This is a genomic window from Flavobacterium sp. ABG (genome assembly GCF_001027725.1).
In the GTDB taxonomy this organism is placed as follows: Bacteria; Bacteroidota; Bacteroidia; order Flavobacteriales; family Flavobacteriaceae; genus Flavobacterium; species Flavobacterium cupriresistens.
The window spans coordinates 57,672-115,342 of record NZ_LEKS01000017.1 but is presented as its reverse complement, the minus strand read 5'-3'; the positions used below and the strand labels follow the sequence as shown (position 1 = coordinate 115,342).

At 34.5% G+C, this 57,671-nt stretch carries 55 protein-coding genes, 1 tRNA gene and 1 pseudogene (2 of these 57 cut by a window edge); 18 read left to right on the top strand and 39 right to left on the bottom strand.

The annotated features are described in order from the left end of the window. Positions 1 to 1,005 carry the 5' portion of a SulP family inorganic anion transporter gene (locus tag AB674_RS16720; RefSeq protein ID WP_047778407.1) on the bottom strand. 525 nt of this gene lie to the left of the window's left edge, so only the first 1,005 of its 1,530 coding nucleotides appear in the window; it begins with the start codon at positions 1,003 to 1,005; its stop codon lies off the left edge, out of view. Between the two features lie 136 nt (positions 1,006 to 1,141). Continuing rightward, positions 1,142 to 1,354, bottom strand: coding sequence for a hypothetical protein (locus tag AB674_RS16715; RefSeq protein WP_047778406.1), 213 nt, complete (start codon positions 1,352 to 1,354; stop codon positions 1,142 to 1,144). A 471-nt stretch (positions 1,355 to 1,825) separates the two neighbouring features. Here AB674_RS16715 and AB674_RS16710 point away from each other — a divergent pair, with 471 nt between their 5' ends. The 7 genes from AB674_RS16710 to AB674_RS16680 all read left to right on the top strand — a co-directional run bounded on the left by AB674_RS16710 (position 1,826) and on the right by AB674_RS16680 (position 8,008). Next, the gene (locus AB674_RS16710) at positions 1,826 to 2,821 is read left to right on the top strand and encodes a sensor histidine kinase (protein ID WP_047778405.1); all 996 of its coding nucleotides are present in this window, start codon (positions 1,826 to 1,828) and stop codon (positions 2,819 to 2,821) included. After that, positions 2,797 to 3,507: a LytR/AlgR family response regulator transcription factor gene (locus AB674_RS16705; protein ID WP_047778404.1), complete on the top strand. Its 711-nt coding sequence runs from the start codon at positions 2,797 to 2,799 to the stop codon at positions 3,505 to 3,507. Before AB674_RS16710 ends, AB674_RS16705 begins: the two co-directional genes overlap by 25 nt. Positions 3,508 to 3,659: 152 nt before the next feature. Beyond that, positions 3,660 to 4,067 (top strand): hypothetical protein, encoded by a 408-nt coding sequence (locus tag AB674_RS16700; protein WP_047778403.1) that lies wholly within the window; start codon positions 3,660 to 3,662, stop codon positions 4,065 to 4,067. A gap of 2 nt (positions 4,068 to 4,069) precedes the next feature. Beyond that, positions 4,070 to 5,362, top strand: coding sequence for a hypothetical protein (locus AB674_RS16695; protein ID WP_047778402.1), 1,293 nt, complete (start codon positions 4,070 to 4,072; stop codon positions 5,360 to 5,362). A gap of 98 nt (positions 5,363 to 5,460) precedes the next feature. Further along, complete coding sequence (locus AB674_RS16690) at positions 5,461 to 5,805, top strand: SH3 domain-containing protein (protein WP_047778401.1); 345 nt, start codon at positions 5,461 to 5,463, stop codon at positions 5,803 to 5,805. 119 nt (positions 5,806 to 5,924) lie between these two features. After that, positions 5,925 to 6,605: a hypothetical protein gene (locus AB674_RS16685; RefSeq protein WP_047778400.1), complete on the top strand. Its 681-nt coding sequence runs from the start codon at positions 5,925 to 5,927 to the stop codon at positions 6,603 to 6,605. Between the two features lie 149 nt (positions 6,606 to 6,754). Next, positions 6,755 to 8,008: a TMEM143 family protein gene (locus tag AB674_RS16680; protein WP_047778399.1), complete on the top strand. Its 1,254-nt coding sequence runs from the start codon at positions 6,755 to 6,757 to the stop codon at positions 8,006 to 8,008. A gap of 238 nt (positions 8,009 to 8,246) precedes the next feature. Here the strand turns inward: AB674_RS16680 and AB674_RS16675 are convergent, their stop codons facing one another. After that, positions 8,247 to 8,792, bottom strand: coding sequence for a DUF4494 domain-containing protein (locus tag AB674_RS16675; RefSeq protein WP_047778426.1), 546 nt, complete (start codon positions 8,790 to 8,792; stop codon positions 8,247 to 8,249). A gap of 217 nt (positions 8,793 to 9,009) precedes the next feature. On the opposite strand from AB674_RS16675, the gene AB674_RS16670 reads away from it, so the two are divergent. Further along, positions 9,010 to 9,474 (top strand): DUF962 domain-containing protein, encoded by a 465-nt coding sequence (locus AB674_RS16670; RefSeq protein ID WP_047778398.1) that lies wholly within the window; start codon positions 9,010 to 9,012, stop codon positions 9,472 to 9,474. A gap of 181 nt (positions 9,475 to 9,655) precedes the next feature. Here AB674_RS16670 and AB674_RS16665 read toward each other — a convergent pair whose 3' ends face one another. The 5 genes from AB674_RS16665 to AB674_RS21985 all read right to left on the bottom strand — a co-directional run bounded on the left by AB674_RS16665 (position 9,656) and on the right by AB674_RS21985 (position 16,998). Beyond that, positions 9,656 to 10,798 (bottom strand): acyltransferase family protein, encoded by a 1,143-nt coding sequence (locus AB674_RS16665; RefSeq protein ID WP_047778397.1) that lies wholly within the window; start codon positions 10,796 to 10,798, stop codon positions 9,656 to 9,658. Positions 10,799 to 10,923: 125 nt separating this feature from the next. After that, positions 10,924 to 11,832 (bottom strand): LytR/AlgR family response regulator transcription factor, encoded by a 909-nt coding sequence (locus AB674_RS21990; protein WP_053004311.1) that lies wholly within the window; start codon positions 11,830 to 11,832, stop codon positions 10,924 to 10,926. 708 nt (positions 11,833 to 12,540) lie between these two features. Continuing rightward, complete coding sequence (locus AB674_RS16655) at positions 12,541 to 14,223, bottom strand: response regulator (RefSeq protein ID WP_047778396.1); 1,683 nt, start codon at positions 14,221 to 14,223, stop codon at positions 12,541 to 12,543. Continuing rightward, on the bottom strand, positions 14,216 to 14,920 hold the full coding sequence (locus tag AB674_RS16650) for a hypothetical protein (protein WP_047778395.1): 705 nt from the start codon (positions 14,918 to 14,920) through the stop codon (positions 14,216 to 14,218). Before AB674_RS16650 ends, AB674_RS16655 begins: the two co-directional genes overlap by 8 nt. Then, a complete protein-coding gene (locus tag AB674_RS21985; protein ID WP_053004310.1) occupies positions 14,920 to 16,998 on the bottom strand; it encodes a reverse transcriptase family protein in 2,079 nt (692 codons plus the stop codon). The genes AB674_RS16650 and AB674_RS21985 overlap by 1 nt, the downstream gene beginning before the upstream one ends. Positions 16,999 to 17,409: 411 nt before the next feature. On the opposite strand from AB674_RS21985, the gene AB674_RS23100 reads away from it, so the two are divergent. Next, on the top strand, positions 17,410 to 18,096 hold the full coding sequence (locus AB674_RS23100; RefSeq protein ID WP_053004309.1) for a hypothetical protein: 687 nt from the start codon (positions 17,410 to 17,412) through the stop codon (positions 18,094 to 18,096). An 11-nt stretch (positions 18,097 to 18,107) separates the two neighbouring features. Here AB674_RS23100 and AB674_RS23245 read toward each other — a convergent pair. The 18 genes and pseudogenes from AB674_RS23245 to AB674_RS16550 all read right to left on the bottom strand — a co-directional run. After that, positions 18,108 to 18,239 (bottom strand): annotated as a pseudogene (locus tag AB674_RS23245) (HNH endonuclease); the annotation flags it as partial. 600 nt (positions 18,240 to 18,839) lie between these two features. Then, positions 18,840 to 18,913, bottom strand: a tRNA-Arg gene (locus AB674_RS16630). 66 nt (positions 18,914 to 18,979) lie between these two features. Beyond that, on the bottom strand, positions 18,980 to 19,429 hold the full coding sequence (locus tag AB674_RS16625; RefSeq protein WP_047778393.1) for a GatB/YqeY domain-containing protein: 450 nt from the start codon (positions 19,427 to 19,429) through the stop codon (positions 18,980 to 18,982). Positions 19,430 to 19,701: 272 nt separating this feature from the next. Then, the gene (ftsZ, locus tag AB674_RS16620) at positions 19,702 to 21,684 is read right to left on the bottom strand and encodes a cell division protein FtsZ (RefSeq protein ID WP_047778392.1); all 1,983 of its coding nucleotides are present in this window, start codon (positions 21,682 to 21,684) and stop codon (positions 19,702 to 19,704) included. 78 nt (positions 21,685 to 21,762) lie between these two features. After that, positions 21,763 to 23,196 carry a cell division protein FtsA gene (gene ftsA, locus AB674_RS16615; protein ID WP_047778391.1) on the bottom strand — a complete coding sequence of 478 codons (1,434 nt, stop codon included), beginning with the start codon at positions 23,194 to 23,196 and terminating at the stop codon, positions 21,763 to 21,765. A gap of 6 nt (positions 23,197 to 23,202) precedes the next feature. Continuing rightward, on the bottom strand, positions 23,203 to 23,925 hold the full coding sequence (locus tag AB674_RS16610) for a cell division protein FtsQ/DivIB (RefSeq protein WP_047778390.1): 723 nt from the start codon (positions 23,923 to 23,925) through the stop codon (positions 23,203 to 23,205). Continuing rightward, a complete protein-coding gene (gene murC / locus AB674_RS16605) occupies positions 23,912 to 25,261 on the bottom strand; it encodes a UDP-N-acetylmuramate--L-alanine ligase (protein ID WP_047778389.1) in 1,350 nt (449 codons plus the stop codon). The genes AB674_RS16610 and murC overlap by 14 nt, the downstream gene beginning before the upstream one ends. A gap of 48 nt (positions 25,262 to 25,309) precedes the next feature. Beyond that, on the bottom strand, positions 25,310 to 26,398 hold the full coding sequence (gene murG, locus AB674_RS16600; protein ID WP_047778388.1) for an undecaprenyldiphospho-muramoylpentapeptide beta-N-acetylglucosaminyltransferase: 1,089 nt from the start codon (positions 26,396 to 26,398) through the stop codon (positions 25,310 to 25,312). Between the two features lie 46 nt (positions 26,399 to 26,444). Beyond that, entirely contained in the window at positions 26,445 to 27,764 is a 1,320-nt protein-coding gene (locus AB674_RS16595) for an FtsW/RodA/SpoVE family cell cycle protein (protein ID WP_047778387.1), read from the bottom strand. A 50-nt stretch (positions 27,765 to 27,814) separates the two neighbouring features. Continuing rightward, the gene (locus tag AB674_RS16590) at positions 27,815 to 28,180 is read right to left on the bottom strand and encodes a four helix bundle protein (RefSeq protein ID WP_047778386.1); all 366 of its coding nucleotides are present in this window, start codon (positions 28,178 to 28,180) and stop codon (positions 27,815 to 27,817) included. A gap of 56 nt (positions 28,181 to 28,236) precedes the next feature. Next, the gene (murD, locus tag AB674_RS16585) at positions 28,237 to 29,568 is read right to left on the bottom strand and encodes a UDP-N-acetylmuramoyl-L-alanine--D-glutamate ligase (RefSeq protein WP_047778385.1); all 1,332 of its coding nucleotides are present in this window, start codon (positions 29,566 to 29,568) and stop codon (positions 28,237 to 28,239) included. A 71-nt stretch (positions 29,569 to 29,639) separates the two neighbouring features. After that, positions 29,640 to 29,990 carry a four helix bundle protein gene (locus AB674_RS16580; RefSeq protein WP_047778384.1) on the bottom strand — a complete coding sequence of 117 codons (351 nt, stop codon included), beginning with the start codon at positions 29,988 to 29,990 and terminating at the stop codon, positions 29,640 to 29,642. Positions 29,991 to 30,044: 54 nt separating this feature from the next. Next, positions 30,045 to 31,274, bottom strand: a complete 1,230-nt coding sequence (gene mraY / locus AB674_RS16575) for a phospho-N-acetylmuramoyl-pentapeptide-transferase (protein ID WP_047778383.1) — start codon at positions 31,272 to 31,274, stop codon at positions 30,045 to 30,047. A gap of 74 nt (positions 31,275 to 31,348) precedes the next feature. Then, positions 31,349 to 32,812 carry a UDP-N-acetylmuramoyl-L-alanyl-D-glutamate--2,6-diaminopimelate ligase gene (locus AB674_RS16570; RefSeq protein WP_047778382.1) on the bottom strand — a complete coding sequence of 488 codons (1,464 nt, stop codon included), beginning with the start codon at positions 32,810 to 32,812 and terminating at the stop codon, positions 31,349 to 31,351. Then, positions 32,809 to 34,815: a penicillin-binding protein gene (locus AB674_RS16565; RefSeq protein ID WP_047778381.1), complete on the bottom strand. Its 2,007-nt coding sequence runs from the start codon at positions 34,813 to 34,815 to the stop codon at positions 32,809 to 32,811. The genes AB674_RS16570 and AB674_RS16565 overlap by 4 nt, the downstream gene beginning before the upstream one ends. Then, positions 34,806 to 35,153: an FtsL-like putative cell division protein gene (locus AB674_RS16560; RefSeq protein WP_047778380.1), complete on the bottom strand. Its 348-nt coding sequence runs from the start codon at positions 35,151 to 35,153 to the stop codon at positions 34,806 to 34,808. The genes AB674_RS16565 and AB674_RS16560 overlap by 10 nt, the downstream gene beginning before the upstream one ends. 12 nt (positions 35,154 to 35,165) lie before the next feature. After that, positions 35,166 to 36,074 carry a 16S rRNA (cytosine(1402)-N(4))-methyltransferase RsmH gene (gene rsmH / locus AB674_RS16555; RefSeq protein WP_205625364.1) on the bottom strand — a complete coding sequence of 303 codons (909 nt, stop codon included), beginning with the start codon at positions 36,072 to 36,074 and terminating at the stop codon, positions 35,166 to 35,168. Continuing rightward, entirely contained in the window at positions 36,049 to 36,522 is a 474-nt protein-coding gene (locus AB674_RS16550; RefSeq protein WP_047778421.1) for a division/cell wall cluster transcriptional repressor MraZ, read from the bottom strand. The genes rsmH and AB674_RS16550 overlap by 26 nt, the downstream gene beginning before the upstream one ends. Before the next feature lie 377 nt (positions 36,523 to 36,899). Here AB674_RS16550 and AB674_RS16545 point away from each other — a divergent pair, with 377 nt between their 5' ends. Next, complete coding sequence (locus AB674_RS16545; RefSeq protein WP_047778379.1) at positions 36,900 to 37,664, top strand: alpha/beta fold hydrolase; 765 nt, start codon at positions 36,900 to 36,902, stop codon at positions 37,662 to 37,664. Between the two features lie 42 nt (positions 37,665 to 37,706). Further along, entirely contained in the window at positions 37,707 to 38,327 is a 621-nt protein-coding gene (gene yihA, locus AB674_RS16540; RefSeq protein ID WP_047778378.1) for a ribosome biogenesis GTP-binding protein YihA/YsxC, read from the top strand. Positions 38,328 to 39,367: 1,040 nt separating this feature from the next. Here yihA and gldC read toward each other — a convergent pair. Both gldC and gldB read right to left on the bottom strand, forming a co-directional pair. Next, positions 39,368 to 39,703 carry a gliding motility protein GldC gene (gldC, locus tag AB674_RS16530; protein ID WP_047778376.1) on the bottom strand — a complete coding sequence of 112 codons (336 nt, stop codon included), beginning with the start codon at positions 39,701 to 39,703 and terminating at the stop codon, positions 39,368 to 39,370. Further along, the gene (gldB, locus tag AB674_RS16525) at positions 39,703 to 40,659 is read right to left on the bottom strand and encodes a gliding motility lipoprotein GldB (protein ID WP_047778375.1); all 957 of its coding nucleotides are present in this window, start codon (positions 40,657 to 40,659) and stop codon (positions 39,703 to 39,705) included. Before gldB ends, gldC begins: the two co-directional genes overlap by 1 nt. A gap of 99 nt (positions 40,660 to 40,758) precedes the next feature. Between gldB and nadE the strand changes: the two genes are divergently transcribed. After that, complete coding sequence (gene nadE / locus AB674_RS16520) at positions 40,759 to 41,565, top strand: NAD(+) synthase (RefSeq protein WP_047778374.1); 807 nt, start codon at positions 40,759 to 40,761, stop codon at positions 41,563 to 41,565. 92 nt (positions 41,566 to 41,657) lie between these two features. Continuing rightward, positions 41,658 to 42,287, top strand: a complete 630-nt coding sequence (locus tag AB674_RS16515) for a response regulator transcription factor (RefSeq protein WP_026730588.1) — start codon at positions 41,658 to 41,660, stop codon at positions 42,285 to 42,287. On the opposite strand, the gene dnaG is transcribed toward AB674_RS16515, so the two are convergent. The 4 genes from dnaG to AB674_RS16495 form a co-directional block, all read right to left on the bottom strand. Beyond that, positions 42,284 to 44,317, bottom strand: coding sequence for a DNA primase (dnaG, locus tag AB674_RS16510; RefSeq protein ID WP_047778373.1), 2,034 nt, complete (start codon positions 44,315 to 44,317; stop codon positions 42,284 to 42,286). The genes AB674_RS16515 and dnaG overlap by 4 nt on opposite strands. 127 nt (positions 44,318 to 44,444) lie before the next feature. Beyond that, positions 44,445 to 45,476 (bottom strand): hypothetical protein, encoded by a 1,032-nt coding sequence (locus tag AB674_RS16505; protein ID WP_047778372.1) that lies wholly within the window; start codon positions 45,474 to 45,476, stop codon positions 44,445 to 44,447. 85 nt (positions 45,477 to 45,561) lie between these two features. Next, positions 45,562 to 46,299 (bottom strand): hypothetical protein, encoded by a 738-nt coding sequence (locus AB674_RS16500; protein WP_047778371.1) that lies wholly within the window; start codon positions 46,297 to 46,299, stop codon positions 45,562 to 45,564. Then, a complete protein-coding gene (locus AB674_RS16495) occupies positions 46,286 to 46,846 on the bottom strand; it encodes an RNA polymerase sigma factor (protein WP_047778370.1) in 561 nt (186 codons plus the stop codon). Before AB674_RS16495 ends, AB674_RS16500 begins: the two co-directional genes overlap by 14 nt. Before the next feature lie 338 nt (positions 46,847 to 47,184). Between AB674_RS16495 and AB674_RS16490 the strand changes: the two genes are divergently transcribed. Beyond that, positions 47,185 to 47,706 carry a GNAT family N-acetyltransferase gene (locus AB674_RS16490; RefSeq protein WP_047778420.1) on the top strand — a complete coding sequence of 174 codons (522 nt, stop codon included), beginning with the start codon at positions 47,185 to 47,187 and terminating at the stop codon, positions 47,704 to 47,706. Between the two features lie 42 nt (positions 47,707 to 47,748). Here AB674_RS16490 and AB674_RS16485 read toward each other — a convergent pair whose 3' ends face one another. Together AB674_RS16485 and rlmN are read right to left on the bottom strand one after the other, a co-directional pair. Then, positions 47,749 to 48,726, bottom strand: coding sequence for a polyprenyl synthetase family protein (locus tag AB674_RS16485; protein WP_047778369.1), 978 nt, complete (start codon positions 48,724 to 48,726; stop codon positions 47,749 to 47,751). 659 nt (positions 48,727 to 49,385) lie between these two features. Next, a complete protein-coding gene (gene rlmN, locus AB674_RS16480; RefSeq protein ID WP_047778368.1) occupies positions 49,386 to 50,429 on the bottom strand; it encodes a 23S rRNA (adenine(2503)-C(2))-methyltransferase RlmN in 1,044 nt (347 codons plus the stop codon). A gap of 439 nt (positions 50,430 to 50,868) precedes the next feature. Here rlmN and AB674_RS16475 point away from each other — a divergent pair, with 439 nt between their 5' ends. The 4 genes from AB674_RS16475 (at position 50,869) to AB674_RS16460 (ending at position 53,828) form a co-directional block, all read left to right on the top strand. Next, positions 50,869 to 51,471: a YceI family protein gene (locus AB674_RS16475; RefSeq protein WP_047778367.1), complete on the top strand. Its 603-nt coding sequence runs from the start codon at positions 50,869 to 50,871 to the stop codon at positions 51,469 to 51,471. 253 nt (positions 51,472 to 51,724) lie between these two features. Then, positions 51,725 to 52,057 carry a hypothetical protein gene (locus AB674_RS16470; RefSeq protein ID WP_047778366.1) on the top strand — a complete coding sequence of 111 codons (333 nt, stop codon included), beginning with the start codon at positions 51,725 to 51,727 and terminating at the stop codon, positions 52,055 to 52,057. Positions 52,058 to 52,170: 113 nt separating this feature from the next. Beyond that, on the top strand, positions 52,171 to 52,812 hold the full coding sequence (locus AB674_RS16465) for an O-methyltransferase (protein ID WP_047778419.1): 642 nt from the start codon (positions 52,171 to 52,173) through the stop codon (positions 52,810 to 52,812). 299 nt (positions 52,813 to 53,111) lie between these two features. Then, positions 53,112 to 53,828, top strand: a complete 717-nt coding sequence (locus tag AB674_RS16460; protein ID WP_047778365.1) for a phytanoyl-CoA dioxygenase family protein — start codon at positions 53,112 to 53,114, stop codon at positions 53,826 to 53,828. 1 nt (position 53,829) lies between these two features. Here AB674_RS16460 and AB674_RS16455 read toward each other — a convergent pair whose 3' ends face one another. From AB674_RS16455 to AB674_RS16435, 5 genes are all read right to left on the bottom strand, one after another. Next, positions 53,830 to 54,387 (bottom strand): DinB family protein, encoded by a 558-nt coding sequence (locus tag AB674_RS16455; RefSeq protein WP_047778364.1) that lies wholly within the window; start codon positions 54,385 to 54,387, stop codon positions 53,830 to 53,832. 55 nt (positions 54,388 to 54,442) lie between these two features. Then, positions 54,443 to 54,976 carry a Crp/Fnr family transcriptional regulator gene (locus AB674_RS16450; RefSeq protein ID WP_047778363.1) on the bottom strand — a complete coding sequence of 178 codons (534 nt, stop codon included), beginning with the start codon at positions 54,974 to 54,976 and terminating at the stop codon, positions 54,443 to 54,445. Positions 54,977 to 55,252: 276 nt separating this feature from the next. Next, a complete protein-coding gene (locus AB674_RS16445; RefSeq protein ID WP_047778362.1) occupies positions 55,253 to 55,816 on the bottom strand; it encodes a phosphatase PAP2 family protein in 564 nt (187 codons plus the stop codon). Next, positions 55,816 to 56,163: a twin-arginine translocase TatA/TatE family subunit gene (locus tag AB674_RS16440; protein ID WP_047778361.1), complete on the bottom strand. Its 348-nt coding sequence runs from the start codon at positions 56,161 to 56,163 to the stop codon at positions 55,816 to 55,818. The genes AB674_RS16445 and AB674_RS16440 overlap by 1 nt, the downstream gene beginning before the upstream one ends. A 199-nt stretch (positions 56,164 to 56,362) precedes the next feature. Beyond that, positions 56,363 to 57,671, bottom strand: the 3' portion of a protein-coding gene (locus tag AB674_RS16435) for a M1 family metallopeptidase (protein ID WP_047778360.1). It continues 938 nt past the right edge of the window; the window shows 1,309 of its 2,247 coding nt (coding positions 939–2,247); its start codon lies off the right edge, out of view; its stop codon occupies positions 56,363 to 56,365.

Below are 57,671 nucleotides of genomic sequence, written 5' to 3'. Positions count from 1 at the left end.
CAAAGCGGCCATTGGCAATTTACCGATTACGGGAGCGCCAAAAAGTATGATTACTAAAATGGTTAATGAAGCAATAATTCCCGAAAGTCTGGCTCTGGAACCTGCCGAAAGATTTACCAAAGTTTGCGCAATCATCGGGCAGCCTCCCATTCCGAAAAAGAAACCATTCAGTATATTAGAACTCCCTTGTGCGATACACTCTCTGTTACTATTACCACGTGTTCCGGTGATTTCGTCCACTAGATTAAGGGTTAGCAAACCTTCTGTTAAACCTACCGCTGCCACGATTACGGCGTAGGGAAATATTACTTTAAAAGTTTCAAAAGAAAGTGGAATATTTGGAATATGAAACGGAGGAAATCCCCCCTGAACCGAAGCAATATCCTGAACTGTTTTAGTCTCAATATTAAACACTAAAACAAGGACAAAAACTACCAATATCGCGACCAAAGATGCCGGAACTGCTTTGGTAATTTTAGAAAAAAGTAGCACTATAGCCACTGTAAGTACCGTCAATCCTGCCATAACATACAAAGAAGTTCCTTGAAGCCAGGTTGTTTGTCCGTTTACAATGGTTTTAAATTGTTCTAGCTGTGACATAAAAATAACAACCGCAAGACCATTCACAAAACCAAACATCACAGGTTGTGGAACCAGTCTGATGAACTTTCCAAATTTAAAAAGTCCAATAGCAATTTGTACTACTCCCCCCAGTGCGACCGCTGCAAAAACATATTCTATTCCGTGTGATCTCATCAAGGCGATCAAAACAATCACCGTTGCTCCTGCACCACCCGAAATCATCCCGGGTCTGCCTCCAAAAACAGCAGTCACCAAACCTGCAATAAAAGCTGCGTACAAACCGGCCAAAGGAGGAAATCCAGCGAGAATTGCAAAAGATAATGATTCGGGAATCATCGTCATCGCCACCGTTAAACCTGCTAAAATTTCATTTTTATAATTAACCTTTTGTGAAAAGTCAAAGAGGGAATATGCTTTTTTCATAAGAGCACAAATTTAAAAAATTATGCACATAAACAGAAGAAACTCTTTCAATCCTGAGAAAAGCCTGAAAAACTCATATTTCGATGTACCGGTTTTTTTTATAAACGGATTCAATAACGGAAAGTATAAAACTTACTTACTCTAACGGCACACAAATATACCCCAGACAGTTTACATAATCTATTATGTTTTTGGGCTCTAATTCGATACCTTCAACTCTTAGAATTTTGTCACAGTCCTCCAGATCAAAATTGATTTTATAATCAGGAAACTGGGTCTGGATCACTGCAATTATATAATTTTTGTCTGATTCTTTCTGAACATTTGTTTTAAAAACCTCAACAACCATAACGCTATTTTTAAATAATAAAAAAACTAGAATTTTTAATTTTGTCTAAAAAAGACAGTCCGATATACCAAACCTATATCTAAGTCCGGATATTTTCTTTCTGATCGTAACCATTCGGTTGGTTTGCTCACCTTCTGCTGTCATTTCTGACCTTAACGTTTTTCAAAAAAAACGTTTGCCTGAGGTGTAACTCGATATTCCTAAGTAACACCGGATTTAAACTCCAGCTGGTTGAACTTAAAAACACCTTCTAAATTTGAGGTGCTTAAAGTTAAGAAAAAACCTTCAGACTCCGATTCGGTTCCAAATTGTTTTTTTACAATGATCAAAAACCAAAGCAAATGTAAATGAGAAGTGCTTATTATAACAGCATAATTACACCAATGGCGTCAAAATTTACACCAATGGCGTTCGTATAATTTTTGTTCGCTACGCTATTGTAAATTACAATATTGCCCTAATTTTGTCCTTATGACGATTCTCAAAATTTACCAGAACTTTTTTCTTAGAAACCTCATCCTGAATATCATTTTGTTTGGGCTTATTTTTATCTGTGTTTACGATGAAACAAAATTCACCGGACAAGATTTATCCTTCATTACTACCAAAATTGCTTTAGGCTTTTTTCCTTGCATTATCTGGATTACCTTTTTTAATCTTTGTATCATCAGACCGTTTTTGTTTCAAAAAAAAATAAAAACTTTCTTCTTCCTTCTTTTCATCTATTGGACTGCTTTTTATTATTTTATGAATTGGTATTTTCCATTGGTCGGATTAGAGAAATCGAGAACTCTATCGATTGTATCGCTTATGATAAACGGGATTGCTTTTTACTTTCTTCATATGATTATTATGAAAAAAGTATCTCAGACCAATAAAGACATTATTAATTTCAAATCAGAGCTTTCGTTTTTAAAACAACAGCTGAATCCTCATTTTTTATTGAATGCCATGAATAATTTATATGGCGAATCCTTGTCTGAACCCGAGAAACTTCCCGACAGAATTCTGAACCTTTCTGATTTACTGCGGTATCAGATTGAAGCGACCAAAAAAGATTTTGTCTTTGTAGCCGAAGAAATAGATTTCATTAAAAAATATATCGAATACTATACGTTCCGGAACGAAAGGCTGGGCATTACCCAAAATTATGAAGGCTCATTTGACAACATCGAAATTCCACCTTTGTTCTTCTTGCCGCTGGTAGAAAATGCTGTGAAATTCTCTGCTGAAACAACCGAACCCTTTATTACAATAGATTTAAAGGTAGACCAGCAGAATTTGTTTTTCACTTTAAAGAATAATTATCCCGAAACCGGTTCCCGACTTTCGAGCACAGGAATCGGAATTGAAAACTTAAAACGACGTCTTGAAGTATACGGTTTAAAACACGAATTAACCTGTAAAAAAGAAGCAAACATCTTTAGCGTAACACTAAACCTATGGCACTTACCTACCGCTGTCTGATTATTGATGACGAATCGCCCGCACATAAGGCATTGGCATCACATATTTCTAAATTTGACGATCTGGAGCATTCCGGAAGCGCTTTTAGTGGTATGGAGGCACTAAAAATGCTCAATGAAAACAACTATGACATTATTTTTCTGGACATTAATATGCCGCTTCTTTCGGGTGTTGAACTTATGGAAATACAGCCCAAAAGACCCCTTACCATTGTCACAACGGCCTATTCTGATTTTGCACTTTCTGCCTATCAAAATGATGCAATTGATTATCTGTTGAAACCCATTTCATTTGAAAAATTCTCTAAAGCTATCGAAAAAGCAAGAACGTATTATTCCGGAAAAAGCCTAAAAAAGGATGATACTACCAACAAAAAAGTGCTTTCCGTACGCGTAAATGGACAAATGACCGATGTTGTAATCAGTGATATTTTATACATCGAAAGTTTGGGTAATTATATGAAACTGTATAGCGCTAAACTCAACTTACCACTGCTTATTTACGGCTCACTCGCCAGTATCACCTCAGAAATTGACAGCACTGACTTTCTTCAGGTACATCGTTCTTATATCGTAAACGTTAATAAAATTAAAGCGGTTACGTTCAAAAACCTAACCATGAATACGAACGAAATTATTCCTGTGGGAAGGAAGTATCAGATTTTATTGAATAGTTTTTTTAAGTAACAATCTGTTCCTCAAAAATACACAAAAGCTCAACTTTAAACAGTTGAGCTTTTTTTTCGTTTTATAATTTGTTTAAAAAAGATAATAACACCTCATCAATATCTTTAATTTAAGCTTACTTTTACTACAAAATAATTTTAACTGCCACCGCTATGATAACCAAAACTACATTAGACACGCTTTATTTAATTAATGATTCCAATCGAATGGTTTCAGTAGAAATAGTAATTGGTGATCAGGGGCAGACCTCTTCTTTGATTGTATCGCTAAACGATGAAGTCATTGTTCCTGACCCTAATAGCAATCCCTCTGAAACGGCCCATAGTGGTAATTTGCCTAAAACAGCCATTAAGGAAAATAAATTACTGCATGGAAAAAATCTTAAAATACAAGCTGTCATAACCGATACCTCTAAAGAAACCAATATAACTTCATTAACTGTAAAATTATCCGGCGGTTTCATAACCAGAACCTATCCCCTATACAAAATGGTCGACAAAGAAGGAGAATCTGCAGATTACTATTGTTATATTGATTTTACTGACTCTACAAAGTTGTGATTATGAAAAAAATAGCTACCCGATTTATTTTAGTTTTCTTTCTCTTTACAAACCTCGCACTTATAGCCCAGGAAAAAGATAATAGTGAGGAATTTGATTTATTAAAAGCTCCAATTTCTCCCGCTTCCAACCTATTAGGTTTTTCGCAAAGCGACATCGACAAACCAACGGATGTCTCTGCTTTTATGACCTCCTTGCAAACAGCAACAAATTCCTTTTCGCAATTGCCCTCCAATTATGCTATCGATATTGCTCCGTTTTGGTTGTTTAAAAAAGACAATCCGGGTGATATCAGTACCAAAGGCCTGAGTAATTCCTCTGGCGAAAAAGTAGTAAAGCAGACTTTGGTCCTCTCTTTTGCTGTTAAAAATACAGACTCCATTTCGAATAATTTTGACCCTGCAAGCACCTACGCTGCTTTTGGTTTCCGGTTTTCTATTTACAGAGGTGAGTATGACAGCAAAACTAAAAATCAATTAACAGCAATTGCTTTATTGCAGCAGGAAAAGTTAAAATTGATGAAAGACAATCACATGGAGGTGTATGAAAACCTTCCGCTCGAAATTGATAGTCTGAAAAAAGTACGAAAAGCTATTTTTATAGGAATTGATCCTAATGATACATCAGACGACAATACCAAGCTTGTTGAATTATTATATAAAAAAGCAGATAAATTAGACTCCATTATTTCCTTGAAAATACAAATTTTATTGGATGACAATATAAGTTCAAAAACAAAGAATGGTGATAGCGATTTAAACAAATTTGAAAGAATCGATACCAAGATAAAGCAACTGGCAAGTCAATTCCAGCTGGCCAGAGTCAATTTTACGTGGGATATTGCGGGCGGTATCAGTGCCGAATTCAGAAATAAAAACTTCAACAATTCAAAAGTTTACAATTCGGGAATATGGACCACTTTTGGTTATACTTGGGAAAAATCGGGTTCCCTATTAGGCTTAGTACGATATTTATATAATCCGGATAAAATCTTTGCCTTAGACAATCAGGTAAACGAAATGAACAATGTCTCTACTATTGATACCGGAGTCAGGTACATTATAGGAAAATCACAATCTAAATTTAATTGCAGTATAGAGGCCATTTACCGAAGTGCCTTGTCTAAAAACACCACTAACTCTTCCTGGAGGCTTATGGCAAATGCCGATTATGCTATTTTAAAAAATCAGAAATTGACATTCTCTTTTGGACGCAATTATGACGGAACGACTTCTAAAGATGGTAATCTGATAGCTGCCTTAGGCCTTGTCTTTGGATTTGGTAACAGCAGATAAATTAATTTCAGAACATAAAACTTCAATAGTCGAATCCTACCTAAAAAATATTGGTATTTTTGAAAAACTCAGACAATTAAAATTAAACCGGTACTCCCATGGAAACTTTTAAAATTCTCGAAACATATAAAACCCAATATAAAGATCCTATTGTTTTGCATGTAGCCGAAATTGTAAATCTGGGAGAAGAGGAAAAAGAAGAAAAATGGAAGGGTTGGATCTGGGCAGAAAGCAAAACCAATAAAGGCTGGATACCGCTGCAAATACTTGAAATTTCGAACGATAAAAAAACCGGTAAAGTTTTAGAATATTATTCCGCCAAAGAATTAGATGTTGAAAAAGGGGATGACATCGAAAAAATCAAATCCTTAAATGGGTGGACATGGTCCAGAAATGTAAAAACCAATGCAGAAGGATGGATTCCTGACGAAATTATCGAATAGAATAATAGTTCATTTTTTGAGAAAAAGTTACGTCGTAAAAACAACAACTATTGGTTGAATTTTTTAGCTTTGCAAGATTATCAAAATTGCCTGGGAAGCAATTTTAAAATCTAAAGACAATGAAAGCCATCACTTCAACATTTTTATTCTTAATGCTTCTTTGTTCAAATTCTTACGCACAATTGAATTCCGATCAAATATTCGACAGCTTTAAACAGGGTGAACGTACCAACTGTTCCTCGATTGCTTTTATTAAGGCTTCTTTAAATGTTTATGGACTGGACAACCTTTTTGTAACTGAAAAAGTAAACGATAACGGGTATAAAATAACATTAAAAAACAATGCATCATTTACTTTAAAAAATGAAGAACTTGATAAAGCAAGCTTTTCTGCGGGTTTTGTTTTTATTAAAGAGAATGAAGAAAACACCAAAATAAAAGACTACGCCGTATTGGCCTATGCCGTAATGGCAAAATACAAACAAATTATTGACAGAGAATCAACTTTTGACAAAGCATTAGAGGATTTGGAAGATGGTGAAGTATATACGCCAACCATTTATAAGTATTTAGGATTCGAAAAAGACAAACAAGTACTGCCGTTAAAACGATTAACAGGAAATGAATATTGTGGTGTAGTAGCATGGTCTACGGCACATGCTGTTTTTGTTTGTGAAGAATATATGGACTACTATGGCAATAAAAAACACATCTGGGGAAAATATCCGGGACGTTTCAGAATCATTAATACAGACGCTATTTCCAAACACTTAGAAAAACCGGATAACGCAAATTTGTAATTCTAATTTTCCGTAGCCTTGCCATTCTTCTGAGAAATGGAATTTTGACCCCAAAATTCCACAATCAAAACAGTCCAAACCTTTGTACCTTTGCCTCTTTGCTACTCAAAAAAAAGAAGCCCACCAAAAATTAAAGTTCCAAATCGAATATGACACGAGAACATTATATTCCTTTCAACAAGGAATTCTTACTCGAGCAACAAATAAGTGTTTTTGCTGAAGACCCACAAAAAAGTGATGCTTTTAAAAAGTTGTTTGACATTGTTGAACATTACTATCATTACGAAGCCTTTAACCTAAACCGCAATCTAAAACAGAACTACGCTTTATTCGACCCCGATTTGAGTCCGAAAGAGCGTGAAGCATTTGTTGGTAAAAGTGATTTTTTGATTTTTAAAGAAACGCTTCATAAGGTTTTAGCCCACGGCAATTACACTCGTATAGATCAGGAAACTTTAGACAGAGCCTTTAAAGAATCTGACTTAATTGGCTTGAATCTTTCTATCGATTTTAATGCTTTTAAAGACTACGAATTGTACGTTCGCGGCCATCATAAAGCAACAGAAAAAGTATCTAAATTTGTTTTCTGGAAAAAGGAAATAGAAGTAGAATACTACGATCGTGTGATGGTTTATCTTAATTACAACGAAGCCGATTATCTGAAAGAGAAAAAAGTCAAGCTAGGAAAAATGCCAGTTGACCCGGGTTCTATCGGGTTAAAAATCTTTAAACGTGTTCCTAAAAACGATCTCGAAACGATATTTCCAAACGCCATTCCAAGAATGTCAACCCGGGATAAATTATTCTTTTGGGTACCGGGAATCGGAGGTGGTATTTCTTTACTGAGTACAACGGTAATTCCGGCATTGATTGGCATGTACGCTGCGTATCAATCGGGCGAAACAATTGATTTGCTAAACAGTAAAGCTTCATTAAATCAGGGATTAATTGCACTGGGAATATTGTGTGCTTACTTGTTTCGTCAGTACAGCAACTTTATCAATAAAAAAATCAAATACGGAAAAATGCTATCCGACAGTCTTTATTTTAAGAATCTCGGAAACAACAGCGGTGCTTTTTACTCACTCTTAAACTCTTCGGAAGAAGAAGTGCTTAAGGAAACGATATTGGCCTATGCTTTTTTATACAGAAGCCCTACTCCGCTTACCGAAGATGAACTCGATGCTCAAATTGAATCCTGGTTTCTGACAGAACTCCACACTGACCTGGATTTTGATGTAAAAGATGCTTTAGAAAAATTACAAAATATTGGTCTTGGTATAGAAACCAACGGCAAATGGGAAGTTATCGGACTCGATAATGCACTTGTAAAAATCGACAAATTATGGGATAGTGTTTTTGAATATAATCAGGAAACAACCTCAGGATTGAATTGCACCTAATTTTTTTTTAAACACATAGACACATAGGTTCTATTTTTAAAAAAAAGACTATAAAAAGAAAATTGTTTTTTACATAGATACAGACTTTCTGTTTTTTAAATAAGTGAAATGCCTGTTTTTGAGTTTCTAAAGCTATGTCTCTATGTGTTAAGAATAATTACACACAAAGACTTGAAACAAAAAAAAAGAGAACAAAATTGTTCTCTTTTTAATTGTATAATTTTGAAAGTTCTTGATTTTAAACCTCCATAAGGTCATCTACAGTCTCTCCCATGTCACCAACGGCAACCAATGCAGGTTTTGAAGCTTTTAAGGTATTGAATCTTTCCAATTGCGCTAATTCTCCTTCTTCACCACTGAAGTACGGGAAAACGTCCATAATCGGAGATTCTGAAATCGCAGGAATCGTATAATCTCCCATCGTGTTTTTCATTACCGTAATCGTATTATCGTAAGCTTCTTTTACATCATTGGCCTGTACCAAAAGATACATATTGGTTTTTCTCTCTTTACCGCTTTCTTCGTCATAAGCCATTAGGGTAACTTTTGATTTGAACCAACGATCGGCGTTTTCAAATGGGTGTATCTCGGCGAAATTTGCCACTTTTATATTCGTGATTTTAAATTCTTCACTAACGTAAGCAGCCATTTCTTCATTGATTCTGCTTTCTGCTTCTGTATAAGATACCGCATCTACCAAATAAGGTTCTGAAGTAACTTTTTGTCCTCCGGTCTCATCGGTTTTTCTGTATTTTACTTTGCATTCGTACCAAATTACGCTCATTTCTTCTGTTTTTAAGGATGCCAAAGATAGATTTTAAAGGGCATAAAAATCGACAATTTAAAAAATAGATATTCACAATTTCCAATGGCCTTCGAATTACTTTTTTACGTTTTGCAGATTATTATTTTTGAGACACTTAGAACTCATTATTCCTATTTTAAATTATAAAAAAACAAATAATATTTAATAGATTTGTTATATACCTAAATTCAAAAGTATGAGAACATTAGAGCAATGGTTTGAAGAATATGCCGTAAGTCATCAAAATCCAAAAAACAAAGCGATCCATTACGTCTGTGTTCCGGCAATCTACTTTTCGATTGTGGGTTTATTAATGAGTATTCCAAGCGGTTTTATTGCCGGTACCCTACAACTCAATGCTCCTATTGTAGAAAACTGGGCAGTTGTCGTATTGATTTTTGTACTGCTCTTCTATATTCGGCTATCGGTTGCAATGGCGTTTAAAATTGCTATTCTTTCAGCACTTTGTCTGATCGTAAATTATTATATCGGACAAGTTTTACCGCTATGGTTGTTCTCCATCGGTGTGTTTGCAATCGCCTGGGTCGGACAATTCTACGGACATAATATCGAAGGTAAAAAGCCTTCTTTTCTCAAGGATCTTCAGTTTTTAATGATTGGCCCTGCGTGGGTGGTGGAGAATTTGTTTTCTAAGAAGTAGTTTTTTTTAGTCGCAGTCGCGGTTTTCAGTCGCAGTTTTCAGTCGCATGCTGAAACTGGGAAGTATAACTGTAAAAATGTAAACTGTAAACTGTAAACTGTAAACTGTAAACTGTAAACTGTAACTGAAAACTGTGACTGAAAACTGTGACTAAAAACCGAGACAGTTCTAAAAACTACAATCAAAGTACCTTCTTCACGCCGGGAATTCGTAAAATAAGTCCTCCTAGGCCATAACTTGCTCCAAGTACTATTGGAGCTACTAAAAGTAATTTTAAGGCAGGATCAACCTCCCAATTTCTTATAGCCAGCGTCAAACCTACAATTACGAGCGGGTGAAAAATGTATACAACAAAATTAAGACGTGCCAATTTACGTAGTACTGCCGATCTGGTGTTCCATTTTGTTCTTCCTTTGACCAAAAATACCGTCAGTATAGAGATTCCGATCCATTGCTCCCAAATGGCATATAACAACGACTGCCAATGAAATCCGCCTGAGTACCATGATATGGGCATGTTTACTTTTGCGCGGATAAGAAAAAATACAGGAAAAAACAGCAAACTTAACACAATTGATTTTAGCAGTCGCTTTTGAGTCAAGTCCGAAAGTTGCGCAAACCAATTGTTTCTGGCTGCAATAATTCCCACGCTAAACAAAGCAATGTATTGTGTAAAATGACCTAATTGAAAACCAACAGGCTCCAGCACCCATCCGACCGGAAATGCAATTCTCACGACAAAACTGATTATTCCCAATGCAACTGCAAATGCTACAATTTGAAATGCTCCCGGTACCGGTACTGATTTCTTAAAATCGATTTTAAAGATGCTTTGCAGAAATACATAAATCAAGCTAAATAGTAGCAATGCGGCAACGAACCACATTACTCCAAAATCAATCCAACTGTCGTATCCTAACAGATATTGAAAAATGGTTATATGTTGTCCTTTTGCAAAATAATAAACCAAATAACTTAATAATGGAGAAAGTACAAAGGAGTAAAACAATAATGGAATCCCCAATCTAATCAACCGATCCATAATAAAATGGAAAGCTCCTTTTTTAGAATAAGACGAACCGGTAAAATACGCCGCCAGCAAAAAGAAAAAGCCCATGAAAAAGGACTGATTTATACTCACAAACATTGTCATTGGGATGAGTGCTCCAAAACTGCTTGTTTTCTGCACCCAATACCAGCCACCCGGCCCTCCGTAGGCAATAACGGTATGATGAAGAATAACTAATATCGTCAATATGGTTTTAATATTGTCAATATATACTAATTGATCTGACTGACCGGATTTCGGGATTTCTAATGACATGATGACTTGTTCTAAAGTTACTTTACACAACCGGCAATCGGTTAGCTAAGGCAAACGTACAACAAGATAAAGGCTTCTATGCATGCCATGTTATCAGCAACAAGCTTTTGTGACGAACAACAACCTTAAGCTATATTTGGCTTTCTGAGCTGTTGATAACAGTTATTAAAATTGTCTAACTGTTTTCTGGAAACGGGGATTTTTTCTTCGGTACCTATAAATGACAATACATATCCCTGCGAATTTCCGGTAACTTTTTCAACCTTGAACATGTTTATTAAATACGTTCTATGGCATCTAAAGAAATGTGGATAAGCTGAAATTTGCGTTTCGAATTGACTAAGGGAAATTCTTTTCAATTCTGTTTCGATTTTGTTGTTGGTTGATTTTGTTAATTCGATATAATTCCCATCTGCTTTTACAAACAATAAATCGTCTATATTTAAACTAAAATCATCCTGTTTTACCTGTGTCGTAATAAAAAGCGGAGAGGAAGCAACTTTTTCGTCTTCTTCACTTTTGAGTGGCTGAAATTGGAGTACAAATGGTGAACCTTGCTTGGTCTGAAAATAGAAACTAACCACTCTGAGAAAAAAATAAAAGAAGATTCCCGCGACAAAACAATTTCGAATTTCTTCCCATAAATAGCGTAGCGACCAATTATAGGCATTGTTGTAAATCAAATCACGCATTAAAAAACTCGCTATACCCGCCAAAATTAAAAAAAGACTCATGTGCAGGTATTCCCTAAGCAAACTCCAATTAGCTAACAGCTGTTTTTTTCTTCTAAAATAATTCAAAGTGGAGAAGTACAAATAAAAAAGCAGCGCAGGTGAAAAGGCATGCAAGGCACAGATAAAAAAATAGTTCATTTTGTGCTCCGGCTCATACACTCCAAAAGGGGTAAACAACAAAAGAAACAGCAAAAGAGCACTAAAAACAACAACCGTACTCTTAAACAAATTCGCTGTCTCATACCTAGACGGATACTCAATTTGTTGTTGCAAATGTTCATTGTTGATGTAGAATCGCATAAATGTAAAGTGCTTTTGACTGCTTAGCGAATATATGAAATAAAAGTGCTATTCCACAAAATTCACTATTTTGAGATTAATTTTAAAAAACGAATTCCAAAAGTGCTCTTATTTTTTTATCCTCGAAGTTTCACATTGATTTCATTAAAATAAACTTAAAAAATGTAATGGGACAAAACATTTAAAATTCTTCTAATTCTGTTTTTTTCTTCAAACAATCATTAAACAAAAAAACAATCGAAATAAACAGGATATTTAACATCCACTTTAAAAGATAAGTTTACCCTACACACTCCTACTAATTTTGAATACTCGCTAACAAAAATAGAAGAAAATGGAGCTAGTATAATTTATCTAAAACTACAATCATACGGAACAACATTAAACGTTGGCAAAACTTGTTTAAAAATATTATTCTCTGACGGAACAGTATTAGAGAAACCAGATGCAAAAATCAATTCTAAAGTTGAAGCTGGAGGATATACTTATTCTTACTTTATCAATTTGAACAAAGAAGATATTGAGATTTTGAGTACCAAAACTATTACCGATTATTCTCTTTATATTTATGAAAGAAAGATAAAAGATAATAATGCTTATGAATTGAAAGAATTTTAAATAAAAATAAAAGGTGTCTCTTAAAAAGGACACCTTTTTTATATGGAGTAAGTAATATACGTGCGTGCATATTCTTTTAACCTAGTACTATCAAATATTTGTATTTCTTATATCATACAAAAGATTTAAAAGTTCTTCTATTTCATTATAATTTGTCAATTGTTTTCCTTCATGTGCAATTTCATTTCTAAGTTGATTTAACGCTCCTATCCTTGTCAAATAAGCATTATCTTTTCCTAATCTAAAAGCACATACAGCTGAAATTTGTACTAATGCAGAAATTTTTATTTCACTTGATACATTATTATTTTCTATCTTAAAATAACTATTTCGCCCCCCCATATGCCTTAACTTCCATATTGCTAAATATGAAGGAGAAGTTGATACAACATCGATTATGTTAACAATACCCGAACTTATTCTCATAGTATCATCGGACAATTGCCATTCTATTTCCCCATGCCTCTCAACCATTTGATAAAGAGTTAGATAAGCATAGTTTAAATTATTTGAAACTATTAAATCCCAAGCAATATCAATATAGATATTAGATTCAGAAATATAATGACTATTATTATAATTAGTAGCTCCTTTAGCTTTTTTCATTGATTCCCAAATAATTCTATGTTTCGATTTACTTAATCCTTCCTCAACATGCTTTTTTAAAAATTCAATAGATTTCTTTGCATAATTGATTTCAACATTTAATTCTGGAGCTTCTTTAAGAATAAATCCGCTAGCACCATTCTTTTGAAGTTCTAGTAAATTCCAAATTTTACTTGTGGCACTAAAAACAACAATCTGAAATCCTGGATTTAGAGATTTAATCGTCTCTAGTATTTTATAGCCTGTAAATAATTTTAAAGTATTGTGTGTAAAATCACCATCATTCAAACGCAGATCTAAAATAATTAAATCAGGATTTTCATTAACTATAAAATCTACTACAACTTTTTCAATGTCCTCAGACTTTTTATCTTTAAAATTCTCTTCTAAAACATAGAAACTAATCGACGGACTAAATGAAAAAAACTTCTCCAATACAGTCTTCCATCCTTTATTCCATTCATCATCTATATAAACAACTTTCCCTCTCCCAGAACATAAGTAATTAGAAACTATAGTAGTAGACGGAGGATATTTATTGATAAGATACTTAAAATACAACAAACTTTCAACATTTTCTTTTACTTGACTTATTTGTTCGTCATTAACCCTTAAAACATCTGCCCATCTCGATATTCCCCATTCATTAGCCACTGAATGATTTGAAAGGTAATTTGCAGGTGCTGAAAAATTTATTTTTTCGATAAAATTTTTAAAATTATCAGCCTTTAATGAATCAAGTTTACCCGTTGTAATTAAATCTAAAATTGGTTTCTTGCTAGTCTTCGATAGATAGCTTCCATTTGCAAATAAAATTTCAGACAAAGCATTCAATTTTAACAACTCATTTAATTCAATATCACTTAAAAAAATTATTGGCTTAAATTGATGTTGTGTTTTTGTCAGTCTTATATGATAACCTAATCGCAATCCAACAAACTCTAAAAAATTATCAGTTAACGATACTGGTATAATAATTAAATCACATTCAATTTCTGATATTAAATTGACTACTCTATTAGAAATAAATGTATCTATATTGAAATCTGAAGAATCTTTCGGGTCAAAAGAAATAGATGGAAAAGGAAAATCAATAATATTATACAATTTATCATTAAAGATAGAATCATTTAGACCCTCAGAATTTATATTAAGTATGTTAGTCATTAAATTTTACTTTTTCAGTTATTATTTCTTCAATGATTTTCTTTATACTATTCACAACTTCCAATGTTTTTAATGCATTATCAATGTTATCTTCATCAAACCAAATAAACTTAGATTTCAAAATAGATCTTACAAATTCATTATCAACATCATACCTCTCAACAAACTCTTCAATTAAGCAATATTCCCCAAGAATTTTGACAGCATTTACAAAAGATAATTTATGTGAAAAGGATAACAAAATATTTAATTCATATCGTTCACCAAAAGCTAATATTCCTAAGTTATTATTTCCAGTTTCTCTAAATTCATCTATAAACATAGCCAAGTTTGAAGAATAAAACTGTTTTGAATTTATTGTTAGAAATGAAAATTTAGAATCTTCTCGAAGATTAGTTGAAGAGATACCTCCCGAAAAATACACCAGATTAATTTTATTTTTACTGCAAAAAGAGAATATTTTATTAATTATTTCTTTTTTAAATGCTGATCGATGAACAATAACACAGTTATATTCTAATAAAAAATCATACTCTTCTTCGTTTGCTAATTTTTCTTTAAAGTCTTCAAATAAAGTTCCTTCAAAATTATCTATAAAATCTTTATGTCGTACAAAAAAATCTTTTGATAAATTGCTATCTTCTAAAAAACTTTCTTGCCTTGTAACTCTATCCTCTAATATTAGAATTTTTTTCATTATAAATAAAATCTTAAAATGAAGGTAAATCCTTCTCGTTTGCTAATTGTCGATATTTTATCAATACCCACTCTCGAATCAAGATAATTAATTCTATATGATTTCCCATCAATAAAATTTGACTCTATTGACCAATCACATAAATTAGTAAAATACTTATTCAAATCGGCAAAATCTCCCGTGTTTGCAAGCAAAATTTTATTATCATTTATTGGTCGATTACAAATTGAATCCACATGAATTATTTTAATTTCAATAGAGTTTTCTAAATGTTCCACTACAATTTTTATTTTTGGAAATTGTGGTCTTTTTTTAATACTTTCAAAAATTTTAATTATTCCATTTTTAAGAGTATTAACATCTGTAAAAAAAGTAATTCCTTTTGTATTTATTGAGGTTAATTTAAAATCGTACCCTAAATAATTTTTACGCAGATCCATAAAAAGATTATGCAAATGATTATTCTCTTCCCTAATTTCAATTTGACGCTTAAATATCTCCGTTACATCATAAAAATAATTAGTTTGGATACCGTCAAAGAACACCTTTTTATCTTGCGGTATTGGAAAATAGAATGGTGATTTATTAGGATTTGCATGACTCCATTCAACCAAAGATTTACTTTTCCAACCGAAATAAATTCTCTCATTTGCAGTTTTAGCCCCCCATCCTATTTCTTCTACTTTTTCAGAATCTAAAAAAACACTAATTTTAGTTGCAAAAGTTTTCTTTAAATCAAAGAGATCATCTTCTATTTTTTGCCAATCTCTAGTAAGCTTAATGATAAATTCATCGTAAGTCTCATGCTCTTCCCAGCCATGTGTTGCGTATTTAAGATTACTTCCCGCAGTAAAATTATTTAATAAAGAAACTAATTTTTGGGGTTCATGATGTGTTGTTTTTTGATGTAAATTAAAATCTGAAATTTTAAAAGTCTCAATATGTTTTTGCTTATCAAGCTTTTTTTGCATAGAATTCTGTGCAGATACTAATTCTGTAAATCGCTTTAATAATTTTAAGTATGCTAAGTTATTAGCACCTTTAACCATTTTTAAAAAATCTAATTTCCCTCTTATTACTTTTATCATATTAGAAGAACTTCCAATATCTTGACCAGCACGATACAAATTAAATTTTACAGTAGCTTTTTGTACCCCATAAGTTTCCCAAAAAAACAACCACATTCTTAACTCTTTAATATATTTTTTCGAAACATTTACATTTTGATTAACAACCAAACCAGTCACCATTTGTTTATAAGCACCTTCTTGTAATCTTGTTTTTTGAGGGTTTATAGTAAAATTTTCATTGGCAATAATTTTTTGAACTTCTAATATAAATGCATGATTTTCTTTATAAATATGATGCACTGAACTAAATGTTATATCGTCTGCATATCGAGAATATTTTGCGCCAAATCTCTTCGCAACAGCAGAAAGATAAAAGTCTAATCTTTGACAGATAATATTACTTACAACTGGCGAAGTTGGAGCACCTTGTGGCAATACACTTTTTTCAACTATTTTCCACTTACCATCAATTAAACGCTTAACCTTATACTTATGACAGCATAAATAAGCAATAATGTTTGCTAATTGGATATTATCATTTTCTTTATTAAGATTAAAGGGAGGATATTGTAGTCTTCCCCACAATCTAGCCTGATCTATACTTGGAAAAAAATCTCTTAAATCTATGTTATAAACATAATTACTCCCAACGTGAATTTTTGCATTATCAACAATAGATTTTCCACCTATAAAACCTGTTGCTGAAGAATGAAATTTATAGACAGTTTGAAATACTAGATTTAGGCATTTTTGAAATGATTTTAATACATTATTAGGGGAATGAATAACTCTAGATTTTCCAGATTTCTTTCGTATCTCAAATTTTTCATATCTATTATCATTTTTATTGTTAATATGATAATTGAGATCGTGAACAGTAAAGAGATAAGTTTTCTCTCCATACAAAATTGGTTTTATATAATTAAGCAAAGCTACTAAATCACTTTTATCTCTCATTTTTTCAAATGATTCCTTAATAAAAGATATATCTGTTTGCGTTAATTTCATAGTAAAAATATGTCTTGATTATTCATTATTATATTTTCTTTGTTTGTATGATTAAAAGGAATATAAAATATAAAAGTGAAAAAGCGTAAACGGCGAGTAGTGCCAGGCAAACGTTTCGTTTAATCAGTAAGATACTAATTAAACAACTATCCGATTTTATATTTTAATAAAAAAACATAACAGATAGCACGGATCAAAATTTTGAAATGAATAATCAATGACATTTTACAAAAATAACATTTTTTCAGTAAATTGGTGTTTTTTTTTCAACAGATAAAAGGAATTACACAAAACAAAGGTTTTACCACAGACTAATCAATAACTTAACAAAAAATCAAAAAAATTAATTAAAATATTACTACATTTGAAACAAAAACCCTTTTTTATAAGTTAATAATTAAAAATAACAAAATGGCAATAAACGGACCTGTAGTGCAAAAAGTAAATAAAACGCCACGTTTTTCAGTAAATAAATTAGGAGAATATATGGGAGCTACTGCCGCTCGTAGAAAGCGCATAATTTATGATCAAAAATATCCTAGTTCATTCATTGTTTCACAGTATAGGGAAGCCAAAGAAGCAATTATTAAATATATCATTAAAGACTATGACGAAACTGTAATATTAGAAGCTATTGACAAAATTAAAAAATCAACCATTTTAAAAGAACAAGAGATCGAAAATTCAGTTCTTGCATTAAATGAAGCTTTAAAAACAAATTTGCCCAACCTTTCACCATTTAAAAAAACAAGAAGCAAAGATGATAATCCAAAAATAAATATCAACGGATTAGAGATTAGTGTGAGTCCTGATATTGTTGTAAAAAATGGAAATAAAATTGGCTGCATAAAAACTCATGTAATAAAGACTGAACAAAATAGACTAACACAAGAAGCAAGTCTATATGTTGGAGTATTATTACATCAATATACCGAAGCTAACTTATTAGAAAAGGAACAATCAGCAGATGTAAATCTTTGCATATCTATCGATTGTTTTGGAAACTCACATGAAACAGCACCAAAAGCGATTGCGCGTCGATTATCCAATATACAAGCGGCATGTGAAGAAATTGTATTAAGATGGGACTCGGTGTAAGTTTTATCTTTATGACAATCAACGCATAATGTTTGTAAATTTTCCAATCCGCACGCCGAGCCCCCTAAGAAAACTGGAATTATATGATCTACTTCCCAGTTTTCAGTTAACACTCCACATCCTCTGCAATAGCCTAAGTCCATTTGAAAAACAGATTGCCGAATAACAGCACTATCTCCTTTGATGATCCAAAAGTTAATTACTACTTTATCCTGACAGTCAACTGTTGCCCATCTTTTTTTTTTCCCTTCTAATTTTTTTCCGCAACCACAATCACAAAAACCATCTTTATTAAGAGGATAAATATCTTCTAATTTCAATCCAACTTGATACCTTTTAAATAAATCTATCATATTGCATAATTATATTTACAATCACAAAACAACATTAAATATATGTATTATTTTCTAATTTTAATAAATAATACATACAATTTATATTATGATTAGAAACTTAAAAGCTTTATATGTCGCAATTACTGATAATAAAGTAGTTCATTTTGAACTAATTTATCAAAATTTATTTCTGGTTTAAAAACTATTGAATTTGAAATAAAAAGTTACCAATATTACAATAGAAAATTTAAAAATCATAAGCGTATAATATTCATAAACAAAAAAGAAAAAATTTATTACTTACAAAAGATTAAATAGCATAAAAAAAGTTTTAATCTCTACCAATCAAACTTCTTGACTAAATGTTGACTAAAACCTTTAAAAATTCTTTAAAAACAAGACTTTTAGTGACCACGGAGGGGTTCGAACCCCCAACCCTCAGAGCCGAAATCTGATATTCTATCCAGTTGAACTACGTGGTCAAAAAAAAAAATCAATTTTTGAAATTCCAAGTTGGAATTTGGAATTTCAAAAATTGGAATTTAAAATTACACTAGTAATTTTTTAACGATTGCCGAGATTGTTTTTCCTTCAGCAGTTCCGCCTAATTGTGCAGATGCTAATCCCATAACTTTCCCCATTGATGCAATTCCTGAAGCTCCTGTTTCAGCGATAATTTTAGCTACTACAGCTTCCACTTCTTCTTCGCTTAATTGTGCCGGTAAGAATTTTTCGATTACAGCTACTTGTGCTAATTCAGGCTCAGCCAAATCAGGACGGTTTTGTTCTGTAAAAATTCTAGCACTTTCTTTACGAGTTTTAACTAATCTCTGAAGTAATTTTACTTCATCGTCAGCTGTTAATTCTTCTTTAGAACCTGATGCAGTTGCAGCCAATAACATTTCAGATTTAATGGCTCTTAATGCTTCTAATGCTACGGTATCTTTTGCTCTCATGGCGGTTTTGATCTCGTCCATGATTTGTACTTGTAAACTCATCTTATTTTTTTATTTGAATAAGCAATGCTTATTAAATTGATATTATGCTTAAAAATCTGTTCATGACTTATATACTTATGTAGCTTGTGTCTGGCTGAGCGAAGTCGAAGCCCTCTACATTATAATCAACCTTTGACTTTGCTCAGGATGATGATATTCATTTTATAAACTACTTTTAAAAGTCAAATTTCTAAATTCTGTGCGAAGATAAAAAAAATAACCCGAAAATTAAATCCAATTTTCGGGTTATCCTATTTATTGTGAATATAAAATTAATCTACGTTGTCGTGCAAGAATGAATTATTCGAACGCAACTGCAAATCATTATTACTATCTGTACCAACAGAAATCCTAGAATTGGTTGTATTTGATTGTGTATTTGAAAGATCGATACCTAATCTTTTATAAGCAGGCTCTTTTTCAAGTTCATCAATTCTTGAAACATTATTATGGAATTTATAATTAAATTCTTTTAGTTTCTTTCTTCTTTCTTCGGCTCTCAGACGCAAAGTCTCTTCGATTGTTAATTCCATCGGAGAAACAGAGTCTGTTGTTGTGAAAGCTTGCTCCTGAGCAAAATCAACTCTTGGTTTCAGCGTGATATTCAACTCTTCAGGAACTACATCTTCTACTACTTTTTGAACTGCTTTAGAAGCCGTCAAATCGTTTTCCATCTCCATGTATTCTTCTAAAGAATATTTGATAATTCCGTTATCTGAAAGTTCGGTTACCGGAACAAATTGCACCGGCTCAGTAACTTTCATATTACGGGCTTCGTTTGTTAATTCAAACAAAATCTTATTATCTTCCACAACCGCTTCTTTTCTCACTTCCGGTTCTGCTCGGAAAAGAGGCAAGTCGAATGAAAAAGTAGTTTGTTCTTCTTTTTCAATAACTCTTTGCTGAACCGGTTTTATTTCCTGAAAAGCTTGAACTTCGGGAACAGAAATCGTAAAATCGATGTCTGTAATTGGCGAAACGATTTCGAAAGTTACATCCAGATTTTTGATAAACTCTGACATTACCACCAATTCTTCCTGATTGATTGCCGGAGCTACCGGAGCCACTGCAACCGGTGTAGGCAATACGGGAGCAACCGTATCTTCCATCAGATCAAAAACAATTTTCTCTTCTATTTTAGCTGTAACTGTTTCTGCATTTACATCAAAAGAAGTAAGTGGTTTATTCGTTAAATTATGAACACTTCTTTGCTCATCTTCTAACGTATGAATGATTTTTTTAGGTTCTGTATTTACAATTTCATTTTGTTGTTCCACATCAAAACCAGTCGCAATGATTGTAACGGCAATAGCCTCACCAAGAGTTTCGTCTTCACCAACCCCCATGATAATATTGGCGTTAAATCCTGCTTCTGCCTGGATGTGATCATTGATTTCTCCAATCTCATCAAGTGTAATCTCATCTGATCCAGAAACGATAAGCAACAATACGTTTTTGGCACCTGTAATTTTGTTGTCATTTAACAACGGAGAATCCAATGCTGAAATAATGGCATCTTTTGCTCTGTTTTCCCCTTCGGCAACAGAAGATCCCATGATAGCTGTTCCACTGTTTGACAAAACAGTTTTAGCATCACGTAAATCGATATTTTGAGTATAGTGGTGCGTAATTACTTCGGCAATACCTCTTGAGGCTGTTGCCAAAACTTCATCCGCTTTAGAGAATCCGGCTTTGAAACCAAGATTTCCGTACACTTCTCTTAACTTATTATTATTAATTACAATTAACGAATCGACCTGCTTACGCAATTTTTCGATTCCTAAAAGCGCTTGCTCCTGGCGCACTTTTCCTTCAAATTGAAAAGGAATTGTTACGATACCAACAGTCAAAATTTCTCTTTCTTTTGCTAATTGTGCAATTACTGGAGCAGCTCCTGTGCCCGTTCCTCCACCCATACCGGCAGTGATAAATACCATCTTAGTACCACGCTCTAACACTTTTTCAATGTCAGAAATACTTTCAATAGCAGATTGTTGCCCTACGTCAGGATTCGCTCCTGCCCCAAGACCCTCTGTTAAATTTACCCCTAACTGGATTTTAGTTGGTACAGCACTATTTTGAAGTGCTTGTGAGTCTGTATTACAAACGATAAAATCTACCCCTTTAATACCTTGCTTAAACATGTGGTTTATAGCATTGCTTCCGCCTCCACCTACACCTATTACTTTGATTACATTTGACTGATTTTTTGGTAAATCAAATGAAATACTTCCAAATTCTGAGTTGCTCATCATCTTTTTGGTTTTGAAATTCTTATTAAATACATTTTTTACTTCTTGACTTGGGGCAAAAAGTAATTCCTCTTCTTTTTACTACTCTGCGTTGTCTAAAAAATCTTTGATTTTATCGACATATCGGTCAAAAAATGATCTTCTTATTTTTGTCTCCGTAGACTCTTCTTTACTTACGTTGTTCCTGATCTCTCTTGGCTCATCAAAAGTCTCTGCTCTTTCAACGTAATTTTCTTCTACTTCGTATCGTAGTTGTACCTGCTGTTGCATTTGTTGTTGTGCCTGAGGAACAACATTTCTGTAAACTACTTTTGGCTGCTCGTTAACAAACTCCATTCTAACAGCACTTTGCGTACTATTTTCGATGCTGTTCATTACCAAACCTACCGCAGTTGCAAACAATGGACTTGAAATTTCTTCTCCTGAATTTCCTGCCAAATGTTCATTAGGATATCCGATTCTGGTATCCATTCCGGTAATGTACTCTACTAATTGCTTGATGTGTTTTAGTTGAGCTCCACCACCTGTAAGAACAATTCCTGCGATTAACTTCTTGCGAGGATCTTCGTGTCCGTATGCTTTAATTTCTGCGAAAACCTGTTCTACAATTTCCACCACACGGGCATGGATGATTTTAGATAAGTTTTTAAGCGAAATCTCTTTTGGCTCTCTGCCTCTTAAACCCGGAATAGAAACAATTTCATTGTCTTTATTTTCTCCCGGCCAGGCTGATCCGAATTTTATTTTTAAAAGCTCTGCTTGTTTTTCGATAATAGAACAACCTTCTTTGATGTCTTCCGTAATTACATTTCCTCCAAAAGGAATTACAGCGGTATGACGAATAATTCCGTCTTTAAAAATCGCTAAATCTGTTGTTCCGCCACCAATATCAATAAGGGCTACACCTGCTTCTTTTTCTTCCTGACTTAAAACGGCATCTGCAGAAGCTAATGGTTCCAAAGTCAATCCTGATAATTCTATTCCTGAACTCTGAATGCATCTGCCTACGTTTCTGATTGAAGATGCCTGTCCCACCACTACGTGAAAACTGGATTCTAATCTTCCGCCATACATTCCGATTGGCTCTTTTATTTCAGACTGTCCGTCAATTTTAAATTCTTGTGGCAAAACATGTATGATTTCTTCTCCCGGTAACATGGCCAATTTGTTAACCTGATCGATCAAAAGTTGAATATCATTTTCGCCAATTACTTCTTCCGGATTGTTACGGCTGATGTAATCTGTATGTTGAATACTTCTGATGTGTTGTCCGGCAATACCCACAACGACATCTTTAATTTTATAACCTGAATTATTCTCTGCTTCGACTATCGCTTGCTGAATAGACTGAATGGTTTGCGTAATGTTGTTTACTACACCTCTCGCAACCCCCAGGCTTTTGGATTTTCCAATCCCCAAAATTTCCAGTTTACCATACTCGTTCTTCTTGCCTATCATGGCAACTATCTTTGTCGTTCCAATATCTAGACCTACTGCAATGTTATCTTTTTCCATTTTCTATTATTTTGTGCAAACTACTTGTTCCGTAAACCTAAGGTCAATCTTTGTGTATTTGTATAACGAACTATCTAAAACTGCTTTTTGAAAAAAGGCTTTATAGTTTCTGAATTTTTTATCAACATTCATCGTTCTGCCAAAATCGATGAAGTAATTATAATTTCTATTAAACATTTTTAAGCTACCATTACGCATAATTTGTATTGCAATGATGTTTTTTTTCAAAAACGCATCGTCATAAATTGTGCGAAATAGGGTAGCTAAATCTTCGTTATTTTTTTCATTTATTGCCCCGGAAACAAGCGGAACTCGCGCCGTAAAATTGTCAGACAAGGGCATTTTATTCCCCTCATAGTCAATATAAAAAGACCTATCACCATCGTAAATACGGGCAATCGGGGTCTTCTGTTTTACGGTCGCTTTTAGAACCCCGTCGATACTTACAAAAACATCTGACTTCTCAATCATGTCTTGCGCATCAAGGGTTTTCTCAATCTTATTCAAATCTAGTTCATCTTTTCGGATACTGGAAGCATCTTTTTTATTTTCTATCAACAATTTATTAACCGTCTCAGGCTTCACAAAAAGCGTATTTTCTCCTACAAAAACGACCGTAGATTTTCTTAAATTTCTATTCCCATTCCGATGCTGAGCGAACGAATACAAAAAAAGTACCAGCCCAAAAATGAGAATTAACCGAATATTTATCCAATTAAATAGTTTCATTTAGCATTTTTTTGATTGAAGGAACCATTTCACCAATATCTCCAGCTCCTATTGTTACAATTATTGGCGCATCACTGGCTTTGATTGACGCTAATAAATCATTTTTTGCAACAATTCTTTTGTTCGAATTCGTCATTTTTCCCAACAACCATTCTGATGTAACTCCCTCCATAGGAAGCTCTCTGGCCGGGTAAATATCCATCAATAACACTTCATCAAAAGCCGACAAACTTTCAGCAAATCCATCCGCAAAATCTTTAGTTCTGCTGAATAAATGGGGCTGAAAAATCGCCAGTACTTTACGACCTGGATACAACTCCCTAACGGCCTGATGCACTGCATTTATCTCCGTCGGATGATGTGCATAATCGTCTATATAAACCAGTTCGTCTGTTTTGATCTGATATGAAAAACGCCTTCTGATTCCGTTGAATGAGCCAATGGCTCTTGCAATGGAGTCGGTCGGGGTGCCAAAGGTTTTAGCCATTGCAATAGCCATCAATCCATTCATTAAATTGTGTTTTCCCGGCAATCCAAAACGCAGGTCTTTCATTGTTTCAGTTGGTGTTTGCACATCAAAAACATAACTGGCATTTTCTATACGAACATTAAACGCCTTATATACCGCCTCTTCATTTATAGCACATTGAACACCTTCAAGAGGTAATTCTTTGGTTATAAAGAGATTATTTTTATTTTCCACTTTAGAAGCAAATTCTACAAAAGAAGCTTCGATAGCCTCACTTGTCCCGTAAATATCCAGATGATCCGCATCCATTGAAGTCACACAAGCAATATCCGGGTGCAAATGCAAAAACGATCTGTCAAATTCATCCGCTTCTACTACCGTTACCGTTTTTCCGTTTCCAATTAAATTCGAGTTGTAGTTTTCTACAATTCCGCCTACAAAAGCCGTAACATCAGCACCGCTTTCGTATAAAATATGTCCTAAAATACTTGATGTTGTTGTTTTTCCGTGCGTTCCTGCAACAGCAAAACAAAAAGTATCTTTGGTAATAATTCCTAAAACTTCAGCACGTTTTTTAATCACATACTGTCTTTCTGTAAAATAATTCCATTCTGCGTGTGATTTGGGTACTGCCGGTGTAAAAATCACCAACGTATTCTCTACATAATAATCACTCGGAATCAAATTGATATTATCCTCAAAATGAATGTCAATACCACTTTCAATCAACTCATTCGTTAGCATTGATGGCGTTTTATCGTAACCTGAAACCTGTTTCCCGATGTATTTGAAATAGCGGGCCAGGGCACTCATTCCGATGCCTCCAATACCAATAAAATAAACGTTTTGTATTTGATTTAAATTCATTTTAATTCTGCTTTAAGCTTTAGGCTATATGCCTTTAGCTCGATTTTATTATTTGATTAACTTTACGATTTCCGCCACAATGTGCTGCGTTGCTTTTGGCATTGCCAATCGTTTTATATTTACACTCAATTGTTTTTGTTTTCCTTCGTCTTTCAATAAAGCTTCAAAAACAATACTAAACTGACTGTCTAATTCTGATTCTTTCAACAAAATAGCACCTTTAGCCTCTACTATTGCCTGTGCATTTTTAGTCTGATGGTCTTCTGCTACATTCGGCGACGGAATAAAAATTACCGGCTTCCCGACAATACACAATTCCGAAACTGACGATGCTCCTGCTCTTGAAATAATCACATCGGCCGCAGCATAGACAAAATCCATTCTTTCAATAAAATCAACCACTTTTACATTGGGCTGATTGTACTTTTTATAGTCTTCGAAGTATAATTTCCCACATTGCCAGATGACCTGAACGTCCTGCGAAAGCATACTTTCTAATTCTTTTTCAACTAACTGATTGACTCTTCTGGCTCCCAGACTTCCGCCTAAAACCAACAGTGTCTTTTTGTTCGGATCTAAACCATAGAAAGCAATCGCTTCGTCTCTCTTACTATGAATATCAATTAAATCCTGACGAACCGGGTTTCCGGTCAGCACAATTTTTTCTTTAGGAAAAAAGCGTTCCAAATTTTCATAGGCCACACAAATTGCACTCGCTTTTTTACTCAATAATTTATTGGTAATCCCGGGAAATGAATTCTGCTCCTGAATCACGGTTGGAATTCCAGCCGAACCCGCCGCCTGTAATAAAGGTCCACTGGCAAAACCTCCGGTACCAATTACAACATTTGGTTTGAACTTTTTAATTATCTTTCTTGACTCTAGCAAACTTGTTGCCAATTTTAAAGGAAACATCATATTTTGTAATGTTAACTTTCGTTGTAATCCGGCAATCCAAAGTCCTTTTATTTTGTAACCTGCCTGAGGTACTTTTTGCATTTCCATTTTGTCTTTAGCTCCAACAAAAAGAAATTCAGCATCAGGAAATTGTAACTTTAACTCGTTTGCAATCGCAATTGCAGGATAAATATGTCCTCCAGTCCCACCACCACTTAGTATGAATTTATACTTTGTCATATTTTTTAAAAGTTACAACGTTTTAAAAACTATTCTTTTAATTATTTTATCTGTTTAATACCGCATTCATTGGATTTTTAGAATTGTCTTCTATCGAATACATTGGCTCTTCGCGATACATTTCTTCACTTTCCTCATTTGCCAAATTTTCCTCTGCCAATTGTTTATCTATTAACCTTTGCAAGGCTACTTTTCTTCTTTCTTTTTCTTCCTGAACTTCAGCAATTTCTTCCTCTTTCTTCGTTACACTGATAATAATTCCAAGAGAGAAACACGTCATCCAGATCGAACTACCTCCACTACTAATCAACGGAAGTGTTTGTCCTGTCACCGGCAATAATTCAACTGCCACCGCCATATTAATCATCGCCTGAAATATCATCGGAAAACCGAGTCCGACGACGACTAATTTCCCAAATAGGGTAGTCGCTTTATGTGAGGCGATCACAAATCGGAACAACAACAACAAGTACAAAACCAATATGGAAACTCCGCCCACCAAACCGTATTCTTCTACAACAATTGCATAAATAAAATCGGAAGAAGATTGTGGCAAAAAGTTTTTCTGAACGCTTTTACCGGGGCCTAAACCGCCTAATCTTCCGGATGCAATTGCTATTTTTGCTTTCTCAATCTGATAGTCATCTTCATCTGGTTTGTCTGTCGTAAAGTTTTCAATACGACTTCCCCATGTACCTACCCTGCTAAAGAATCTTGAATCCGGAAATGCTTTCGCAATCAAAAGGAAAAACAATAACATCGCAATCCCCGAACCTATAATAAATGCAATATATTTAATTGGATATTTACCAATGAAAGTCAACATAATTACCATTGAAAAAATCAACGCTGTCGTCGAAAAGTTGGCCGGTAAAATCAAGGCTAACGTAATAAAAACCGGAATCCATAATTGTACAAACGAAACCTGAAAAGGCTCTCCTTCTTCCTTGGTTTTAGACAAATAACGCGCTACATATATAAACAATACGATAGAGGCTAATGTTGATGTCTGAAACGTAATTCCGATAAACGGCACCTGAATCCAACGACTTGCATTGGCACCGGCAATAACCGTTCCTTTCAACAAGGTATAAAGCAATAAAATCCAAACTACCGGAAGCGCTATCTTAGAAATTGCTCTGAAATAATGATACGGTACTCGGTGCACCCAATAGATAATCAAGAATCCGATGCAAATGTGCGCCAAGTGTTTTACCAAATACCCCAACGTATTTCCAGTTCCATGACCAATATACGCCAGATTACTACTTGCACTAAAAACAGGCATAAACGAAAACAGCGCCAATAAAGCCACGAATGACCATATTACTCTGTCTCCTTTTAATTTGTTAACTAGTTCTTTCATAATTTTAGATTTCTGATTTTAGATTTTAGATTATTTTAAAATCTTTGCTTTTATTTTAAACTGTTGATTCTGTTATTTACTGTTTTTAAACTGCTGACGAAAATCGCTGTTAGCTCATTTCCTTCTTTCCAAATTGTTTCCAATTCTGATTTCTCGATCCATTTTTTTTCTGTTATTAGCTCTATCCAAAACAAAGTTTCATCAGCTTCTTCTAAAACTATATTCATTTTGGCAACAAACTCCCTGTCACTCCTCGCCCGGCATACTGCGCGATAATTAGCTCCAACTGATGTTCCGCTTCTTACGATTTGACTCGTAATCGACCTTACCACATTCGTATTCGGCATTCTTTCTGCCAAATCAATTATCATCAAAGAGAATTTCTTTGTTCTCACCTTCATTTCATCTGTCGTCATACCTCAAGAACTTCTATTAAAAAAACAATCTAAAATCTAAAATCAGAAATCTTAAATTACAAATTATGCACCGCTTGCTTAAACTGCTTCCCTCTGTCTTCGTAGCTTTCGAATAAATCGAAACTCGCACAAGCCGGAGATAATAAAACAGCATCTCCTTTTTCGGTTAGACGTTGGGCTGTTTTTACGGCATCGTTCATGTTGTTTACTTCTACCATGATATCAACCACATTACCAAACGCTTCTATTATTTTTCTATTGTCAATACCTAAACAGATAATTGCTTTTACTTTCTCACGAACTAATGACATCAATTCGTTGTAATCGTTTCCTTTATCAACTCCACCAACAATCCATACCGTTGGAATATTCATACTGTCTAAAGCAAAAAAAGTAGCGTTTACATTAGTTGCTTTTGAATCGTTGATATATTGAACGTTTTGAATTTTCAATACTTTTTCTAAACGGTGTTCAACACCTTGAAAATTAGATAAACTTTCGCGAATCGTTGCATTTCTGATTTGCATCAATTTCGCTACAGAGCTTGCTGCCATTGCGTTTTTCATGTTATGTTTTCCTTCTAACGCAATGTGTTCGGTCTCCATTGTAAACTCTTCTTGGTTAATCTTTATTTCCATTTTGTTGTTGTTTATAGAAGCTCCTTCGTCCACTTTTTTAGTCAATGAAAAAGGAATTAATTTTGCTTTTGTTGTATTGTTCTTTAACCATTCTGCAATTGCCTCGTCGTCTGCATCGTAAATGAGATAATCACTTTCAGTCTGGTTCATTGTTATTCGAAACTTCGAATTGATATAATTTTCATACTTATATTCGTAGCGGTCTAAATGATCGGGACTAATATTTGTAATTATGGCTATATCCGGCCTGTAATCTATAATTCCATCCAGCTGAAAACTACTTAATTCGAGCACATAGGCATCAAACTTATTTTCGGCTACCTGCCAGGCAAAGCTTTTTCCGATGTTACCGCCCAAACCAACATTTAAACCAGCTGATTTTAACAGGTGATGGGTTAACATTGTTGTGGTTGTCTTTCCGTTACTTCCGGTGATCCCAATTGTTAAGGCTTCTGTAAAAGGTTTCGCAAACTCGATTTCCGAAATCACTTTAACTCCTGCTTCGATAAGCTTTTTTACTATCGGTGATTTCTCAGGAATTCCGGGGCTTTTCATGACCACGTCGGCATTCAAAATCAGGTTTTCGGTATGTTTCTCCTCTTCCCAGGCAATTCCATTAATGACAAGAACTTCTTTGTAACTTTCCTTAATCTTTCCGAAATCAGATACAAAAACCTCATATCCTTTTTTCTTACCCAGAATAGCGGTACCTACACCACTTTCTCCTCCACCTAAAACTACTAGTCTCATACGCTGTACAATTAAAAATTGTAAATTAAAAATTAAAAAATCTTCTAAAATCTCAACTTTTAATCGATTTACTATTTTCCTTTTAAGGTTATTATAATTTTCGCCAGTATTCTACAAATTTCATCCGCTTCAGCATAAATACTCTCAAATTCATTTACAGAGATATAATCTGTTGCTTTTAATAATTTTAACCAATAAATTGTTTCTCTTGCTTCTTTATATGAAATTTCAAGCTTAAACAGAAACTCTTTATCTGAACGTCCTCCAATTGATTCTTCAACATTTGCTCCAATCGAAGTGCCACATCTTAAAATTTGTTTACTTAAAACAAATTCCTTTTTTACTGCAGTCAGATGCTTGTACAAGTTGATAATTCGTACTGCAAAAAGAAATGATTTATCCTGAATAACATTTTCTTTCATCCTCAACAACTACATCAATTTTTAATTTTTAATTCTCAATTTTTAATTTAAAATCTATCTTAGTTTTAAAGTAACGATTGATAATATGGCTAACATAATGGCAACAATCCAGAATCGGGTTACAATTTTACTTTCATGATATCCTTTCTTCTGATAGTGATGGTGCAAAGGCGACATCAGGAAAATCCTGCGACCTTCACCGAAACGCTTTTTGGTAAACTTAAAATAACTCACTTGTAAAACCACTGAGAAATTCTCTACCAAAAAGATACCACACAATAACGGAATCAATAATTCTTTACGAACTGCAATGGCCAAAACAGCAATGATTCCGCCAATCGTTAAACTTCCTGTATCTCCCATAAAAACAGAAGCAGGGTACGAATTGTACCAAAGAAATCCGATCAACGCTCCTACAAAAGCAGAAATAAAAACCGTCATTTCCCCCGAATTGGGGATATACATTATATTGAGATAATTTGAAAAAATAATATTTCCCGAAACAAACGTAAATATTCCGAGCGCGAGTACCGAAATCGCTGACGTTCCCGCGGCGAGCCCATCTATTCCATCCGTCAGATTCGCACCATTGGAAACGGCCGTGATAATAAAAATAACTACCGGAATAAAAATCAACCAGGCCCATTTTTCATATCCTTCCCCTGTCCAAGCCAAAAGTTCTGCATAATCAAACTCATTGTTTTTAACGAAAGGAATAGTGGTTGCCGTTGATTTTTCCTCTACCGGTGTTGGTAAAACCACTGTCGTACCTGCAGTCTTGTAAATGTCCGTTCTTCCGGTATCCGTGCGTACTGTTACAGCAGGATTGAAATACAAAACCGCTCCTACAATAACTCCTAAACCTACCTGTCCAATAACTTTAAAAATTCCTTTAAGACCTTGTTTGTCTTTTTTGAATATTTTAATATAATCATCCACAAAACCAATTGTACCCATCCAAAGGGTTGTTACAATAAGTAAGACGATGTAAATATTATGCAAACGTGCAAATAACAAAACCGGAACAAGTGTTGCAAAAATGATAATCAGTCCCCCCATTGTCGGAGTTCCCGCTTTTTCATTCTGACCTGCAAGACCTAACTCACGAACGGTTTCTCCCACTTGCTGATTGCGTAAAAAGTTAATAATTCTTTTTCCGTAAATCGTCGACAAAAGCAATGAAAGCATCAATGCCAAAGCCGATCTGAAAGTGATGTACTGAAAAACTCCCGTTCCCGGTATATCTAACGTTTTGTCTAAATATTCAAATAAATAGTATAACATATCTTTTATTTTAAAATTCAATTTTTAAAATTCCAAATTCCAATAATGGTCTTTTCGAATTCTGAAACTGATTATTATTTGTTTAGTTGACCCAAAATTTCTTTTACAGTTTCCATATCATCAAAATGATGACGTACCCCATTTATCTCCTGATAGGTTTCATGCCCTTTTCCTGCAATCAGAATAATATCGTTTGGCTGTGCCAATTGACAAGCGGTTTTAATGGCTTGCTTACGATCTGTAATCCTTAATATTTTTTTATAATTATGACCGTCAACTCCTTGTTCCATTTCATCCAAAATCACTTCCGGATCTTCATTTCTTGGATTATCTGACGTTAAAATCGCTTTATCACTAAGATCTGCAGCAATTTTAGCCATAATAGGTCTCTTTGTTTTATCTCTGTTTCCGCCACAACCTACAACTGTTATTAGTTGTTCGTTTTTAGTACGGATATCGTCAATCGTTTTTAAAACATTTTCTAAGGCATCCGGCGTATGTGCGTAATCTACCACTGCCGTAATATTCGTTTCAGAAACGATGTACTGAAAACGACCCGAAACACTCTCTAAATCAGATAGTAAGCGCAACGCCTCAAGGCTATCCATACCCAATTCTACAGCCGTTCCGTAAATCGCTAAAACATTGTAGGCATTAAAAGTTCCGATTAGTTTTACCCAAACTTCATTGTCGTTTACTTTTAACAGCAAACCGGACAATTGACTTTCTAAAATCTGTGCTTTAAAATCAGCATAGGACTTCAAGGCATAAGTCAACTTTCTCGCCACTGTATTTTGCAACATTACAGTTCCGTTTTTATCATCAATGTTAGATAATGCGAAAGCTGATTTTGGCAACGAATCAAAAAACGATTTTTTCACATCCCTGTATTCTGCGAAAGTCGGATGATAATCTAAGTGATCGTGTGACAAATTGGTAAAAATCCCTCCCACAAAATGCAATGCTTCTGTTCGTTTTTGATGAATTCCATGTGAACTCACCTCCATAAAACAATGTGTCACTCCTGCTTCTGCCATTTCATTCAAATAATGATTAATGGTAATAGAATCCGGAGTAGTATGTGTTGCTTTATATTCTGTTTGATCAACCATGATTTTTACAGTTGACAATAAACCTACTTTAAAACCTGCTTTTTCAAACAATTGAAACAATAAGGAAGCGATCGTTGTTTTTCCGTTTGTACCGGTTACTCCTACTAATTTTAACTTCTCAGAAGGATTTCCGAAATAATTAGCCGCCATAAAAGCCAACGCAGTATTAGTGTCAGCCACTTTTATATAGGTAATTCCTTTTTGAAGATGCTCCGGTAATTCATCACAAATAATTGCAACAGCACCTAATTCAATCGCTTTTTCAATAAAGTCATGTCCATTAGACAATGATCCGCGAATCGCTACAAAAACATCGTTTTGTTCTATTTTTCTGGAATCAAACTCAATTTTATGTATAGCAATTTCGGTCGAACCTGTTACGGACTCGATCGCTACTTTATATAATATGTCTTTCAGTATTTTCACGATAATTCTAATACTATTGTTTCGTTTTTACTAATATTTTGTCCAGCCTGCAAAGACTGTTTTTTTACTTTCCCTACTCCATTAACCTTTACTTTCAAACCCAGGTTTTCTAACAAGGCAATGGCATCCATTCCCGGCATTCCTTTTAAATCAGGAATCTGTTTTACTTTCTTCTCTGCTTTTGCGTAATACTCATTATAACTGTTATCCTGTTTTGGAATTCTGGAATCCAGTTTTTTGATTTTATTTGTTGAAGGGGCATCTGTAAATATTTTTTGGGCGATTCGTTTAAAAACCGGCCCCGCTACATCTGCTCCGTAATAATTATTTTTTGCTGTATTGGGTTTGTGAACGACCACTATACAAGAATATTTAGGGTGATCAGCCGGAAAATAACCCACAAAAGAAGAAGCATAATACATTCCCTCTTTTCCTGCTTTACCATAATTGACCTGAACCGTTCCTGTTTTACCAGCCATCGAAAAATCTTTGGAGTACAATTTAGCTCCTGTCCCCCTTTTTACCACATTAAGCATTACTGCTTTTAGTTTCTTAACCGTTTCCTCAGAGCATACTTTTGGATTTATAACTTCAACATCAAATTTTTTGATCGTTTTGTTCCATTCTTTAATTTCGGAAACAAACTGTGGTTTTACCATTACACCATTATTCGCTACTGAATTGTAAAATGTCAAAGTTTGCATAGGCGTAACCGAAACACTATATCCAAAAGCCATCCACGGAAGTGAAACTCCTGACCAATTTTTGTCTCCGGGATGCGGAATAATTGCTCTTCCTTCTCCTTTAAAATGCAATCCTAATGTTTTATGCAATCCGAAATTTTTAATATGATCCACAAATTTCGACGGATTGTTTTTGTAATTGTCATAAACTGCCTGAACCATTACCGTGTTGGATGAAACCTCAAATCCTCTGGCCAGCGAAATTTTCCCGTAACCTCCTCTATGAGAATCACGAACGGCACGACCGTAATATCTAATTTCTCCGCCATGAGTATCGTAAACCGTACTTGTATCGGCTACTTTATCTTCTAAAATCGCCATTAAATCGACCAGTTTAAAAGTAGAACCCGGCTCATGAGACTCTGCTATAGCATAATTGGTCGTTTCATAATACGATCCATCTTCTCCTCTTCCTAAATTGGAAATTGCTTTTACATGTCCCGTTTCTGTTTCCATAACCACAACACAACCGTGATCTGCTTCATAAGTTTCTAACTGTTTCAACAAAGCATGGTGCGCGATATCCTGAATAAAAACATCAATTGTCGAAATCACATCAAAACCGTCCTGAGGATCCACTTCGTTGACATCACGAATAGGTTTCCATTGTCCTTTGGCAATTTTTTGCTTTAAAATTTTACCGTCTTTTCCGTTCAGATAACTTTTAAAAGCCCACTCAATTCCTTTACCCACTTCTATTCCAGTTGCCGGATCAATTCGGTCGTAACCAATTGTTCTTTCTGCAATTTTCCCGATTGGATGTTTTCTCACAGTTTCCTGTTCAATAATAATCCCTCCTTTGAAGGCTCCTAAATTGAATAATGGAAAACCTTTTATTTTTACATATTCGGTATAACTCAAATTGCGGGCAACCAAATAATAACGGTTTTTATTGGTTCTCGCTTTTCTTAATTCTTTTTCAAAATAGCTGCCGGATTTCCCTAAAACGGTTACTAATGAATCTGATAATGCTTTTACATACTTTTCAAAAGTTTCTGTCTTTGGTGTTTTGGCATCAAATCTAATCTCGTAATTAGGAACTGAGGTCGCCAGCAAACTTCCGTCTGCCGAATAAATATTTCCTTTATTGGCCGGAATTACAAAATTCCTAACGGTACGCTGCTTTGCTAACTTTCTATAATAATCCCCTTCAACCCACTGAATATTGGTTAATTTAACGACAATAGCAATCGCCATCAAAAAGATGAAAACTGCTACGAGGTAAATTCTGTAGGATATATGTTTATCGTCTACTGCCATATTCTTTTAAGGAAACTTTTTTCTTCTTCTTTTTCGACTTCTATTTTCACAGGAGGAACGGTTGATGGAAAAATTTGCTTCTCGAGCATTTTATCCGATATCGTTGACTCCATTTTCAACTTCATTAATTCTGAACGTCGATCCACAAATTCGGATCGCAATTCTTTTGCATCGTTACTGAGCTTCGCAATCTCAAAAACCTTTTGTTCGTATCGCTGCGTATTCGCAATCATTATTATGGCAAGCAGTATAATAAAAACGATGAATCTCCAGTTTTTTACTGCATCATCATTTAAAAGAAACCTTGCTTTTAATATGCTAAATACTCCACCTTTCATCTTACCTTATTATTATACCTTTTCAGCAATTCTTAATTTTGCGCTTCTTGCTCTGTTATTTATTTTAATTTCAGCATCATCAGGAACAATCAATTTCCCGATTGTTTTAAACGGAACAGAAAAATTTCCGTAAAAATCACGTTCCGGTTCTCCCTCAAACATTCCGTTTTTGATAAATCTTTTTACCAATCTGTCCTCTAAGGAGTGATACGATATTACTGAGAATCTTCCACCCGGATTTAAAATTTCTAACGATTGCTCGATAAACTCTTTCAAAACATCCATTTCCTGGTTGACCTCAATACGAATCGCCTGATACATTTGTGCCAAAATCTTATGACTCTTATGTGCCGGTAGAAACCTGCCTAAAACAAATTTCAATTGTTCTGTATTTTTAATCGGCTCTATTTCTCTTGCTTCAAGAATAGTTCTTGCAATTGCGGGTGCATTTTTTAATTCACCGTAATCATAAAAAACACGACGTAAGTCCTGTTCATCATATTCGTTTACCACTCGATAAGCATTCAAATCATTCTTCTGGCTCATTCTCATATCCAGTTCAGCATCAAAACGAGTTGAGAAACCTCTTTCCGCAACATCAAACTGATGGGACGAAACTCCTAAATCGGCCAAAATTCCATCTACTCCTTTAACACCATGAAAACGCAAAAACCTTTTTATAAATCTAAAGTTCTCATTAATTAAGGTAAACCTTTCGTCCGGCAATGCATTTGCAAGCGCATCTTCATCCTGATCGAAAGCAAATAATTTTCCGTTCGGTCCGAGTCTTTTCAAAATTTCTTTTGAATGACCACCGCCACCAAACGTAACATCCACATAAATGCCATCAGGTTTAATATTTAAACCATCAACTGTTGGATGAAGCAAAACCGGATTATGATATTCCATTGTCGTCGTCATTAATATTACCCATTACTTCTTCGGCCAGATCTGCAAAATCCATATCTTCGCCACTTATTGATTTTTCGTATAAATCCTTGTCCCAAATCTCCACTATATTAACTGCCGATGAGAATACAACATCTTTAGAAATACTTGAAAAAGCTACCAAATCTTTTGGAACCAGTAACCTCCCCAATGCGTCAATTTCTACCACTTTAACTCCTGCAGTAAATCTTCTGATGAAATCATTGTTCTTTTTTACGAAACGATTCAGCTTGTTGATTTTTTGCATCATCAAGTTCCACTCTTCCATCGGATACAACTCTAAACACGGTTGAAAAACAGAGCGCTTCAAGACAAACCCGTCCTGAAGGGAAGAAGCCAACTGCTTTTTCAAAGGTGCAGGCATCATTAGCCTCCCTTTAGCATCGACTTTACACTCATATGTTCCTACGATTGTGTTCAAAGAAATACTCACTATAGTTATACAGCAAAAATATAAAAAAAAATACCACATTCTACCACTTTGTACCACTTTGTTAATAAGTTTACCCACTTTCACCCCCTTGCGCTTAATCACTACACAATCAATACTTTATATATAAAATATCTAACTGACATTATTGTTTAACAATTACAAAAAATACATAGTCTTTATCTTAAAAAACTAACTATTATGCAAAGATTTCAGAATTTGGCTACTACCCCAAAACCACCCCTAAAAGCTGGTAATTAGCCACTTAATAATTCGACAAAAATTATCTAGTTAAAAAAGGCTGGCAAAAATCCATATTTATTTATTTAACCCTATATTTGTCCAAATTGAAATTGGCATTAAATTAAATGGACAAAAACTACAAAAAAGAAGGCAAGTACAGCTATTATGAAGCTGGAGAAGGAACTCCTATCGTTATTTTACATGGTTTAATGGGGGGCCTAAGTAACTTTGATGCTGTAGCGCAATATTTTCCAACAAAAGGATACAAAGTTGTTATCCCTGATTTGCCAATATACACGCAGAGTATTTTAAAAACCAACGTAAAGAGCTTTGCGAAATACGTAAAAGACTTTATCACTTTTAAGGGTTTTGAAGAAGTTATCCTGTTAGGTAATTCACTTGGAGGACATATCGCTCTTTACCACACCAAATTGTATCCCGAAAAGGTTAAAGGACTTGTAATTACCGGAAGCTCGGGACTTTATGAAAGCGCCATGGGTGACAGTTACCCAAAAAGAGGTGACTATGAATACATCAAAAAGAAGGCTGAAGATGTGTTTTACGATCCAAAAATAGCTACTCCGGAATTAATTGATGAAGTATATGCTACGGTAAACGACCGCATCAAATTGATCAAAACACTTACCATTGCCAAAAGCGCCATTCGTCATAACATGGCAAAAGATTTACCAAAAATGACTACGGAAACCTGTATCATCTGGGGTAAAAACGATGCTGTAACCCCTCCAAATGTGGCCGAAGAATTTGACAAATTATTGCCTAATTCAACCTTGTATTGGATAGACAAATGTGGACATGCAGCTATGATGGAACACCCTCAGGAATTCAACACGCTTCTTGAAGATTGGCTTGTGAAAAAGAATTTATAGCACTCAACTTTCGACTTAAAAGAGGTTTTAAAACCAAACAACATGAAAATTAATACCGCCGAATTTATTGTCAGTAATTCTGATGTTACAAAATGTCCTCAGGATTTTTTGCCGGAATACGCTTTTATCGGCAGATCAAACGTTGGTAAATCATCCTTGATTAATATGATTACCAATCATAAAAACTTAGCTAAAACATCCGGAAGACCTGGAAAAACACAATTAATTAATCACTTTAAGATTAATAACAATTGGTTCCTTGTCGATTTACCAGGTTATGGCTACGCTAAAGTATCTAAGAAAACGAAATCGGTTTTTCAGCAATTTATCACGGATTACTTTGAAACAAGAGAACAATTGGTTTGTGCCTTTGTTTTGATTGATATCCGTCATGAAGCTCAAAAAATTGATATTGAGTTTATGTCGTATATGGGCGAAAGTGAAATTCCGTTTTGCATCATCTTCACCAAGGCCGACAAAATCAGTAAAGTAAAAATTGATTCTCACGTTGCTGCTTACAAAAAACAAATGTTCGCCAACAACTGGGCCGAAATGCCACAGTATTTCGTAACCTCCTCTACAGAATCGATCGGAAAAGAAGAACTCTTATCCTACATAGACGAAGTAAATCAGGAAGTCTTCAAAAACAACTCAGGGTTTTAAAAAAACCTAAATTCCAATATAAAAAATCCCAAATTCCAACCTATACAATTGGAATTTGGGATTTTTTTATTGGAATTTTTATCTATAGTTCCTCCGGGTCATCAATTAATTCTGTATCAGAAACTTTTATTTTATTGTTTAAAGATCTCCATTCTTTAAATATTAGAAATTGATACAAAATATAAAACAAAGAGTTAAAAAACCAAAAATCAAGTATAAAGGGTTCCGTAAAAATCACCGAATCGGTATTACCACTCAGAAAAATACTCAAACTGCTGGCCAGATAAATTATCAACCCATTGCAGAGATACAAATACTCGTGCTTTGCCCTTTTAAAATTCTTTATTAAAAAGATTAAGGCATATATAATCAGCAATATCGAAGTCATTTCGATTTCAAGAAAATTAAACTCCCAATAAAGCCCGGGTGTCTCATAATACTGCACGATTAAGATCATTAGGACCAATATCAAGCAATAAAGCACTATTCTTTTTAAAATAACATTTCGGAATAAATTATAAAAAAACACACTTAAAGCAATAAACTGAAAGAGAAAGTAATAATGTGAAAGAAAGAAATTAGATCCCGGAGAATAAAACCCAATAATATTACAGCATAATTCTTCTACAAACAAAAGAATCAAATAAACTGTAATTATTTGATACAAAAACCCCTTGTCCTTTCGTGTTCTAAAAAACAGAATACCGTTTATCAGCAAAAAAAATAATCCTGCAAGGCTTATAATAAATGGAAATAGCATACTATTAAAATTTTCTTAGACCGTCAACTATACCAGCGACAAGTTAATTTTACCCTTCTAAAACAACTTACAAAAAAGAAATATCATATAAAGTTAACAATAAATTTCCTCTAAAACCAAAGGTATGGTCTTAAAATTCCAATATCTTAAATTCCAAATTCCAATAAGGAAATCTCAAATTCCAAATCTCAAATTCCAAATCTTAAATTCCAAACTCTAATAAGCAAAAATCCCAAATACCAATCATAGATTTGGAATTTGGGATTTAAGATATTGGAATTTACTTTGTCAGATTTAGTTTTTCTGCGAAATAATCACAGAAATCTTTCATTGTATCTGCCATTTTTTCGTCGTCTGTAGCACGTTTAAAAGTGTCTGACATCGCGACCAAAGTCTGATGAAAGAAAATTTTCATTTCATCTACAGGCATATCTTTGGTCCATAAATCAATTCGCATGGTTTCTTTGGCTTTGCTGTCCCAGATTGACAACATAATTGCTTTGGCCTCTTCAGCCTGTACTCCACCGTCCTGAGCGCTCCAGGTTAATTTTTCCGGAACACGGTTTTCGTCTAATTCTATATTGAATCTAATTTCTGAGTTTATTGTATCTGACATTATTTCTTAGGTTTATATTTTGACTTTTCGAAAATTTCTTTTGCATTTGTTTTTAATAATTCCGGCAACGTAACTTTATTATTTTTCATATAAGAACGCACCATTTGCCAGCCAATCCAAGCTCCGACTCTTCCAGGTGAATCATTATCGATTTCAAGAAAGAATTTTGAAAACGGCGCCGGTGCAATGAAACGGGTGTTTAGTTTTGGATCATCACTGTAGAGTATTTCATTTTCTATAAAATAACGCCACATATAACTTTCGTTTTCTTCACACCATTTTATTTGTTCGGGCGTATACCCCATTCTTTCCGCATCTGTATAACTTGGCAAAAGCAATTCTTTTGCATACAACTGTTTTCCTTCAAAGATCATCTGAGAAAGCAAACTGTGATCCGGTGAAGACGGAATTTTTCTGAAAGCAAAACTGGAAACTACGTCCGGCATGATTTGTCTTTCTTCAAAATTCTGCTTCAGATAATTTGGAAACTCATAAAACTTATGGTCTTTTCCTAAATACAATTCTAACGAGACGATTACCAGACTATCCGCATAAATTGCTTTGGCCGTATAATCCATTTCTGCAATTACCGTAATTACTTTAGGCGTTTTAACCTCAGGAAAATAATATTTTATGTGTTGAAACAAACCATTAAACTCTTCTCTTACCGGTTCAAAATTGGAGTATTTTTTCTCTACTTCCGTATATACTTCTCTCCAAATCGGATCCTGCATTTTTTTCAACCACACCGCATCGTCATTACCGGGTGGAAAAAAGAAAGGATATTGTCTTTTTATTTTGGCTAAATCTTCCGGTTTGGTTTCAAAAAACACTTTATCGAAACGTTCTACTTTAATATCAACAGGAATTTCTTCAACTTCTTTTTCGACTTTACTTTTTTGATCACAAGACAAAAAAAACAAGCACAGAAGCAGTACAAAGCGATAAATTTTCATTTTATTTTAATTAGATTTGTGTTGCTGGAATTCAAGCATTATTCATACTTAAAAATAATTCTGCAAATATACTCCTGTATCTTAAAACTTGACCTAATTATGACTAAAAAAAGCACTATTCAGACAGAAAAAGTAAATACTTATATCGTAGAGTGGCTAAAAGATTACGCTAATAAAGCAAAAGTAAACGGATTTGTAATTGGAATTTCGGGCGGAGTGGATTCTGCGGTTACTTCTACCTTATGCGCTCAGACAGGTTTAAAAGTTTTATGTGTTGAAATGCCGATTCATCAGGCAGAAAGTCAGGTTTCAAGAGGAAGAGAACATATTGAACAATTAAAGAAACGTTTCCCAAACGTTTCGAACACCCAAACCGATTTGACTGCAGCTTTTGAAGCTTTTAAAAGTGCTGTACCCCAAACAGAAGACGAAGCCAAAGTAAACTTATCATTGGCCAATACACGTGCTCGTTTGCGCATGTCTTCTTTATATTATTTAGCAGGAATTTACGGCCTTTTAGTTGCCGGAACCGGAAACAAAGTTGAGGACTTTGGTGTAGGATTTTATACCAAATATGGCGATGGCGGAGTCGATTTAAGCCCGATTGCCGACCTAATGAAGTCTGATGTTTACGCTCTTGGAGCATTTTTAGCAATTCCGGAGTCAATTTTAACAGCTGCGCCAACAGATGGATTATTTGGCGACAACAGAACAGATGAAGACCAATTAGGAGCCAGTTACGATGAACTCGAATGGGCCATGTTAGCTGTCGAGTCAGGAAACACGGTAGCTGACTTCACAGACAGGGAAAAAACCGTGTTTGAAATTTATAAACGTTTAAACACCAGCAACAAGCATAAAATGGATCCAATTCCGGTTTGTTTAGTGCCAAAAACGTTAAAATAAAACTTTTTAACATTTAGCATCAATTAATTACAGAATTTATTTATTAATTTTACCGTTCCAAAAAACATGAACAATTCTAAAAAGGTAAAATTATGATTAAAGTATGTCTAGCAGACAATCATCCTGTGACGCACTTTGGCGTTAAGTCTTATTTTAAAGACCACGATCAAATTTCAATTGTTGCCAATGTCGGCAATTTTTCAATGGTTAGAGATATTCTTCAAACGAAGGAGATTGACATTCTAATTCTGGACTTAGAATTAGAAGGACTTTCAAGCATCTTTGAAGTAAAATCTATCCTAAAAAATTTCCCAAAGACAAAAATTGTGATTTTCAGCGATCTGGCTGAACAAATGTATGCTCCAAATGCTATTAAAGCAGGAGTTTCCGGTTATGTACACAAAACAGAAAAACTTGAAACATTAGGTCTTTCTATTATTAAAGTACACGAAGGAAAAATTATTATCAACGAAACTGTTCGCAAAAACATGGCACTTATTGCTAAACAAAGCAAAAGCGAACGTCTTTACAGAAAACTTTCGAATCGTGAAATTGAGGTTTTACGTTACTTAAGCGATGGTAAGAAAAACAACGAAATCTCTAAAATCTTAAATCTGAACGAAAAAACGATCAGTACTTACAAATTAAGATTATTGACCAAATTAAATGTTACTAATCTGGTTGACTTAGTTAATAAGGCTAAGACTTTAGAAATTATTTAATGGTATCGAGACATTACTCTTCCTAGTTTTTTCGCAAAAGAATTAACCAATTTTGAGTAATCAACGATAGCTGACAAAAGCTCTGTATTATCTGAATTTTCAGGTCGTATAGAGCTTTTTAATTCTTCGATAATTCGATCAACCAGGTACCAACGCATTGACATAATTGTTTCCGTAACATATTGTCCGATACTGGCATGTTTCTCTTTTGCAAAGATATTTTGCCCCTCCCAGTTGTGTAACGTTACTTTTTCATCTTCCATCAAAATATCGGTTACTTCTTGCGCAAATTCAGGTTGTAGTCGCATTAAATATTGCTCCAAACTAAATTTGCTGTTCTGATTGTAAAAACCAATCAAATCAGTAAAAATATTCTGAAATAATCCATTCGAAAGTTCCACCTCATCTTCCTGTAAACTCAGATAGATTCGCTCGAATACTTTATACTCTTTCTTTTCAGAAACCATAATGATTTCGCCCTCCTCATTACTTTTCAGAAGCACATCTTCAAATTCCTCTGTTTTATCACCATAAAGCAGCAAAATTTCAATTACTTTTCGTTCTAAACGGTACAGAATATCTACTTTTTCAGAGGGTGGTGGAGGCTGTTCCATGTCTCCCGGAAAAGTAGGATCATCATAATACCTCGGATCATCTGGCGGGTAAGTGTTTCGATGAACTTCAAACGCTTTTTGTTCCTGTTTTTGTTTTTTATGGGTATCTGTAATTTCTTTCTGCGTAAGCTGTGCAAGCGTACTCACTAGCACCTGCTCAGAAATGTCCATGATTCTGGCACATTCCTGCGTATAGACTTCACGCTGAATTCGATCCGGAATCTTAGAAATACTGGTAACCATATCCCGAATCAAATCGGCCTTTTTTATAGGGTCGTTTTTAGCTTCACCCATCAAAATGGAAGCTTTAAACTGTATAAAATCTTTACTGTTTTCTTCTAAATAAGCTACTAAGGCGTCATGCGAATTCTTTCGGGCAAAACTGTCCGGATCTTCCCCATCAGGAAAACCGCAAACCCTTACATTCATTCCTTCCTCCAGAATCAAATCGATTCCACGAATAGAAGCGCGTAATCCCGCCGCATCACCATCAAAAAGAACCGTAATATTCTTGGTCAGACGATTGATTAATCTAATCTGATCCGGTGTTAAAGCTGTTCCTGAAGAAGCGACAACATTCTCTATTCCCGCTTGGTTAAACTGAATTACGTCTGTATAGCCTTCAACCAAATAACAATTGTTTTGTTTGGCAATTGCTTGTTTGGCCTGAAAAATCCCGTAAAGGACTTTACTTTTATGGTAAATATCACTTTCGGGTGAATTCAGATATTTAGCCGCTTTTTTATCGTTCGTTAAAATACGTCCTCCAAAACCCAAAACACGTCCTGACATGCTTTCGATAGGAAACATTACACGTCCCTTAAAACGGTCAAAAGGCCTATCTTCTCTTGGAATTGTCAGTCCGGTACTTTCCAGAAATTCCAGTTTGTACCCTTTACCCAAAGCTTCTTTAGTCAAAGCATCCCAGGTTTCGGGTGAATATCCTAAATTAAATTTCTTTATTGTTTCGGCGGTAAACCCTCTTTCTTTAAAGTATGAAAGTCCAATGGCTTTGCCCTCTTCTGAATTTAAAAGTGTTTTATGAAAATATTCTTTTGCAAATTCTGAAACCAAATACATACTTTCACGAACATCTGTAATCGCTTTTTCGGCATCCGTTTGCTCTGTCTCTTCAATTTCAATATTGTATTTTCTGGCCAGATATCGAATCGCTTCGGGATAGGTAAACTGAGAATGTTCCATCAGGAATTTAACCGAGTTCCCCCCTTTTCCGGTACTAAAATCTTTCCAGATTCCTTTTGCGGGCGACACCATAAACGACGGAGAGCGTTCGTCTGAGAAAGGACTCAGTCCTTTAAAATTACTTCCGGCCCTCTTTAAATTGACAAAATCACCAATAACCTCCTCTACACGAGCAGTTTCAAAAACGGTGTCAATTGTATTTTGTGAAATCAAAATGTAATATATTTTAAAAATTTGAAGTCAGTAAAAGTACATAAATCAATCTTTAAATCTGCTGATTTTGCACAAAAAAAGCGTCCCTTCCGAGACGCCTTCCGACTAACTAAACGTAATCTCATACTTAATTCAAATCAAAACGTAATCCTAGCGAAATGTTATTCTCTTTCACTAAGTTATCCTTAAACAACGGATTCAAATCGTATTTTAAATACAAACTGATATCTCGGTATCCGACGTAAGAACTTAATCCGTAAATAAAATTATTGACATTATAATCTCCTTTTATAGTTGTTTTATATTTTAAATCTTCTTCTTCGAATTTTAGAATCTGTTTCGATTTTACATTTATTCCGGCATAACCTCCAATCCCAAATCGGAAACTTTTATGGGTTCTGAAATAGGTTTTTCCGTCTTTTACTTGGGGTTTGGTAAAATCAAATTCTAAGTGTACCGGCAAAACGATATATACATTTCTAAAACGGGATTCGCTTAAATTTACGGCATTAATTTCCAGATTGGTCTGATCTCCGTCTACCACAAAACTGCGGTTTTTTGTCGGACGAATATTGTTGTACATTAAAGACAGACCGTATTTAGCATGCAATAAATTATCGTTTTTCATCAGTCTGGTGTTATAGGTAAAACCCCATTCGTAAAAATGTGAACCTATAAAACTGTAATTAGCATCCTGAAGTTTCCCGTCAATCATCATATTGTTTAGACCCGTCGCAAATACAAATTGTGATGTTGTTCTCTTTTCACCGCGAATTGAATCTTTATTGCATTTGTCTCTTTCCCAACGAATCATATAAATGCGGGACGAATCTTGTTCTTTGATTTTTCCATCTACTTTTTGCTGTACTAAATCGTTAAGTTCGTTCTGCGCCAAAGTCACTTTTTCCTCGATGATTACTGCTCTGGCTTCTGCTAATTCTTTTTTGCGTTTGTCTGCTTGTTCTTGTGTTATCTTTCCTTCAGACAATTGAACGTTTACAGCTTCAACTTCTTCTTTCAGAATTTTCTTTTGTTCTTTGGTGACCCTTTCTATTTTTCTGGCAATACTTGATGCTTTCGATTCAAAAGTTTCCTGTCCCAGCACTTTGCTGACAAATAAAAAAACCAGGATAACGAGGTATAGGGTAAAATTTTTCATGATTGGTGATTTTTGATTGATGAATGGTGATTAATGATTGATGATTTTAGATTGTAGATTTTAGATTGATGGCTCTTAAGTACAACTAATCCTGTTGATTACGGTTTGCTAATGCTCCTTTTACGGTTTGATAATTTTTATTCACCTTCGTGATTACTTTTTCTCTAAACGAAAGCTCTAGTTCACCATCGACCTGTTGAAGCAAATCATTGGCATTGACTTTTACTTTAGCTTTTGTTTTAACCGTATTCTCTGCTACAATTGTTTTTTCTGCTGTATTTAACAGCACTTCTACCGCTTCGTTTTTTTGTTTTTCCGAGGCAGGCATTTGTTGATTGACTGCTTGTGATGATTGATTGTTGATTGAAGACTCCGCTACTTGTTTTTCATTGTTTTTGATTCCTTTATTTAATTTTTCATTTGAAATTTTCTCTGTATTTTTTGAATGCTGTGCACTCTGAATTGCCGTTTTTTCTGAGACTACAACTTCTTTTTTATCTAAAGTAGTATTTAGTATATTTTGCTTTTCTATTGTGTCTTTTGGGCTGTTTTGCTCAACAACAACACTCTTAACAGGCGTTTCAACAACACTCTTCTTTTGATTAAAAAAGAATGTCCCTACCAATAAAAACCCGACAATACTGGCCGCGATATACAGACCTCTTTTCCTCAAAGCCAGAAATGAGCGAGATCGAACTACAGGCTCCTCTTTCTCCGCAACATTCAACATAGCGTCTAATCGATCCCAGGCTTTGTCGCTTGGTTCAATCTTGCGTTGGTTTAGCTTTTCACGGAAATCCTTTTCAAAATTATTCGGTTCCATTGTCTTGTTTTTTTACTATTTTAATTTGTGTTTGCAGCATTTTTCTAGCGTGCGATAATTGCGATTTTGATGTTCCTTCACTAATTCCTAACATCTTCGCTATTTCATTGTGTTTGTATCCTTCGATCGCATATAAGTTGAAAACCATTTTATAACCGTACGGTAAAGCGTCTATTAAAAACTGGATCTGCTCTATTGAAAACTGGCTGTCTATGGCATTAAAACTTTCTTCTATATAAATCTCGTCTTCAACAAATTTTACTTTTTTCTGAACTCTTAAATACGAGATACATTCGTTGACCATAATCCGTCGAATCCAGCCTTCAAAACTTCCTTTGTGCTCAAATTTGTTTAAGTGGGTAAACACTTTCATAAAAGCAGTTATCATTACATCTTCCGCCAACTGAATGTCTTTTATATATTGCCTGCAGACACTCAGCATTTTTGGAGAAAACCTACTGTAAATCTGCTGTTGCGCTTGTCGATTGTTTTCGACAGCTAACTTTATGATTTTAGTTTCTTCCTGATGTAACTGAATAATTTTCATTAATAAGCGTTCTGGTTTTGGTTTTGAAATAGTCTTCTATTAGCATAGACGATTGAAGTTGTAAAATGGTTGCATCGAAATAGTGAAATTTAAAATCCAAACTTTCTAAACTCCAAATTCCAATCTTACAGCGCTTATTTTTAAAGGGATAAGCGTTTTTATTAAATTTAAAAAAAACTAATTATTTTTTCTTTGCTACTAAAATTCACTTCCAAAGTTAACGCTGAAATTGTAAACTACTTCTTAATTTGGTATTTTTGAATGAGATTCTTGTACCAATCTTGAAAGGACCGAGGTGGATTTACAAAAATTCCAAAAAAGAAACACTTTTAAATTTTATGAAAAATAGCACCATTCAAAAAGTAACACTGGAAGATATTGCGCAATTGCAGAAAATTGGAAGACAAACTTTTTCTGAAACTTTTTCGGGAGATAACTCTGAAGAAGACATGACGCAATATTTAGACGAACATTTTTCAACAGAAAAATTGACTAATGAACTTAACAACAAAAACTCCGAATTTTATTTTGCTGTTCTTGACGGTGCCGCAATTGGTTATTTAAAACTGAACTTCGGCGAATCCCAGACTGAGTTAAAGGATGCTAAAGCAGTAGAAATTGAACGAATTTATGTGCCGAAAGAATTTCACGGGCAAAGTGTGGGACAACTACTTTACGAAAAAGCAATTCAGGTAGCCAAACAAAAAGAGGCCGATTATGTTTGGTTGGGGGTTTGGGAAGAAAACAAAAGAGCACTTAGTTTCTATACCAAAAATGGTTTTATAGCATTTGACAAACACATTTTTGTTTTGGGAAATGATCCGCAAACCGATATTATGATGAAACTTCAATTGAAATAATAAAGTGCAACGCCAATGGATGATTGTTCAAAAAGAAAAAATTTATTTCTTTCTCTCAATAACATAATTCACCATCAAAGTCAAAGCGGCTTTGTATTCAGAGTCTTCAAAATTTTGAAGTAAAGAAAGTGCTTCCTGCTGAAATTCGACCATTTTGTTTTCGGCATAGGTCAAACCATTATGGTCTTTGACAAAGGCAATCACTTCTTTAACCCTTTTCTTGTCTTTGTTGTGATTTTTGATTGAGTTGATTACCCATTTTTTTTCCTGCGGTGTACAATTATTGAGCACATGAATTAAAGGCAAAGTCATTTTTTGTTCTTTAATATCAATTCCGGTTGGTTTTCCGATGGCTTCTTCGCTATAGTCAAATAAATCGTCTTTGATTTGAAAAGCCATACCGATAAGCTCCCCAAACTTGCGCATGTTTTCTACCTGAGTATCGTCTTCGATTACCGATTTTGCACCAAGAGCGCAACAAGCCGCGATAAGTGTCGCCGTCTTCTTTCGGATAATTTCGTAATAAACCTCTTCGGTAATATCGAGCCTTCTGGCTTTTTCGATTTGAAGTAATTCTCCCTCGCTCATTTCGCGAACAGCAACTGAAATAATTCGAAGCAAATCAAAATCACCGTTATCAATAGAAAGCAGTAGTCCTTTTGACAGTAAATAATCCCCAACTAAAACCGCAATTTTATTTTTCCAAAGTGCATTGATCGAGAAAAACCCACGACGACGATTACTGTCATCCACCACATCATCATGTACGAGAGTTGCGGTATGAATCAGCTCTATTACCGATGCTCCGCGATAGGTTCTTTCGTTCACAATTCCACCCGAAACCATTTTAGCGGTCAGAAAAACAAACATCGGACGCATTTGTTTTCCTTTACGGTTTACGATATAATACGTAATACGGTTCAGTAATGCGACCTTTGAAGTCATCGATTCATGGAACTTTTTTTCAAAAAGTTCCATCTCGTTAAAAATGGGCTGTTTTATTTGAGAGGTAATATTCATTTCGATTCCAAATATACTATTTTAAATAAAAAAACGTAGCGTATTTTAGATTAGTATGTCAACATTTTATGCACTAATTTTAAAGTTTACGGAAGCAAACTTATAAACGTTCTGCAACGGGATCTTTTTTTAGCACCAATCCTCAATCGATTTTATTCTGATAGAGGATCAAGTACAAAACCTGTAGAGTAGTAAAAAATTAAATTTGAAAGTTTAATTTATCTAAAAAAAACACCCCGTTTACAAAAAAAAACACCCCGCTTGTCATTTCGACGAAGGAGAAATCACACAAGAAATTCCGTAAAGAAAATCGCCAATCTTTGTAGAATATTGGATGTGATTTCTCCTTCGTCGAAATGACAGAAGTGCAGGAAATAGGGCTTTAACGATTGAAAATGTAACGATTAATGCTTCAACAAAATGCTAAACTAGTATTGATTAACACTATTCACTTTCACCACATCTCCTCCATCGAAAGCACGAACGCAGCGATTAAACTTTGCGACTCTGCGACTTTGCGAGATTTTTACTTCTCCACAACTTTTAAACTTGATCTCTGATACACTCTAAAAACCAAAACCTTTTTTGCCAAAAAAAAAGCATTAAAAACAGATCTAAATCTCGTCTTTAATGCTTTTTTATGCTGTATAATTAAAAAACTATCCTTCTTTATTTGCCAATTGTCCGCAGGCGGCATCGATATCTTTTCCTCTGCTTCGACGTACTTTGACCACTACTCCAATATTCTCTAATGCTTTTATATAAGCTAATATAGATTCTTCTGAAGCTTGTTGAAATTCTCCATCGTCAATTGGGTTGTATTCAATTAAATTTACTTTACAGGGTACATATTTGCAAAACTTAACCAAGGCATCAATTGAGGCTTTATCGTCGTTGATTCCTTTCCAAACCACGTATTCGTACGAGATTTTGTTTTTGGTCTTTCTGTACCAATATTCTAAAGCTTCACGCAAGTCTGCCAGCGGGAAATTTTTACTAAAAGGCATGATCTTCGCGCGAATTTCATCAATAGCTGAATGCAAGGAAACCGCTAATTTGAATTTCACATCATCATCGGCCATTTTTTTAATCATTTTCGGAATTCCGGATGTCGAAACCATGATGCGTTTTGGTGACATTCCCAGACCTTCTGTAGAGGTAATCATATCGATTGCTTTAATGACATTGTTATAATTCATTAAAGGCTCTCCCATTCCCATAAAAACAATATTCGACAATGGATGGTTGTGGTACAAACGACTTTCTTTATCAATAGCTAGAACCTGATCATAGATTTCTCCCGGTTCCAGATTTCGCATTCTTTTTAATCTTGCTGTGGCACAAAAATTACAATCTAAACTGCAGCCCACCTGACTGGAAACACAGGCTGTTGTTCGGGTTTCAGTAGGAATCAAAACGGATTCTACCACCAAACCATCATGCAAACGGACTGCATTTTTTACGGTTCCGTCGCTACTGCGCTGCATGGTATCAACCTTAATGTGGTTGATTACAAAATTATTCTCCAACATGGCCCTTGTAGGTTTGGCTACATTGGTCATATCCTCAAAACTGTGTGCTCCTTTACTCCATAACCATTCATAGACTTGGTTGCCACGGAAGGCTTTGTCGTTATTGGCGACAAAAAAATCCCGTAATTGATCTTTTGATAAGGCTCGTATGTCTTTTTTCTCGATTTGCATGGTGCAAATTTAAGCACTTTTGTTGTTTTTTTCTATTTTTTAAAGTCAATCTTCCTAAATAGCCGTATTTTAGAAAATTACGATCCTCTCCACTTTTATTGTTCTCTAATCTCTAAAGTCTTTTAAATGGCGGTATTTCTTTTTTAAAGCTTCAAAAAAAGCAATTAAAATTCGATAGAGAAACTTCTTTAAAAATTCGATTATTTCAATTCAAAACAGTAAAAACAAGACTCTTACTGAAAAGAGAAACACATCCTCCAATACCGGATTAATTAGTATAGAACTTTAATACCTTTTTAACCATGACTTTTATCATGCCCGTTTTTAGGTGTTCCCCATACATTTGATCTAAGAAATAAGGGGCCGTTTTCAATATTGCAAAACCTGATCGAGATAGAGATTTCCTTATTTAAAAAGACTAACCAATACATTATTAAAAATGAAGACAATTAAATCAATTTTATTGACCGTACTTTTTACAATCGTATCCTTACAACTCAACGCACAAAAAAACTATCTGGTGGCCAAATCGGCTTTTGAAGTTGCCGGCACTTCAACCGTACACGACTGGGTAATGAAATCTTCGGAAGGAAGCGGTATTGCTAACTTAACTGTTAAAGGTTCTAAATTAACGGAGATTAATAACTTAACCGTTACCCTTCCGGCAGAAAGTATAAAAAGCCCTAAAACAAGTATGGATGAAATCGCTTATGAAACTTTGGAGACCAAAACACATAAAAATATCAAGTATGTTTTAAAATCAGCCACTCAGATAAACGAAACAACCTGGGTATTACTTGGAACTTACACCATTGCCGGGGTGAGTAGAGATTATAAAACCCAGATCAGTACAGCGAGTACTAATGGAAACATTATTTTACAGGGGTCTAACCAAATCACTTTTGCCGATTTTGAAATGGCTCCTCCACAAGCTGCACTGGGAATTGTTAAAGCCGGGAAAAACTTAACCATAATGTTTCGCATTACGCTAAGCCAGGAAGGTCATTTAAGCACTTCTGATTATTTGACACAAGCGAAATAACAACAAAAACACTTAACAGCTTATCGCACAGTCATAAGATCAAATTAGAAACGCTTTTCGTCCACTCATCAATTGCAATATCTAAAAAAGCTTTTATAGAATTTTTAGTAAGTTTAAAACTTTGGCACAAGAATTGTCTTTCAGTAAAAAGAAAGATAATCGCACAAAGAGCTCAATCATTTTAAAATTTGTACTTTTATTTTTTCAGCTTTATAACCTTTATAATTTAATCTATTTAAAAATCTAATTAATCATGAAAAAACAAATTTTAAGTTTAGCTGTTGTTGCTCTATTAGCAGTTACTGTACAATCTTGCGGAGACAAAAAAGAAACAAAACCTGAAGAAGAATTAACACTTGGAAACAAGGTAGATTCGTTAACTACAGATCTTGAAGAAGTGAAAGACAGCGCTGTAAGCAAAACAGAAGATGCTGCACAGGACGTAAAAGATGCTACCAAAAAAGCCGCTGATGATGTTAAAGACGCGACTAAAAAAGGAGCAGATAAAGTAGAAGCAGCTGCAAAAGCCGCTAAAGACGGGACTGTAAAAACAGCTAAGGAAGTAGATGCTGCTCTAAAAAAATAGCATTTTATTTCAATTCATAAAAGAACCATTCGCTACAACGAATGGTTTTTTTATGGGAAAAAGTTACCCAATATTTTTTGTATTTTTGTTTTTCAACCTTAGAAGAATATCACATGCATTTTATATCACAGGAATTAGAAGATTACATCGAGCAACATTCTGAAAACGAACCGGAATTATTGGCGAAATTAAACAAGGAAACCTACCAGAAAATACTTTTGCCAAGAATGTTGAGCGGGCATTTTCAAGGTCGTGTACTGAGCATGTTATCTAAATTGATCCGTCCGGTAAACATTCTTGAAATCGGGACTTACACCGGTTATGCTGCTTTGTGTTTGTGCGAAGGAATGCAGGAAAACGGACAATTACATACGATTGATATTAAAGAGGAGTTAATTGATTTTCAAAGAAAATATTTTGACGCCTCGCCTTGGGGAGAACAGATTTTCCAACATCTGGGAGAGGCTGTTTCTATTATACCAACTTTAGAGGTTAAATTTGATTTGGTTTTTATAGATGCCGATAAAGAAAATTACCTGAACTATTGGGAAATGATTGTTCCAAAAATGAACAAAGGTGGTATTATTTTATCCGACAACGTACTTTGGAGCGGAAAAATCCTTGAACCGCTACATCCAAATGACATTAGTACAAAAGTTCTTTTAGAATACAATACGCTTCTGAAAAACGACCCTAGAGTTGAAACGGTTTTATTACCTATTCGCGATGGATTGACGGTTAGTCGGGTACTTTAGTTTTTAAGTTACTGAGGTTCTGAGTTGCTGAGATTTTAAATTCTGGCTAAAGCCTTTTTATGGTTTGCTGAATTTTACTCTTTCATCTCAATGTCATTAAGTTAATGGTATTTTTTCACGCGGATTCTGCGGATTTTTTTTATTTCATTCTGCTAAAATCTGCGTGAGACTTTTTTTGACAATCCTTAACTTAATGAAACTGGAAACTATTGCAAATCGCGATAAATCTACTGACTTCTTGCTAAACTTGGCTCCTTCATTTCTCGCGCTAATTACAAACACTTAAAACGAACACTTAAATGAATTATCTGAACAAAATAGATACAGACGGCTTTGCTATTATTGATAAGGTGTACAACGAGAAGGAAATCAATAAAATAATCTCCTTAATTGAAAATACGACCGAAAACACAACCGAAAATGCCACTTTTAGAAAATCTCAGGATTTATTTGCCATTAGGCAATTTCACAAAGAAATTCCGAAAACTTTAGATTTTATTTTCAATCAAAACTTAAAGGATATTATTGAAAATACTTTTGGGAAGGGCTTTTTTATAACCAAATCGATCTATTTTGACAAACCCGAAAAATCAAACTGGTTTGTTGGGTATCATCAGGATTTGACTATTTCTGTTGACAAAAAAATGGAGATTGAAAACTTCGAAAACTGGACGGTTAAACAAAATCAATTTGCTGTTCAGCCTCCAAAAGAAATTCTCGAAAATAACTTTACGATACGAATTCACATGGACAAAACCACAAAGGAAAATGGTGCTTTGAAAGTGATAAAAAATTCTCATTCTAAAGGTATTCTAAGAATCGAAAATCTCGAAATGGAGGATGAAACGATTTGCGAAGTTGAAAAAGGCGGTATTATGATTATGAGACCTTTGCTTTTTCACGCATCCAGCAAAACAACAAATAACGAAAGAAGACGTGTAATTCATATTGAATTTAGTCAGCAAGAGCTTCCAAACGGTTTGTCGTGGAGTGAAAAAGATTGTATTGAAAATTAACTCAAATACCGTGAGCGGCATCCAATACTCTTTCGGCTTGCGCAACATGTCTTTGATTGTGGTAAATTACAAATCTGAAAGTATCTCCTAATTTCAAACGTATTCCTTTAGAGATACTGATGGCTGTTTTTGTTTTAGCAAGGCTTACTTCTTTGGCACTATTCAACAATTCGAGCATCTCAATTTGCTGATTGATAAAATCATCAATAACGGCTTTGTCCAATGTGCTGTTTATGGGATTCATGCTCTTAAAAGTCTTCATTGTATTTAGCTTTTCTTTTGGCATCATACTTTTTGCGAAATAATCTCCCAGCCAGCCACTTTTAAAATACCTTTCCTGTTCTGAACTGGTTTTCTGTATTTGCCCGGTAATTTCAGGAAGATAAAATCTACCGTAGCGATTAAGATGTTCCAGACATTCCAAAATACTCCAGGTCTTAGGGTTTGTTCTGAAATTAAGCACGGCATCACTTTCTGCTTTCAAAGACTCCGCTTTGTCAATAATTAGTTGTGTACTCGCTATTAAGTCTTTTATTAAATCCTCCGATTTTATATTCATGTTGCTGATTTTTGACAAAGTTCCTTAACTTTTGAACAGAAAACATTGATTGAAATCAACGTTTTTTTAGCCTCGACAAAGTTTCGGGGCTCATCCTCAAATAATTTGCAATATGTTTGTTTGGAACTTCCTGAAATAACTGTGGACTTCTTTTCAACACCCTCTCAAAACGTTCTTTGGGCGAACTGATCAGAATGTCTTTTTCCCGCTCAACTTGCTGCAGAACGAGATCTTCTATAATTTTTATCCAAAGCCTGAGATTATCTTCGTTCCGGTTAACAAAGTCCATAAATCCCTTTTTCGGAATAACTTTTACCAGCGTCTTTTTTATAGCCTGAATATAAAAATCCGACGGGCTCTCAGACAGAAACGAGTCTATCGAAACCACTATATTGTTTTTATACCCAAAACGAATAATACGTTCTTCATCATCATCCAGTACAAAAATCCGCAGACTGCCCTCCTCTATAAAATAAATATTGGTATCAACACTTCCTTCTACTTTGAGGAATTCATTGCGCTCAATGGCAATTGTATTTTCAACCAGATTATTTTGTTGGATCAAGTGTATGAGGTCACCGACTTTCATATCGTACTAAAGTTTAACAGGATGAATTTAGTTCTTTTTATTTGTACAGAAAACCATTGACGATTATTATTTAACAATAGTACTAAAGCTGCAGAAAGAATAGTGAGTTTTTTGACACTGGTGCTTATACTACTGCAGTTCAAAGACGAATAAGAGTCTGCGAATCACAAACAGAAGCTAAGATTGCCTATTTCCGATCTCTATATTTAGTTTTTAAATTTAAAGACTTAGAACCTTAGAATCTCAGTATCTCAGAACCTTATCAACGCTCTAATATTATCCCGGAAAGTACCTGGGTTTTAATTTTCGATACAGCAAATAAATCAATGTCCCAAAAACGGCTCCGACAAAATAGCCGGTAAGAATGTCTCCCGGATAGTGCAATCCCAGATAAATACGGCTATAAGCGAACACTAACGGCCACAAAAACAAGAAACCCAAATATTTAAAATGGCGTTTTAAGACTAAGTATAAAAAGGTCGCAACAGCCATCGTATTGGCAGCATGACCGGAGAAAAAACTAAATGATTTTCTAGCCTGAACAACACGAATAAAAGTGTTGATTTCAGGGTTATTACAAGGACGTAAACGCTGAACGGTATTTTTAACCAGATTCGTAGTTTGATCGGTAAATGCAATTAAAACCGCTATAAAAAGAAGTACATACAAGGTTTGTTTTCCTCCTATTTTTTTATAAATCAGATAAAAAATAAGTAGGAAAAGAGGCGTCCAATTCAATTGATTGGTGATAATCAACCATAATTTATCGTAAGTTTCAGAACCTAAACCATTCAGATACACAAAGAGGTTGGTATCTAATTCTTGTATTTTTTCGAGCATTATCTTTGGCGTTTTACAGGTCCTGAGATAGAGTCAATATCTTCTTTTACTTTTTCGATCTCATTGGTTGTATCGCCAAGCAAATTAGTTGTATCTCCCAGTAAATTAGTTTTTGCATTATTGATTTCAGCATTGATATTTCCGGTGATATCCGTCAAAGATTTAGCGTCAAGACCATTGGCCTCTGCTCCTTTTTGAATTTCGCTTTTAATATCGTTTGTAGCATTTTTTAACTGCGCCATTGCTTTACCCATTGTACGTGCGATTTCAGGCACCTTATCTGAACCAAAAAGCATTAGTACTATAAACAGTATGAAAACTAATTCTCCTCCTCCTATACCAAACATATCTTTTATTTTTGTGTAGCTACAAAGATATTAAAATTTGTAGCCGCGAGTTTTAAAATTTACTTAAAAAGAATGTTTAAGCGTTATTTATTTTAACCGCAAGGTACGCAAAGAAAAAACGCAAGGTTCACAAAGTTTTATTATTGCTTTGCGAACCTTGCGTAAACCTTTTGCGGCCCTTGCGGTTAAATTTTTATTCTTAGTCAAACTTTGACTTCACTTCTACTTTTGGCCAGGAATTATTGGTTACATCAATATCAGCAGTCATTAATTTTGGATCTATTTGTATGCTTTTGATTGCTTTTTCTGTTGCATACACTTTTTTAGCCGTCTCGTTATTCTTTCTCCAGATTTGAGCCGGATATTGGAAATTTTGTTGTGTTCCATCCTCATAAGTAATCTCAACCAAAATTGGCATAATCATACCGCCCGGTTTGTTAAACTCAACTTCGTAGAAATATTTAGGCGATTTTAAACCTGCTTTTTCCTCTGCGGTAAAAGTCTGATCTACATAATCTGCCAATAACTTTACCTCTTCTACTTTTAATGCTTTTTTCTTAGAAGTATTCACTTCTGCATTATCACCAGCAACCAGATAAACAAATGGTCCTTTATCATATCCGAAACGTCCTTTTTTAACCTTTATGTCTTTGATATCTGCTGTTGGAGTATCAGAAACATAATATTGTTTTACGTCATTGATTCCGATATCTACAAAATCAGTTGAATAAAACCATCCTCTGAAAAACCAATCTAAATCAACGGCAGAAGCATCTTCCATTGTTCTGAAAAAATCTTCAGGAGTCGGGTGTTTGAATTTCCATCTGTTGGCGTATGTTTTAAAAGCATAGTCAAACAATTCTCTTCCCATTACTACTTCTCTTAAAATATTAAGTCCCGTAGCCGGTTTTCCGTAAGCGTTATTTCCAAATTGCTGAATCGTTTCAGAATTAGACATGATTGGCTCTAAAAACTTTTGATCTCCGCTCATGTAAGGAACAATATTTTTTGCAGGACCACGTCTTGATGGAAATTTAGAATCCAATTCCTGTTCTGCCATATACTCCATAAACGAATTTAAACCTTCATCCATCCAGCTCCACTGACGTTCATCTGAATTTACAATCATTGGAAAAAAGTTATGACCCACTTCGTGAATTACCACACCGATCATTCCGTTTTTAATTTCTTTACTTGTTACCCCGTTTTCATCAGGACGACCATAGTTCCAACAAATCATTGGATATTCCATTCCCTGATCTTCTGCCGAAACAGAAACTGCTTTTGGATAAGGATAATCAAAAGTATGAGAAGAATAACTTTTTAAAGTATGCGCAACAGTCATCGTAGAAGTTTCTCCCCAAAGCGGATTTGCTTCTTTCGGATACACTGATTCTGCCATTACCACTTTGTTATTTAATTGTACGGCCATCGCATCGTAAATGAATTTTCTTGACGAAGCAATTCCAAAATCACGTACATTTTTAGCACTGAATTTCCATGTTTTT

Bases quoted from the DNA above. Each gene is read 5' to 3' on its own strand.
- AB674_RS16715 (WP_047778406.1), bottom strand. From the start codon at position 1,354: ATGGTTGTTGAGGTTTTTAAAACAAATGTTCAGAAAGAATCAGACAAA.
- AB674_RS16710 (WP_047778405.1), top strand. From the start codon at position 1,826: ATGACGATTCTCAAAATTTACCAGAACTTTTTTCTTAGAAACCTCATC.
- AB674_RS16705 (WP_047778404.1), top strand. From the start codon at position 2,797: ATGGCACTTACCTACCGCTGTCTGATTATTGATGACGAATCGCCCGCA.
- AB674_RS16700 (WP_047778403.1), top strand. From the start codon at position 3,660: ATGATAACCAAAACTACATTAGACACGCTTTATTTAATTAATGATTCC.
- AB674_RS16695 (WP_047778402.1), top strand. From the start codon at position 4,070: ATGAAAAAAATAGCTACCCGATTTATTTTAGTTTTCTTTCTCTTTACA.
- AB674_RS16690 (WP_047778401.1), top strand. From the start codon at position 5,461: ATGGAAACTTTTAAAATTCTCGAAACATATAAAACCCAATATAAAGAT.
- AB674_RS16685 (WP_047778400.1), top strand. From the start codon at position 5,925: ATGAAAGCCATCACTTCAACATTTTTATTCTTAATGCTTCTTTGTTCA.
- AB674_RS16680 (WP_047778399.1), top strand. From the start codon at position 6,755: ATGACACGAGAACATTATATTCCTTTCAACAAGGAATTCTTACTCGAG.
- AB674_RS16675 (WP_047778426.1), bottom strand. From the start codon at position 8,792: ATGAGCGTAATTTGGTACGAATGCAAAGTAAAATACAGAAAAACCGAT.
- AB674_RS16670 (WP_047778398.1), top strand. From the start codon at position 9,010: ATGAGAACATTAGAGCAATGGTTTGAAGAATATGCCGTAAGTCATCAA.
- AB674_RS16665 (WP_047778397.1), bottom strand. From the start codon at position 10,798: ATGTCATTAGAAATCCCGAAATCCGGTCAGTCAGATCAATTAGTATAT.
- AB674_RS21990 (WP_053004311.1), bottom strand. From the start codon at position 11,832: ATGCGATTCTACATCAACAATGAACATTTGCAACAACAAATTGAGTAT.
- AB674_RS16655 (WP_047778396.1), bottom strand. From the start codon at position 14,223: ATGACTAACATACTTAATATAAATTCTGAGGGTCTAAATGATTCTATC.
- AB674_RS16650 (WP_047778395.1), bottom strand. From the start codon at position 14,920: ATGAAAAAAATTCTAATATTAGAGGATAGAGTTACAAGGCAAGAAAGT.
- AB674_RS21985 (WP_053004310.1), bottom strand. From the start codon at position 16,998: ATGAAATTAACGCAAACAGATATATCTTTTATTAAGGAATCATTTGAA.
- AB674_RS23100 (WP_053004309.1), top strand. From the start codon at position 17,410: ATGGCAATAAACGGACCTGTAGTGCAAAAAGTAAATAAAACGCCACGT.
- AB674_RS16625 (WP_047778393.1), bottom strand. From the start codon at position 19,429: ATGAGTTTACAAGTACAAATCATGGACGAGATCAAAACCGCCATGAGA.
- ftsZ (WP_047778392.1), bottom strand. From the start codon at position 21,684: ATGATGAGCAACTCAGAATTTGGAAGTATTTCATTTGATTTACCAAAA.
- ftsA (WP_047778391.1), bottom strand. From the start codon at position 23,196: ATGGAAAAAGATAACATTGCAGTAGGTCTAGATATTGGAACGACAAAG.
- AB674_RS16610 (WP_047778390.1), bottom strand. From the start codon at position 23,925: ATGAAACTATTTAATTGGATAAATATTCGGTTAATTCTCATTTTTGGG.
- murC (WP_047778389.1), bottom strand. From the start codon at position 25,261: ATGAATTTAAATCAAATACAAAACGTTTATTTTATTGGTATTGGAGGC.
- murG (WP_047778388.1), bottom strand. From the start codon at position 26,398: ATGACAAAGTATAAATTCATACTAAGTGGTGGTGGGACTGGAGGACAT.
- AB674_RS16595 (WP_047778387.1), bottom strand. From the start codon at position 27,764: ATGAAAGAACTAGTTAACAAATTAAAAGGAGACAGAGTAATATGGTCA.
- AB674_RS16590 (WP_047778386.1), bottom strand. From the start codon at position 28,180: ATGACGACAGATGAAATGAAGGTGAGAACAAAGAAATTCTCTTTGATG.
- murD (WP_047778385.1), bottom strand. From the start codon at position 29,568: ATGAGACTAGTAGTTTTAGGTGGAGGAGAAAGTGGTGTAGGTACCGCT.
- AB674_RS16580 (WP_047778384.1), bottom strand. From the start codon at position 29,990: ATGAAAGAAAATGTTATTCAGGATAAATCATTTCTTTTTGCAGTACGA.
- mraY (WP_047778383.1), bottom strand. From the start codon at position 31,274: ATGTTATACTATTTATTTGAATATTTAGACAAAACGTTAGATATACCG.
- AB674_RS16565 (WP_047778381.1), bottom strand. From the start codon at position 34,815: ATGGCAGTAGACGATAAACATATATCCTACAGAATTTACCTCGTAGCA.
- AB674_RS16560 (WP_047778380.1), bottom strand. From the start codon at position 35,153: ATGAAAGGTGGAGTATTTAGCATATTAAAAGCAAGGTTTCTTTTAAAT.
- rsmH (WP_205625364.1), bottom strand. From the start codon at position 36,074: ATGACGACGACAATGGAATATCATAATCCGGTTTTGCTTCATCCAACA.
- AB674_RS16545 (WP_047778379.1), top strand. From the start codon at position 36,900: ATGGACAAAAACTACAAAAAAGAAGGCAAGTACAGCTATTATGAAGCT.
- yihA (WP_047778378.1), top strand. From the start codon at position 37,707: ATGAAAATTAATACCGCCGAATTTATTGTCAGTAATTCTGATGTTACA.
- gldC (WP_047778376.1), bottom strand. From the start codon at position 39,703: ATGTCAGATACAATAAACTCAGAAATTAGATTCAATATAGAATTAGAC.
- gldB (WP_047778375.1), bottom strand. From the start codon at position 40,659: ATGAAAATTTATCGCTTTGTACTGCTTCTGTGCTTGTTTTTTTTGTCT.
- nadE (WP_047778374.1), top strand. From the start codon at position 40,759: ATGACTAAAAAAAGCACTATTCAGACAGAAAAAGTAAATACTTATATC.
- AB674_RS16515 (WP_026730588.1), top strand. From the start codon at position 41,658: ATGATTAAAGTATGTCTAGCAGACAATCATCCTGTGACGCACTTTGGC.
- AB674_RS16505 (WP_047778372.1), bottom strand. From the start codon at position 45,476: ATGAAAAATTTTACCCTATACCTCGTTATCCTGGTTTTTTTATTTGTC.
- AB674_RS16500 (WP_047778371.1), bottom strand. From the start codon at position 46,299: ATGGAACCGAATAATTTTGAAAAGGATTTCCGTGAAAAGCTAAACCAA.
- AB674_RS16495 (WP_047778370.1), bottom strand. From the start codon at position 46,846: ATGAAAATTATTCAGTTACATCAGGAAGAAACTAAAATCATAAAGTTA.
- AB674_RS16490 (WP_047778420.1), top strand. From the start codon at position 47,185: ATGAAAAATAGCACCATTCAAAAAGTAACACTGGAAGATATTGCGCAA.
- AB674_RS16485 (WP_047778369.1), bottom strand. From the start codon at position 48,726: ATGAATATTACCTCTCAAATAAAACAGCCCATTTTTAACGAGATGGAA.
- rlmN (WP_047778368.1), bottom strand. From the start codon at position 50,429: ATGCAAATCGAGAAAAAAGACATACGAGCCTTATCAAAAGATCAATTA.
- AB674_RS16475 (WP_047778367.1), top strand. From the start codon at position 50,869: ATGAAGACAATTAAATCAATTTTATTGACCGTACTTTTTACAATCGTA.
- AB674_RS16470 (WP_047778366.1), top strand. From the start codon at position 51,725: ATGAAAAAACAAATTTTAAGTTTAGCTGTTGTTGCTCTATTAGCAGTT.
- AB674_RS16465 (WP_047778419.1), top strand. From the start codon at position 52,171: ATGCATTTTATATCACAGGAATTAGAAGATTACATCGAGCAACATTCT.
- AB674_RS16460 (WP_047778365.1), top strand. From the start codon at position 53,112: ATGAATTATCTGAACAAAATAGATACAGACGGCTTTGCTATTATTGAT.
- AB674_RS16455 (WP_047778364.1), bottom strand. From the start codon at position 54,387: ATGAATATAAAATCGGAGGATTTAATAAAAGACTTAATAGCGAGTACA.
- AB674_RS16450 (WP_047778363.1), bottom strand. From the start codon at position 54,976: ATGAAAGTCGGTGACCTCATACACTTGATCCAACAAAATAATCTGGTT.
- AB674_RS16445 (WP_047778362.1), bottom strand. From the start codon at position 55,816: ATGCTCGAAAAAATACAAGAATTAGATACCAACCTCTTTGTGTATCTG.
- AB674_RS16440 (WP_047778361.1), bottom strand. From the start codon at position 56,163: ATGTTTGGTATAGGAGGAGGAGAATTAGTTTTCATACTGTTTATAGTA.